General features: G+C 52.8%; 37 protein-coding genes and 2 pseudogenes (1 of these 39 running past the window's edge). 25 read left to right on the forward strand and 14 right to left on the reverse strand.

Annotation, left to right across the window (positions count from 1 at the left end; translation table 11 throughout):
• Nucleotides 1-268 precede the first annotated feature (268 nt).
• On the forward strand, nt 269-1,195 hold the full coding sequence (locus CDH47_RS14805) for an integrase domain-containing protein (RefSeq protein WP_100640752.1): 927 nt from the start codon (nt 269-271) through the stop codon (nt 1,193-1,195).
• A 981-nt stretch (nt 1,196-2,176) separates the two neighbouring features.
• Entirely contained in the window at nt 2,177-2,998 is an 822-nt protein-coding gene (locus CDH47_RS14815) for a BREX system Lon protease-like protein BrxL (RefSeq protein WP_205077600.1), read from the forward strand.
• A gap of 327 nt (nt 2,999-3,325) precedes the next feature.
• Here CDH47_RS14815 and CDH47_RS14820 read toward each other — a convergent pair whose 3' ends face one another.
• Nucleotides 3,326-3,682 carry a hypothetical protein gene (locus tag CDH47_RS14820; RefSeq protein ID WP_100640755.1) on the reverse strand — a complete coding sequence of 119 codons (357 nt, stop codon included), beginning with the start codon at nt 3,680-3,682 and terminating at the stop codon, nt 3,326-3,328.
• A 388-nt stretch (nt 3,683-4,070) separates the two neighbouring features.
• A pseudogene (locus tag CDH47_RS14825) lies at nt 4,071-5,158 on the reverse strand (IS3 family transposase).
• Between the two features lie 860 nt (nt 5,159-6,018).
• Between CDH47_RS14825 and CDH47_RS14830 the strand changes: the two are divergent.
• Nucleotides 6,019-7,836 (forward strand): hypothetical protein, encoded by a 1,818-nt coding sequence (locus CDH47_RS14830; protein ID WP_100640757.1) that lies wholly within the window; start codon nt 6,019-6,021, stop codon nt 7,834-7,836.
• Nucleotides 7,824-17,882, forward strand: a complete 10,059-nt coding sequence (locus CDH47_RS14835; RefSeq protein ID WP_100640759.1) for a hypothetical protein — start codon at nt 7,824-7,826, stop codon at nt 17,880-17,882. Before CDH47_RS14830 ends, CDH47_RS14835 begins: the two co-directional genes overlap by 13 nt.
• A 1,024-nt stretch (nt 17,883-18,906) precedes the next feature.
• Here the strand turns inward: CDH47_RS14835 and tnpC are convergent.
• From tnpC to CDH47_RS17820, 4 genes and pseudogenes are all read right to left on the reverse strand, one after another.
• Nucleotides 18,907-20,451, reverse strand: coding sequence for an IS66 family transposase (gene tnpC / locus CDH47_RS14845; protein WP_100640763.1), 1,545 nt, complete (start codon nt 20,449-20,451; stop codon nt 18,907-18,909).
• A 75-nt stretch (nt 20,452-20,526) separates the two neighbouring features.
• Nucleotides 20,527-20,862, reverse strand: a complete 336-nt coding sequence (gene tnpB / locus CDH47_RS14850; protein ID WP_100640765.1) for an IS66 family insertion sequence element accessory protein TnpB — start codon at nt 20,860-20,862, stop codon at nt 20,527-20,529.
• Entirely contained in the window at nt 20,859-21,236 is a 378-nt protein-coding gene (gene tnpA / locus CDH47_RS14855; protein WP_100640768.1) for an IS66-like element accessory protein TnpA, read from the reverse strand. The genes tnpB and tnpA overlap by 4 nt, the downstream gene beginning before the upstream one ends.
• A gap of 579 nt (nt 21,237-21,815) precedes the next feature.
• Nucleotides 21,816-21,970 (reverse strand): annotated as a pseudogene (locus CDH47_RS17820) (transposase domain-containing protein); the annotation flags it as partial.
• A 165-nt stretch (nt 21,971-22,135) separates the two neighbouring features.
• Between CDH47_RS17820 and CDH47_RS14870 the strand changes: the two are divergent.
• The 3 genes from CDH47_RS14870 to CDH47_RS14880 all read left to right on the forward strand — a co-directional run bounded on the left by CDH47_RS14870 (nt 22,136) and on the right by CDH47_RS14880 (nt 24,999).
• Nucleotides 22,136-22,489 carry a WCX domain-containing protein gene (locus CDH47_RS14870; protein WP_239985825.1) on the forward strand — a complete coding sequence of 118 codons (354 nt, stop codon included), beginning with the start codon at nt 22,136-22,138 and terminating at the stop codon, nt 22,487-22,489.
• Between the two features lie 221 nt (nt 22,490-22,710).
• Nucleotides 22,711-23,946, forward strand: a complete 1,236-nt coding sequence (locus CDH47_RS14875; RefSeq protein WP_100640772.1) for an aromatic amino acid transporter — start codon at nt 22,711-22,713, stop codon at nt 23,944-23,946.
• Nucleotides 23,947-24,000: 54 nt separating this feature from the next.
• Nucleotides 24,001-24,999, forward strand: a complete 999-nt coding sequence (locus tag CDH47_RS14880; protein ID WP_100640774.1) for a lipid A deacylase LpxR family protein — start codon at nt 24,001-24,003, stop codon at nt 24,997-24,999.
• A gap of 480 nt (nt 25,000-25,479) precedes the next feature.
• Here CDH47_RS14880 and CDH47_RS14885 read toward each other — a convergent pair whose 3' ends face one another.
• The 5 genes from CDH47_RS14885 to CDH47_RS14905 form a co-directional block, all read right to left on the reverse strand.
• Nucleotides 25,480-25,932 (reverse strand): DUF302 domain-containing protein, encoded by a 453-nt coding sequence (locus tag CDH47_RS14885; protein ID WP_100640776.1) that lies wholly within the window; start codon nt 25,930-25,932, stop codon nt 25,480-25,482.
• A gap of 393 nt (nt 25,933-26,325) precedes the next feature.
• Nucleotides 26,326-27,612, reverse strand: coding sequence for a translesion error-prone DNA polymerase V subunit UmuC (gene umuC, locus CDH47_RS14890; protein ID WP_100640778.1), 1,287 nt, complete (start codon nt 27,610-27,612; stop codon nt 26,326-26,328).
• On the reverse strand, nt 27,609-28,358 hold the full coding sequence (locus CDH47_RS14895) for a CLCA_X family protein (RefSeq protein ID WP_100640780.1): 750 nt from the start codon (nt 28,356-28,358) through the stop codon (nt 27,609-27,611). Before CDH47_RS14895 ends, umuC begins: the two co-directional genes overlap by 4 nt.
• Nucleotides 28,355-28,798, reverse strand: a complete 444-nt coding sequence (gene umuD / locus CDH47_RS14900) for a translesion error-prone DNA polymerase V autoproteolytic subunit (protein WP_100640782.1) — start codon at nt 28,796-28,798, stop codon at nt 28,355-28,357. The genes CDH47_RS14895 and umuD overlap by 4 nt, the downstream gene beginning before the upstream one ends.
• 139 nt (nt 28,799-28,937) lie before the next feature.
• Nucleotides 28,938-29,363, reverse strand: coding sequence for a hypothetical protein (locus CDH47_RS14905; protein WP_100640784.1), 426 nt, complete (start codon nt 29,361-29,363; stop codon nt 28,938-28,940).
• 172 nt (nt 29,364-29,535) lie between these two features.
• Here CDH47_RS14905 and CDH47_RS14910 point away from each other — a divergent pair, with 172 nt between their 5' ends.
• A complete protein-coding gene (locus CDH47_RS14910) occupies nt 29,536-29,718 on the forward strand; it encodes a hypothetical protein (protein ID WP_100640786.1) in 183 nt (60 codons plus the stop codon).
• Between the two features lie 4 nt (nt 29,719-29,722).
• Here CDH47_RS14910 and CDH47_RS14915 read toward each other — a convergent pair whose 3' ends face one another.
• Nucleotides 29,723-30,883, reverse strand: a complete 1,161-nt coding sequence (locus CDH47_RS14915; RefSeq protein ID WP_100640788.1) for a PcfJ domain-containing protein — start codon at nt 30,881-30,883, stop codon at nt 29,723-29,725.
• A 174-nt stretch (nt 30,884-31,057) separates the two neighbouring features.
• Here CDH47_RS14915 and CDH47_RS14920 point away from each other — a divergent pair, with 174 nt between their 5' ends.
• The 3 genes from CDH47_RS14920 to CDH47_RS14930 all read left to right on the forward strand — a co-directional run bounded on the left by CDH47_RS14920 (nt 31,058) and on the right by CDH47_RS14930 (nt 35,093).
• Nucleotides 31,058-32,563, forward strand: coding sequence for a flavin-containing monooxygenase (locus CDH47_RS14920; protein ID WP_100640790.1), 1,506 nt, complete (start codon nt 31,058-31,060; stop codon nt 32,561-32,563).
• 105 nt (nt 32,564-32,668) lie between these two features.
• Nucleotides 32,669-33,892, forward strand: coding sequence for a serine/threonine transporter SstT (gene sstT / locus CDH47_RS14925; protein WP_100640792.1), 1,224 nt, complete (start codon nt 32,669-32,671; stop codon nt 33,890-33,892).
• Nucleotides 33,893-33,980: 88 nt separating this feature from the next.
• Nucleotides 33,981-35,093, forward strand: coding sequence for a mechanosensitive ion channel family protein (locus tag CDH47_RS14930; protein WP_100640794.1), 1,113 nt, complete (start codon nt 33,981-33,983; stop codon nt 35,091-35,093).
• 54 nt (nt 35,094-35,147) lie between these two features.
• Here the strand turns inward: CDH47_RS14930 and CDH47_RS14935 are convergent, their stop codons facing one another.
• Nucleotides 35,148-35,786, reverse strand: coding sequence for a TetR family transcriptional regulator (locus tag CDH47_RS14935; protein ID WP_100640796.1), 639 nt, complete (start codon nt 35,784-35,786; stop codon nt 35,148-35,150).
• 102 nt (nt 35,787-35,888) lie between these two features.
• Between CDH47_RS14935 and CDH47_RS14940 the strand changes: the two genes are divergently transcribed.
• The 7 genes from CDH47_RS14940 (at nt 35,889) to CDH47_RS14970 (ending at nt 47,870) form a co-directional block, all read left to right on the forward strand.
• Nucleotides 35,889-36,680, forward strand: coding sequence for a MipA/OmpV family protein (locus CDH47_RS14940; RefSeq protein WP_205077602.1), 792 nt, complete (start codon nt 35,889-35,891; stop codon nt 36,678-36,680).
• 25 nt (nt 36,681-36,705) lie between these two features.
• Nucleotides 36,706-37,782, forward strand: coding sequence for an efflux RND transporter periplasmic adaptor subunit (locus tag CDH47_RS14945; protein ID WP_161494495.1), 1,077 nt, complete (start codon nt 36,706-36,708; stop codon nt 37,780-37,782).
• A 2-nt stretch (nt 37,783-37,784) separates the two neighbouring features.
• Entirely contained in the window at nt 37,785-40,826 is a 3,042-nt protein-coding gene (locus CDH47_RS14950; RefSeq protein WP_100640800.1) for an efflux RND transporter permease subunit, read from the forward strand.
• A 130-nt stretch (nt 40,827-40,956) separates the two neighbouring features.
• Entirely contained in the window at nt 40,957-42,696 is a 1,740-nt protein-coding gene (locus CDH47_RS14955; RefSeq protein ID WP_100640802.1) for an N-acyl-D-amino-acid deacylase family protein, read from the forward strand.
• A 215-nt stretch (nt 42,697-42,911) separates the two neighbouring features.
• Nucleotides 42,912-44,525 (forward strand): FAD-dependent oxidoreductase, encoded by a 1,614-nt coding sequence (locus tag CDH47_RS14960; RefSeq protein WP_100640804.1) that lies wholly within the window; start codon nt 42,912-42,914, stop codon nt 44,523-44,525.
• Between the two features lie 79 nt (nt 44,526-44,604).
• Nucleotides 44,605-46,260 carry an acetolactate synthase large subunit gene (locus CDH47_RS14965; protein WP_239985827.1) on the forward strand — a complete coding sequence of 552 codons (1,656 nt, stop codon included), beginning with the start codon at nt 44,605-44,607 and terminating at the stop codon, nt 46,258-46,260.
• 14 nt (nt 46,261-46,274) lie between these two features.
• Complete coding sequence (locus CDH47_RS14970; protein WP_100640806.1) at nt 46,275-47,870, forward strand: GMC family oxidoreductase; 1,596 nt, start codon at nt 46,275-46,277, stop codon at nt 47,868-47,870.
• Nucleotides 47,871-47,929: 59 nt separating this feature from the next.
• On the opposite strand, the gene CDH47_RS14975 is transcribed toward CDH47_RS14970, so the two are convergent.
• Nucleotides 47,930-49,258 (reverse strand): peptidoglycan DD-metalloendopeptidase family protein, encoded by a 1,329-nt coding sequence (locus CDH47_RS14975; RefSeq protein ID WP_100640808.1) that lies wholly within the window; start codon nt 49,256-49,258, stop codon nt 47,930-47,932.
• Between the two features lie 185 nt (nt 49,259-49,443).
• Between CDH47_RS14975 and CDH47_RS14980 the strand changes: the two genes are divergently transcribed.
• The 7 genes from CDH47_RS14980 to atpD form a co-directional block, all read left to right on the forward strand.
• The gene (locus CDH47_RS14980) at nt 49,444-49,872 is read left to right on the forward strand and encodes a ferritin-like domain-containing protein (RefSeq protein ID WP_100640810.1); all 429 of its coding nucleotides are present in this window, start codon (nt 49,444-49,446) and stop codon (nt 49,870-49,872) included.
• Complete coding sequence (locus CDH47_RS14985; RefSeq protein ID WP_100640812.1) at nt 49,869-50,651, forward strand: hypothetical protein; 783 nt, start codon at nt 49,869-49,871, stop codon at nt 50,649-50,651. Before CDH47_RS14980 ends, CDH47_RS14985 begins: the two co-directional genes overlap by 4 nt.
• On the forward strand, nt 50,644-53,586 hold the full coding sequence (locus tag CDH47_RS14990; RefSeq protein ID WP_100640814.1) for a hypothetical protein: 2,943 nt from the start codon (nt 50,644-50,646) through the stop codon (nt 53,584-53,586). Before CDH47_RS14985 ends, CDH47_RS14990 begins: the two co-directional genes overlap by 8 nt.
• On the forward strand, nt 53,579-55,006 hold the full coding sequence (locus tag CDH47_RS14995) for a hypothetical protein (protein ID WP_100640816.1): 1,428 nt from the start codon (nt 53,579-53,581) through the stop codon (nt 55,004-55,006). Before CDH47_RS14990 ends, CDH47_RS14995 begins: the two co-directional genes overlap by 8 nt.
• Nucleotides 54,999-55,625, forward strand: coding sequence for a condensin complex protein MksE (locus tag CDH47_RS15000; protein WP_239985828.1), 627 nt, complete (start codon nt 54,999-55,001; stop codon nt 55,623-55,625). Before CDH47_RS14995 ends, CDH47_RS15000 begins: the two co-directional genes overlap by 8 nt.
• 33 nt (nt 55,626-55,658) lie before the next feature.
• Nucleotides 55,659-56,600, forward strand: a complete 942-nt coding sequence (locus CDH47_RS15005) for an ROK family protein (RefSeq protein WP_100640818.1) — start codon at nt 55,659-55,661, stop codon at nt 56,598-56,600.
• A 154-nt stretch (nt 56,601-56,754) separates the two neighbouring features.
• Nucleotides 56,755-57,671, forward strand: partial view of a F0F1 ATP synthase subunit beta gene (gene atpD / locus CDH47_RS15010; RefSeq protein WP_100640820.1) — the 5' portion only. It continues 511 nt past the right edge of the window; the window shows 917 of its 1,428 coding nt (coding positions 1-917); the start codon lies at nt 56,755-56,757; its stop codon lies off the right edge, out of view.

Consider the following 57,671-nt stretch of genomic DNA (forward strand, 5'->3'; position numbering starts at 1 on the left):
ACATGCCCCCGGCCATCGATAAAAGCGGGGGACAGTAGCTGGTTCTGTGGCCTGACGGCCACTCGGAGGTGGGTCAAAATTAATGGCCAGTAGTGGGTCACTTTAATTGGCCACTAACAACTTACCTCGCCACAGCACTCGATCCCGCAATGGAAAGCTCTTATTGCCAGAATTCCGGCCTGACGCCCCGGCACTGAAAGCGTCTTCTCTCGGAGGGTTTGCGTGCACCTGAAGCACAGCGCATCACTTAACAACCAGGGAAACAGTTATGAGAGGAAATAATCTTGGTTTAAAAACTCGAGACATGGCCAAAGCCGGGTGCTTTGCCATGAATCGGGAGGTGGCCGACGGCAATGCCAGTTTTTCGACGGCAGCCACTGTTGCGGATCGATTCAATCTTTTTGCTCAGTTCGCTAAAGGCAGGGGGCTGAGAAAACTTGAGGAAATTACAGTTAATCTTGTCACTGATTATGGCCAGACGCTGGCTCGCCAGGTTGAGGGAGGTGATCTGTCTGCAGCTTATGCCCAGAACCTTGTATCCGCGGTGAATACCGTTATGCAAGCGGCCACAAGAGGTAATTGGAAATCTGTGAGTCCGACCAAGACGTGCAAAATACCTCAGCGGTGCCACGTGCGTGAAAACACCCCTGCATCGATAGACCGCGGTCTGGTCGACAAGGCAATGGCGGCCATGAGTGAACGAGGACGCGCGATCACGAGTCTGGCCCGAGACCTTGGTTTGCGATCTAAAGAAAGCAGCCTGATCGACGCAAAAGCCGCTTTTATGGAAGCGAAGAAAAGTGAAAAAGTCACGATCGTTCACGGCACCAAGGGTGGTCGAAAACGGGAAGTGCCGATCAATAACGAACAACAGTTGGCGTCACTGGAGCATGCCTCTCACATTCAAGGTGAGGCTCGCTCTCTAGTGCCAGAAAATCAAACTTGGTCCCAGTTTTGTGAGGGAGACTTGAGAGATATTCGGGAGATTCTCCAGGCCCACGGGATGACGGGGTTACACGACCTTCGAGCTGGGTACGCATGCGATCGCTACGAGAATATTACCGGTGAACTACCGCCGCTTAGTGGCGGCAAGGCATCGAAAGCGGTCGACATGGCTGCACGAAAAGTGATTGCAGTCGAACTGGGACACGGTAGAACTGACGTTATGAGTTCCTATATTGGAGGAAGGCCATGAATCAAGAACTGTTTTATAAGCTGCACCGCCATGCCCGTCGAGGAGGGAAAGTTGCCCGGAAACGACAGCTCCAGCGTGTAGACCGGTTCATTAAGTGGTGCGGCAGGGCGCCAGAACAAATTGGCCGAAGGCAGATCCATGAGTTTTATAGGGCTCATGATTTCGCACCGACGACGGCCAGAGATTATGACAGCGCTATCCGACTTTTATGGGGAGTTATGGGAAGAGCCGGCGAGCCACCCCGACCACCACAAACACATGAGTAGTTCTTTGTCAGTTTGGAAGTGACCGGCTTGCAGATCGCGATTCATGAGGAAAATAGAAGCTGCTTCCTCAATTGCGACACAGGGGCAAAATGGTAAATTTCAAACTGACTATTCCTCTCTCTGTGACACTCGCTCTGGTCATTTTTAAGACCGCTTGCACTACTACCTACGAACCTCCCATGGTTGCCGGCAAGCTGATCTGAACATCAGACGGAGAAGGCTCTCGTCCGACATGGACTCTTGCGCCGGCTGCAATAAAGGATTCAGCAGACCAGGCTGTCCGTGTGGTTAGAATGAGTAACCGGCACAGCACGCAAACGGGCGCGCAAGATGCTGCCATGGTTGATGCTCGCGGCCGGGTTGCTATTTATTGTAGCCAGCCAGGTTAAAGCCAAGGTCGAGCGGACTGAATGCGGAGCTAATTCGCAGAGTGGGGTTCAAGACCCAATGCAGGAGCTGAACTGGATTACGCACCTGCTTTCTGTTCACGCAGCTATGCCCATGAATTCGCTCAATGTTGGAAGGTCCGATGAGATGGAGGATATGGGCCGGCTAGATGAGGACGAATGATGAATAGAGGTTTTCTTCTCATGACAGTCAGTCTTCTATTTATGGCATCTGACTTGGCCCGTGCAAACGATATACCGATCCTGAAGACCGCTGAGCGTCCATTGTGGACCATACAAACGCAAATTTGGGAACCTGGTGGTAGGCGATGGTGTTTGTGGGAATCGGGCAGGGAGGCTCGATCGCGCAGGCAAAGACCCGGGCACGAAGTGATGCCCAAGAACAGTTGCGATTGGCAGTCGGCGGTGTGGTGATTACTAGTCAGAAGCTTGTGGAATCGTCACAAACAGATAAAGATGGCATCCAGATAATGAAAGGTTACATGGCCTCGGGATCGTTTGCCCGTGGTCGGGAACAGATGGAGGCCAGTGCTTCCATGGTGTTTATCGGCAACATCAACCAGTCCGTTGAATCGCTGGTGAAAACCAGCCATCTACTGGCACCGTTCCCAGCTGCGATGGTTGATGCTGCCTTCTTTGATCGTTTTCACGCCGATATCCCTGGTTGGGAAATCCCCAAGATGCTGCCGGAGTTTTTTACCAACCGCTATGGGCTGATCGTAGATTACCTGGCCGAATTCTATCGGGAGATGCGCAAGCGCAGCTTTGCGGATGCGATAGACAAGCATTTCAAACTTGGCAGTGATCTGAGCCAGCGTGATGTGATTGCGGTACGCAAGACAGTCTCAGGCCTGCTCAAGCTGCTGTACCCACACGGAGAGTTTGATAAAGAAGCTGTGCGCCAGTGTTTGGAATATGCGCTGGAGGTTCGTCGCCGTGTAAAGAAGCAGCTGAAGAAGATCGGCGGCATGGAATTCTACGATGTGCATTTAAGCTACATAGACAATGAAAGCCTGGAAGAGCATTTCGTGACGGTGAAAGAGCAGGGCGGTGGCAAACTGATACCTGAAGGGCCAGGCAAACCCGGTGTGGTTCACTTGGTTAGTGTTAGCGCGAAAGATGCACTGTAATGAACTGCAGGTAAACTTCAACACAGGTGGCAAGCGTGTGGCATATCCTATTACCTGTGCGGCAGAGATACCGACTGAGCCTGGCGAATTATTGACCAAGTTTCAGACGAGTGTCCTCGGTCAATTTTTTCGACTACCGTGATTTTTTGAAGGATAGTCCTAATTTCTCAGTCGGGCTTATTCATTCAGCTGGCTGCCGGTTAGTACAATGTTTATTTGTCTAATTTTCTTTGTATGGATTTTCTTACGTAGAGTGCTGTGTTAACCGGTGTCGGGATACCCGGCGTGGAGGGAACCGTTGCCGGAACCCCCCGTTTCCGGTAATTGCTAGTTTTGAGGAACTTGATAAATTATTGTTTCTGTAGTCCAGCGACCATCAATTCCGCGACCATTCCGCTGTACCAAATGGCCAGCATTTTCGAGTTGTTTATACATTCGTTGTCGTTTTTCCCTGCCAATTCCAAATTTTTGTTGGATTTGGCTGGCTCGAACCTCCCAATCCTCCGGCAGAGAGAGGAGAAATGCGAGTAAACCGATTGTGTCGAGTGGTAATTCCGAATCTCTCAAGATGGAATTTGGGATCGACGCGTAACTGTCAGTTAACTTTTCTTTCTTGATCGCCATTGCTGCTGTACCTAAAGTTTGGATTTGTAAATAGGGCAGCTCCCCTGGCTCTAGTGCCAAAGATGCTCCCGATGCACAGCGACCAATTTACTCAGTTACAAGCGGTTCGACTGACAGAACGCACGCGCAAAAATGGCTGCGTGTTGCGTGACAAAAATAAGGAAAAATGTATTCGAATGAGGAGAAAAACGACTTTGGGTCGATAGGATGGGTTGGTGGTAATGCCACACAGTACACTGGGTTGATCGACTAGGTACGATCGAGATGACCATTCGATGCAGTTTTGATCTCCTGATAGCGAGAGTACAAACACCACCCGGTAAGGATCGCCCCGCCAAGGACCCCGACAGCCATAGCGGTTAGGGCTCCAGTTTCTATACTCATATGCAGCCTCCGGGATCATTGAACGGTAATCCTCCCCTTTTTTAGCGGGGTGCAGAAGTAGAGTTCAGGCCACCATGGCCAGTTTCTGTTGAGGGGTAATCTCTCCGAGTCCCATATTGGGTCGTTCGTTATTGTAATGCCAGAGCCAACGAGTGGCGTAATTTTGTACCTCCTCTGTGCTCTCCAACAAGTGCTGAGCCAGCCAGTCATATCGAACAGTACGGTTGTAGCGTTCGACGTAGGTATTCTGTTGTGGCTTGCCAGGTTGTATAAAGGCCAGGTGAATGCCTTGGCTTTCAGCCCAGGCTAGTAGCTTGCCACAGACGTATTCTGGCCCGTTGCCACAGCGAATTGAGCGGGGCTTTCCACGCCACTCAATGATGTTATCCAGCGTTCGGATCACGCGTTCTGAAGGCAACAAGAAGTCGACCTCGATACCGAGCCCCTCGCGGTTGTAGTCGTCGATCACATTAAACAGCCTATAACTGCGTCCATCATTCAGCTGGTCGTGCATAAAGTCCATTGACCAACTGTCATTGATGGTTTCCGGCACAGCCAGCGGCTGTGGCTTCTCGCGGACAAGGCGCTTCTTCGGCTTGATGCGCAGATTCAGCTCCAATTCCCGATAGATCCGGTAAACCCGCTTATGGTTCCAGCTAAAGCGCTTCACGTTACGCAAATACAGAAAGCACAGGCCAAAGCTCCAGTTCCGGTGATTGTCGGTTAATCGAACCAAACAATCTGCAACCTCAGCGTTCTCATAGCTGAGTTTGGCCTGTTAGCGATAGCAGGTCTCGCTGATGCTGAACATCCCGCAGGACAGGCGAATGCTAATACTCTTATCTATAACGGCTTTCTGCGCCATCTCACGGCGTCGAGACGGCTTCACCACTTTTTTTCGATGGCTTCCTTCAGAATGTCCGCCTTCAGTCGCTCTTCGACGTACATTTTTTTGAGCCGACGGTTCTCGTCCTCCAGCTCCTTCAGGCGGGCCATCATCGACGCATCCATACCACCGAACTTAGAGCGCCATTTGTAGAAGCTCGCACTGCTCATTCCGTGCTCGCAGCAAAGCTCCGGAATGGGTACGCCATTTTCAGCTTGCTTCAGGATCGACAAGATTTGGCTGTCCGAAAAACGTGATTTTTTCATGCAGAATCTCCCTGCGTGTAGCTTACGGAAAATTCTACTTCTGATCACCGCTCTTTATCGGGGGGATTACCCAGAAGAACGTGAATTAAAGAACAGCTTTGTGCTCCTTACGATGTCGCTTGCGCGTCGCTAGCGACAACCAAACACATTAAAGTGTAAAGGAAAGACCGCGTAAATTGCCCTTTTTCCATTCCAGAGGCATCAGGTCCAGTGCAGTTGCAAAAGCTACAAAAGCTTCCCAATCATGCATGATGAATCTCCTTTCATAGCATAATTGTATTGCATCTGAAAAATAAGCAAGTCTTGCCTGTCCATGATTAACAAAATTTGTTCAAGGCTCGTCACAGTGCCATCTTATTTTCTGCCAGCCACCAAACTTGGAAGATTTACGATTGGACACATGAAAAAAACAGGACTATGTTCAGAAAAGAAAGCAAGCAGAGATACCACTGATCAAGGTATTTAAACAATTCCTATCGTCGCCCAGTGATAGTGGAAGAATTCCTGCCGAAGTAGATTTCAGATCCTTTTTTTTGATACTGATGTACTGAAATCAATGTCTTAAAGTTAGGTTTCGAGGCGCCTTGCTTGCGTCCGTCCGAGAAAATAGAAGTCAACCTACGAATATATAATATATGAAATGAAGTATTAGAATCTTGAAGATCTGGAGCCATGTGAGCATCAGGTCAATATTAATTTAGAATCAACCAAAAATTCATAGATATTGTGAAAAAAACAGGATTTTATGGATTTTCGATTGAAAGATACAAGAAATATAAGCTAGTAGAATCCCCATTAGGGACTACCTCTCTGGGATAAAGGAACGTAATAGAAATATCGTATGCTTTAGGTACAAGTGTATGCGAAATGAAAATGAACTTAGAGATCAAAATCTGCAATGTAATCAAGTGGGTTATCAAGACATCCAAAACATCAATTTCGGAGGGACTTGCCTTCATAATATGGTGTCGAATGCTCTAAGAGGGCATGTGCTTTGTCGGTTAGGTCGCGCACTGGGTTTGGTTTTTTGGTTTTTTTTCTTGTTGGCACTGACGGGATGCTACAGCAATAGCCGACTTGTTCGCTCAGAGGTCGTGATCGACGGTTTGGTCGGCACTACGGTAGACGCCGATGTCTTCAACTCCTCAAATGATAGTGGCGTTGGAGTTGATTTCGGTTCGGTGAGGGTCTTTGCAGGGGCTGAGCTGGGTTCGCGTCGGTTCTGGCCTACTCCTATGGGAGAACATTACGACAAAAAAGAAAATGGGATTTCCGAATGTTTTGGCAGGCCTGATATCAGCATAAAAGAACTCTCCACAGGCCTCTATCAAATCAAGGCACGCTTCCGGGCGCCAGGCGCTATTGCCCATTCAATGACTCAGAAAGCTCAAACCGAGGGGTGGCTCGCAGCATGCGAATGTCCTGAGGAAGTGGGCGCAACCTGTTTCGAGAATTATGTAATTCGCGAAATAGAGAAAAGGCTAACGAAAGACATCGGATCCAGTCTGGGCGGCTCGACAAAGGCAAACATTCCGCTCTCTGACCGCCTTCAGATGAAACGCCGCCTCGGGACACTGGTACAAACTCGCCGACGGATTCTAACTGGTGAACTTGGTGTATATCAGCGAAAGCGCGACACAGATGTCATACCCCATAATATTGAGCGTCTCGATCCTGGGAAGAGAATCTGTTTTCAAAGCTATAGTTTCAACCGCGGCCCTGAAGTCAAAGATCGAGGTGCACCAGCTGGGCGAAGGGTTAGTGCTCTAGTGCCTGGTGCTTTGTCATGCATGAATTGGCTCGGCCTAATTCGCCCTGCTACCGGATTAGATGGCCGCCACGACCTAGTAGCCGGGCTCGACCCAGTTACGCTGCTGGGAGAAGGCTGGGCTGAGCCAGACGAAGGGTATTTCCGGCCTGTTGACGATAACAGAAGTCCTGGCGAGGTTGATTATTGGGCACCACTTGATCGGATTACAGACAATTCGAAGTCAAGTTTTCCTTTTGCGCTTCTTTTTACCTCAAACTATAAACAGACTCTTCTGCTCCAAGACGACCGTGACTTGAGGTATCCCAGCGGTATGGACTCGTCAATTCGACGCAGTAACATATTGCTATTATTCAAGAATGCTGCACTAAGAGATTTTGTGCAGCAGCACTATGCTTTTGAATCAGACACTGTCTCGAGCCAAAACCGACTCCAACAACCACGCGGTTGTATCAAGAAAGGAACGGCGCATAAGCACTTCCATAACTGCGTCACAACACTCGTCGAAGTATGGTTGGAGCTTCAGAAGCAAGCTCCTGATGCGTTTGAAGGGGCTGAGGAAGATTATTTTCATGACCTTGTCATGCCGTCTAACATCCGCCCCTTTACTCAAATTCCAGTTTATCTCAACGGCGAGCTCCGCTGGATCCGCACTGGTACCTCTCTTCTAAGTGTCCTTGATGAAAAGTTCAGGCTTTCAGAAAACGTTATGAGAGCCCGCGCTGCCGAGAGCGGAGTGGCGACTCCTCCTCATAATGAGGCTGCCCTCGTAAAGCGTGCGCTTGCGAAGGTGTCGCTTAAGCGTCGTCGGGCGGGCACCTTGGTCCGAATTAAATTGGACAGGTTGACGTCTCTTGACGGACTAGCCCTTCCTCTAGTTCCGGGAGATGAATTGTCATGGTGGCACTAACTCGGTTTGGCTCTTCGCGTGGTTTTATTCTGGAAACCACTTCCCTTGACCCGAATCTCTTGACGCTTTACGTACCTTCGGCGGATCCGGATGTGGATCGGATTCCAAACCTAAGAGCGGCATTGCAGGAGTCGGCCAACTTTCATGATCAAAGTTTTTTTCTTCAGTTGGTCAAGATAGGCAAAGACAGCGGAAGGCTTGAAGGTGAAATAAATGCTGCTATTGCCCATGTGCAGGGTGACAGTGGGAAGTATGCCTTTTTGTTGTGGAACCACAATGATGGCCGTCCCGCGCTTTGGCTAAGGAGAGATGCGGAGTGGAAGCAGACTGCGGGCACAACTATTCTGCGCCATTTGGCAACTTCCGAGATCACAACCTATCGGGACAGTCTCATCACGGTCGGAGAGTTACCGGAGCCAAGTCTTGTTTTTAAAGGCGTGGAAATATTGCTGGCGGGCAGACATTTGGTCTACCACGCGAAGGAGAGAGACTTTGCGACTATTGATTTCTTCCTTGATCTGCGCCGCGGCGTGTTTCGCTTTGAAGGCTTTGCCGAAGTTGATCTGTTTGCAGACCGGGTTATTTCCCAAGCCTTTTTTTGTGGCGATTATGTGGAAGGTAACCCTTACTCTCGCCCATTTGGGCTGCGGTCCCGTCGCGACCTAGTTCAGATTTTCGATCAGGATAAGATCGGCGCACTGTATGGGGCGGCGGCGGGCCTTGGCTTCCTTGTGCGAGGTGAGTGGGACGTTTTTCCATATGACAAGATTTCGTGGGACCTGCGTCGTTCCAGCCGAGAGATTCAGAAACGCTCCAAGATTGAACTGATAGAACCAGTAGGAACCGAAAAGTCCCATATTGATTTGCCAGTTAATCAGCACGATACACTTGGGAACAGTATCTGTCTGCAGGTAGGTAAACCTGGCCAATCCCTGCGCTTTGTCAGAGCGCCTCAGCAACTCTTTCACGATCGTGGGAACCTGGACGTGGGTGCTCCTTCGTGGGGGGTGGCTGGCAGCGGTAGTGTGATTATGCTCGAGGGCGAGTTCCCGATTTCGCCTCTAAGTGGGGGGGGCCGGGAAACTGTTCGTACTCAGGCACGGCGCCTAAAACTTGGAGTTTCGAATACTGAGGTCGTCAGTGTCGAAGAGAGAGGCGTACCGGTAGCAGCGCTTCATTTCATCGGTGAGGCCACAGATAAAGGCTCTGCCTCAATCGCTTCTGCGAACGAGCAGCCCGCCTTTATGCGGCGTTCGATTCTCCATTTCAGCAAAGAACTTGAGCTCGAACCCGAAGAAGTCGAGGATTTTAAGACGGGAGAACTGCTCAGTGCATCAGTTCCGACCATTTGGGCGCATATTGTGCCAGTTTCCCCAGACGGAAGGTTAATTGGCCAAGGGCAGGCAGCTACCGAACAAGGGTGGCGTGTTTCTTCACAAGCCGACGAGATGGCCCAATTCGGTCCTGACCAAAATCTTTCGATAGCCAATGCCTCCAAGACGCTCGACTATCAACTGGATGATGAGCCGGACGCTGCGCTTGCGGCACGTAAAGTGTTGTTTGTAAGCGGCGCGGACGCAAGTGCAAGATCGGGTGGTTCATTCAAAAATGGCTCACCTGCCCCAAGAATCGAAGACCCTGTGGTGTTGCTGAATGAAACGCTCTCCCGCTACCGCCTACAGCAGAGAACCAAAGACAAACAGCGGATCACGGAAATACGGGGCGCCCAAGGCGTCGCTGTCACACCTCAAGGGTTTGAGCTAGATAGGCAGTCCGGTAAAGAAGTGGTGTCGCTCGCCAAGAGCGTAAATGTCAAAAATGAAGAAAAGAAATTTTCGCTGAAGTTCAGGGACTCTGGTTTCAGAAGCCTGATGCGCCAGAACCAATTCTTCCTGGTAGTACCTGCGAAATATGCTGATATATCAACTGGGATGGATGGATCCGAGTTATTTGATCTGGACCAAGAGATTCAAATTTCCGATTGGGGCTTCTCGCTTGATCTAGCGAGCGATCCCGGGGGAGTTTCGGCCCTCAGTTCCAATGCATCGAGGGATCCAATCTTGGTTGCGAAGTACAAAAAGGGGACCCTTCGTAACCTCCTGAACGACGAGGAAACATGGGATAACTATAGCCAGGAGAGTCGATTCCCTTCTGACAAATTGGCATCTACGAAAGCAACTATCAGGAACTGGATTGCCGAGGTTGACGAGAGCGCACCCTCGATTGGCATTAACGATACTCAAGGAAAGGTTGATTATTATCGATACATTCGTCGCATTCTTGATGCACCCGACTGGGTCGGCACTTTACTGATCTATCCGCAAGTTGATCTGGACAATATGCCTGAGGGTCTGGCAGGTCTTGCATCAGGGATGAAATTGGACCGCTTCCGCGCACACCATGTCGGCTTCAACCAAAATAAGATCACGCAGGTAAAGGGTCTCCCCTCAATGAGGCCCAGCAGTTTCTTTGGGCTTGTCTCTTACTCTGACGATAGTTCGCTGGAACAAAACTTTTCCTTCAAGGTGCCTGAATTGAAGGTGTTGTTTGGCAACTCGGAAGTGAAGGGATTTGATTGCCTTCTCAAGGTAAAGCTCGCCGAGTGGTTCGGGGAAGAGTCGACCTTTAATAATGGCGGAGCGGTGCCCAAAGGTTTGCAAACAACCGGTAATAAAGCTCAAACCCTTTGGATCAGGGGACGCTACGAATCTCTGATTACGAATGGCCAAAAGATCAACACGTACAGCTTTATTCATGATCGCCCAATCTACCTTATCGATCGCCCGGATGAGGACTATGAAAACAATGACGGGAGGTTTTTCCAGGAACTGACCATCAGCAAACTGGAATTCAAAACACATAAGGTCGAAGACCAAAGCGGAGGGAAGCGCAAAGTTTCGAGTAAGATCGTTATTGACGCAGATGCCAAATTCAAGAAGCTATCCCTGGCCGGCATCTCGGATATCCTAAATTTCGAATCGATCGAAATGAACGGCTTATCACTGGACTTTGACGGGCTGTTCGAAAAAAGCAAAGACGGTACATGGTCGGGCGGTATTCTTGCGTGGCCCAAGGATTTGAACTTTGATGCGATTGCCATTGACGCAAACTTTCCAAAGCTTCGAAAAAACGGTCTGCTTGCTAATTTCCCCCTCAAATTCGAAAGATTTCATCTCTTCAAAGGCTTGAGTCTTCCCGAAGTTGGTTATTCGAACTTTGGCAATGACAAACAAGGCAAGATCAATTTCGGTCTTCAATTCAGGCTAGATCTTGGGAGCCTGGGCCGCCTGATAGGTTTTGACTCGTCTCTCGTGGCCGATTTGATGGTGGGATGGAAGTCCGGGGATGATCCTGGTTTTGCCGTGGGTTTGCGCTTTCCTGACAATGGGGGACGCCGCCTTGATATGTCGATTGGCCCGGTCAAGTTCACCGCAGGCTATTTCGATATGTTTGAGGGAGATGAAGGCAGCAGTCGTTTCATTGCTCTCACCGATTTCAGGATGGACATCAATGGCTTCAAACTTCCACCCGAAGGTGTAACGTCCGGGATCTTGCTGACCCCGGCAACAGGCCAAAATTCTGAGGAGCTGAATCAACAATCTAATGAAGGAGCGAACCGGTCATATTTAGAATCGATGGGGTGGCTTGCAGGTTTTACGGCTGAGAAAGTCGCCTTTTTCGAGAAATTTGGCCTGTTTGTTTCACAAAATTTCAGGTACACGGGTTTAAAGCAAACAGCCAAAGATGTGTACAAAGATGTTGAGGAAATCATCAAACTCAAGCTGGGGGAAAGAAAAGAAGGTGAGAGCGATTCGGAGTATCGAAAGAGGATAAAGGCAGAAGTAAGAGAATACCGAGGTAATATCAATACTCGTCTCAGATACGACACCAATTCTGAATGGTTCATAGGTGCTGGGGCGGAGTTCCCCGACAAGTTTATAACAGCCCATGCAGTATACAACCCACCGAAGCTCTATGGCGGTGAGGCCAGCGTCAAAGACCTGGCCAGCCTGTCGGTTATGTATCAGCAAACAACACCTCGTTTGGGCGTCTACACCGCCACGTTAAAGTTTGCCGAGGAGATCAGGCGCTTTTCTGTGGGGGCCGTCACCATCCAGCTCCCGTGGGTGGTGATGAAGATGGATACCGATGGCGGCTATCTAGTCAATGTAGGTCTTAATCTTGATGACCTCACCGATTATTCGAATGCTGGCGCGGCGGAGTTCGGGGTTTTCACCGGCAGCGCCGGTGTAGCCTATGGAAAGATCAGTGGTTCGGCCCTTCGAGATGTGCCTTTGCTTCGAAAGACAAAGAGTGGGGCCAAGACAGCACTGCCTGTCTATACGCCTGTCACGCGGCTTACCCTCTCGGGCAAGTTCGGAATTGGCCGTAGCCTTGACGAATGGCCCATGTTCCACGGCGGTGCGCATGTCAGTGTTTATGGCATTCTTTCGGGTACCTGGGGCAAGTTCAACACGATTGAATTGAAAGGACGAGTTGACGAAAAGAAGATAGAGGAGATAAGCCGCGCTTTACGTCCGCACTACCATAAGTACTGGGCCGAGCTTGGAATCTTGGCCGAAATCTGGGGAGTTATCGACTTTAGCGTCACTCGCTTTGGCGTCAACGCGCGGGCGCTGATCGCCTATGGTGTGGTTTTCGAGACGCTCAGAGGCACCACCGCTTATGCACGAGCATTGATTCAGGTATCAATTCGCTGGGTTTTATTTCGGATCAAGGTTTTCGGTAGGAAGATCGAGGTGGCCATCCGTCTGAAGTTCGAACGGGAATTCCGAAAAACCTACGTTCTCGCGCGTCCGAAGTCCGATATATCCTATGATGAATATTTCGTCACTACTGGTGGCGCCCAGGGACTGCGTGCGCTCAACGCCACTGAGGCCGAAGATTTGGGCTCTGTGGACTCGGTGACCTTCGACCCTGACCAGAGCCCTCCGGATAGCCCCCAAAAAACAGTTGAAGTCCTACCGCAGTTCGATTACGTCCGGAATGATACGGGCAATATCGTCGCAGTGCCGGTTTTGAATTTGCTCTATGGTGAGCCACCGGAATCAGATGACCCGGACACTGGATCCTTCAAGAACCTACTTGAGTTCATCGTCGACTGGTCGTTCAATTCTCTGAAAATCAACGAACTGTTGTCGGATGGCAGCGATCAATTTCAATCGGGAAAAATCAGCAAAGCCAAGGTCAAAGCCTGCGCCGAAGCGGTAGCGGCTCTCAGGATGCCAGGTGACCGTGGTGAATGGTCGGCCAGCAATGCCAAGGCACATCTTACTACCGCCTTCCGCTTTGACTACCTCAATCCGGAAACCTTGCCCGAAGAATTTGAAGAAGAGCCACGCGGTGCAACGGTCTTCTTTACACCCCAAGAAATGAAGGCGTTCCGTATCGCAGAAAATGATGTGGAGACCCCGATCCCGTCCTTCGCAAATCGATCAGTGCCGAGCACGTTTGTCGAAGACCTAGACAAACTTTTTGACTTTCGCCGTATTCAGGTTCGAGAGGGCGACGAATTCCCTGGCACTAACAGCGTGCGCGAGGGAGCAACAAGTCTTTTAGAGGATTATCTGTTTGAAGAATATCTCGAGAGCATTTTGAAGGCCGCTTGGGCGATTCTGAGCGAGAAACTGCCGGGCCTTGAAATGCCCGATGGCATAACCCTCCCTGAGCTGAAACGCAAAATGCTCAGTTTGGCATCAGGTGTTTCCATGCGGGTAAACCAGCAGTTCTTCTCTGGCAACAGAGTTCCAGAGTACGCGATGGATCTTCCCGAAGGCAAAGAGCTTACCGACCCGGACCAGTCGACCAAGGCGCTTCCATCGGCACGGCTCATCGAAATTGGAATTGATCCGGATGCTTTGCCTAAAGCACTTGTGCTGACTTTTGACCAGTCACGAATCGTTTTCAAAACGGACGAGGACGCCGCAGGCCAAATCCGGGATTTACTCAAACAACCAGTCGACTTTGGCAAAATAGAACCTGGGCGTAAGCTTCCTTTTGTCAAGGGGCCGAAGGAGGCATTACCGCTTACTGAAAAAGTCTCGATTGAAGGCAAGGGCATCAATTTACATATATTGCCGGATGTTCTGAAAACAAAAACGAATTATTTTCTGGACAGATATCAACCAAAGGAGCGCGATAAAGGGATGCCCAGAGAATCCCTTCCCTTCAAGCAGGTAGTATTAATCAAAATCCCGCTTCTGCCGGTGGATGGGGCCCAAGACCTTTATCAAATCGACCGCATGCCAGAGGACAGTCGGCGGGCGTTGGGCCTCATACATAAGGCCCAGGGGGCAGAAGAGGTGGACTTTGGCAACCCGGACATGGGCTATACGTTCCTGAGGAATGTCGGCGACAACAATGACGCCTTTGATGAGATCAACTGTAATATGGAGCAGTCTTTCATCTTAAGGACAAACCTTTCTACAGATCCCAACCCAACCGATATCCCCACCCCACGCCTTTTTGAGCAGTCCGAACCCGACATTATGGTTCGTAAGTTTTTTAGTCAGAGAGAGCGTCAAAAGGCCCTTTCCATTCTTGCGGATGCCGCTGAAACAAACAGCGGCGGCTATATGTTGCGCCTCAAAGGGTTTGAAGAGTCGGAAAAGCAGGAAATCACGATGATGATCGTGTTGCCGGAGTTACGGGAAACCAGTCCACTGCCGCTTTATGTCCAGGCGATCAATGCAGGAGTGACGGTTTCTGCGGAGGCACCATTGATGCTTCGTGAGGTTGGTGAGAAGGTCGTGGCTCTCGGAGCTCCCGGTGTCCTGGAACTGGAGGTTAAGAGGCCCAACCCTGAAAATCGATTCAAATCACTCAATCTACCTGGACTTCGCGTGTCACGTGCAGAAGCTTTGCGCGAGCGCCTTGAGTCCGTTGGTGTTATGAAGGTCGCAAACAATTCAGCCGTCTTTGAGCAATTTCAGTATAGCAACGCGGCTGAGCGACTCCTGGAGGCTGCTGGTGGTAAGGAGGTGAATCTCTCGGCGCGCTACAACCTCTTGGCGGTATCCATAGAGGGAAACGAGTTCTATGAGGGCCGTCCGGCAGAACTCGACCTGCCAGTGACGCCCGTGGTCGATGAGGTCGATTCCGATAAATGGGCCTATTCCTGGTCGGTTTCGGCCGCGCGGCTCGTTAAGCCGAACCAAGCACAAAGTCGCGATCTCGTTCGCGACCCCGACCATCATTTCGTGTATGGCGCGATTGGCACCAAAATGAAAGTGAAAACCCAGTTTCGCGACATCATGGGCTACAACGCCCCTGGCGGTGAACAAACAGCGGATTTAATACCGCTTTACTATGATCCGCTCCTTGCTCCCGGTGCTTTGGCGGGCATGACGTCCTCCCATGACGTTGCGAACAAAAAGCTGGTTTATTCGCTTACCTTTGATGGTTCGCAATTAGTTTCACTAGCAGATCAGGGGGGACTGAGCCTGTCAGCCGAGGAGGCGAGGCAGAATTTGAAAAACCGGGCGGCTGACATTATGCGCTGTATGCAGCAAATGCGCGATACGGGCACCCATTATGACTTGTTTTGCACCCTCGGCTTCACAGGCGGAGAGAACAAACGTCTTTCTGCTTCTGACCGGAAGAGAGTCTACAGCTTCCTCAAGAGGTGTTATCAGGCGGTGCGCGACGGGGCGACAAACTTTACCGATCGTGTAGAACTGGAATTCTCTCTGTCCGGGAAACCACCAGCAGAAGGTTTTGCACTGTATCGTACCGAACTCGTTATCTCTCGAAACGCGAATGAAGTACATGACGGCTTGCAGGGCGATGACAACACTGCAAACCTCAAAAAAAGTGAGGTCTTGGAAAAACGTATTGAATTACCGCTTACTGATGAGCCCGATACGCATGATAAGGTTGGGCGTTCGAAGGAAGAGCGATTGGCAGAGGCAGTCACTGCCTTCACCTCCCGCGGGGGACGCCCAAAGATTGTTGCTGCCCACACTGAGGATGCGCGTGGCAGGACCCTTATCTATATCCTTGACGCCAAGATTCTTGAGTTGACTCCGAGCCGGGCCGCAGCCGCGGAGCCTGCGGCCTATGCAGCATTCGAGCCGTTGGCAACCCAAACAAGGTCCGAGGCAGAGGCAGATTTCTGGGACTGGTTGGAGAAAAAGCGCGGGCCTAAAGCCAACGAAATTTTTGGAAAGGTCACCATCAGCAACTTTGATATGGATACGGCATTTCGAGGGCTACTGAACGAGATTGATTTCTACAATGCTCCAGATCAGTGCGCCGTCCTCCTGCGAAATAACGAATCAGTCATGGCTGGGTTGGTAGAAGATTTGGCAAGAGCCAGAGCCCAATTGGCAGACAGTTTAGCGAAGCGCCATGAACCCATTTACCAGGACGATGAAGATGCGGCCGAAATTCATGCGGCGAAAAAGGTACTTGAAGATAACCTTTCGAACAGCCTTAAGAGGCGAATAAGCCGATTTTATGGCCTAGACACTATTCTGGTCGTTCCTCTAGCTTATGAAAGGTTACCGAAAGGTGCGGAAAATAGCTTCTGTCTCTATGGCAGTGTTAAGCATTCGGCCCAGGAGGGCAACTTCCTACCAGCTGCCATCCGTCGCAGCGGTACAAACGGACACTTGTGCATTCAGTTTGATGTAGCGAATGCAGGAGCGTCCCGTTCTGTCAATAGCTCACTCTCCTTCAACATTGAATATGTGCGGGTAAATTTAGGGGAGGGTGATGTAGGGTCGATTGACCCTGATGATACGCGTTGGCTCAAGCTATTCACGCCCACACGGATTCCTTTAGCCCAGGACAAGCCAGCCAATATTCCAGTTCTGTTCAAGAGCCTGGTGATCCCCCCTAGCGTATCAGTTTTGGATTCGTCGGAGCTGGAGGGCGACTCAGCCAAGAGCCTGAAGACCTGGTCACTGGTCATCGACGTTGAGCGTAAAGACCAAGTGGCTCAGGACGATACCTATCTCGATGTCGACTATAACACCCGCCCGGACGAGATAAAGGCTGCCCTGAATACGAAACGGCGCAGTGCCCTGTCCGTCCTCTATGAGTTCAGTGAGCTTTCGGGTAAACGAAATTCAGAATCTGGTGGCGTTGAAGTGGATGACGGCCTTTGGATTGAGGCCCTAGCGTATTGGGCCAAGACACTTGCCGAACTGTTGGTGCCATTAAAAGTTTCCCCAGCTTCCCAATTAGAAAACCCCGCAGAGGTGCACCAGAGTTATTTGCTTAGCACCAAAAACGACAAGCCTGATGTTGCCGATCGTAAGTCGACCACCTTACTGATGAAGAAGGGAGAATGGAAGAGGGGCCGCTTGGACTTCAAGTTGGAACGGATCAACCTGAACAAGGGCATCGATAACGATGCTAGGTCAGATAACAGAGGCGGTGGACTTGCCAGAGTAATCAGCGAATATGATCCTGAAATGCGGTATCAGGGCAACAGGATCACGATTCGCGGTCTCAGCTTGATGCTGCTAGAAAACGCTTGGCCCCGTGTGTGGGTGAAGCGCAATCAAAATCTAGGTGAATCGTACGGGTTGAAGACCAATAAGAAATTTACCTACAGTAGCAGTGAAGTCCGCACGAGCGACCGCTACACGCCGAGTATTCTGGTCGAAGAACCTGTGTCAATCAGCGGTTCGACATTGGGAGATGCTCTTTTAAAGTTTATGAAGGAGCGACTCTTTGATGATTTGATTAGACAAGATTTGCGTGAAGATTCGAAGCTTTGGCCGACCATGGACCTTTTGTGGTCTTACGAGTCCGGTGTGTTGGATGCGTTGAAGGTAAAACACCCTGAATTAGGCCTCTTCAAGCCTGAACCAATTGCACGGTCGACAGCGATTCAGACTGGCGGGAACCTTAAACCGATCGCAGATGCAGTCGACGCGAGTGTTAACGCCTGGCTCCAAAAAAACCCGCAAGCGGCAAATCGTGGGCGTATTGAACTTCGCATGACCATATTCTCGCGCTTACTAAAAACGGAGAAGCAACTGTTGCGTATCGAGAAAATTCAATTCTCTCTGTAGTCCCAGGAACGGAGCGGGATTTTGAATTGTCTTGATGAAGCTAGGGGAGATACTTCTTTGATTTGGTTGGCGGTGAGATTCGTCAACTCGTTTCAGGTCGTAATATCGTACTTAGCCGCGTTGAACAATAAATTAGGACATTAAAATAATTCACCTGAAGGATGATTAAATCGTGTCAATTAAATTTGAGATTACTAGTCGAGAGAACGGTTTGGCATTCGGTTATTTGACTTGGCTTGAGAAAGGCCTAAGATCTGGCGCTGTTAGTGGTCCATACGGGAAAAGAGAATTGCCCCACTATCTGTACCATGCTCCCAGGAGCGGACTGGTTGATAAGCTCTCTTCTAATTCAGCTTATTGTGATTCCCTTAATAAATGTTGGTTCCAGTACTTAGACCCCCAATTCTCCTCGGATCGGACGGACTTAGGCATTCATCCAGATGGCAATAAGTCTGGAACTTTGGGCTGTATCGGGATAGTCGATGCAGACACTTCTGCATGGTACAACGCCTTTAAGGCTTTAGGGACGGAAGAGCATACTGTGGTGGAGGTGATCGATAACACTTAGTTGGCTCGCTCTAAGGCCTATTTATTACTCCTCCACAAATAATGGGATCAGATTATTTTTCCAGATGAGAGAGTGTCGGACCCTTGCACTAGGGAGTTAGGGGCGACGGTTGGCTCTGGGATGAGGCGAGAACGCAAATACAACAGCTAAAGCATGCCGCTTATCAGCTTAGATTGTTCGGACATCTTAGCTAGGTTGATCGCTCAAGACAGCTGACTCCTCAGCTCATCAAATTCAGGGCTCGCTATACCTCTTCAATTGTAAAGTCTGGGCTGTAGATGGCGGTCATTCGTCCATGCTGAGGGTTCCTTTTAATCTCGTACTGCTTTGACCATTACGATCGTTGTAAAAGTCTCTACTCAAAGCTTCGTTTATGGTGGCAATATCACCGCCCAGGCTGGTGTCCAAAACTATTGAATCACTACATTCTGATTGAGAAGTGTAAGCGGCCGGTGATCACACCTTGTCAGGTATAGCTGGCTTCCAGTTATGGGGCAATAACTCGTCGATAGCGTTGTTCTTCTGTGTCGGCAGGCGGGTCAGCACATCTTTGAGGTAGGCATAGGGATCATGCCCGTTCAGCTTGGCTGACTGGATCAGAGTCATGACCGCAGCAGCACGCTGACCGCTCCGTAGTGAGCCCGCGAACAGCCAGTTGCTGCGCCCCAGCGCCCAGGGTCGGATCTGGTTTTCCACCCAGTTGTTGTCGATGGGCACAGCACCATCGTCCAGGTAGCGCGTCAGCGCTGCCCACCGTTTGAGGCTGTAATCCAGGGCTTTGGCTGTGCCGGAGCCATCCGGCACTTTCTGTCGGTGGACCAGCATCCACTGATGTAGCGCATCAGCAATGGGCCTGGCTTTGACTTCCCGGATTTCCTGCCGTTTGTCCGGCGGCAGGTCTTTGCTTTCTCGCTCGATCTCGTAGAGTCCGCCGATGTATTCCAGTGCTTTCGCAGCCAGTTCGCTCTTGTTGGCTTCGTGCAGGTCATAGAACTTGCGCCGGGCGTGGGCCATGCATCCGATTTCGGTGATGCCGTTGCCGAACCCGGCTTTGTAGCCGGCATAATCGTCACAGACCAGCTTGCCCTGCCAGTCACCCAGGAAGGTGCGGGCGTGTTCGCCTGCACGGCTGGGGGCGAAGTCATAAACAGTGGCTTTCAGGTCCGAGAACGGTGTGGTGCAGTAGGCCCAGACATAGGCCTTGTGGGTTTTCTTCTTGCCCGGGGCCAGCATGCTGACCGGGGTTTCATCGGCGTGCAGAACGCCGTGTTCCAGTAAGGTATTTCTCAACGCATCCGCCAAGGGCTGCAACTGCACACCGCAAGCACCGACCCATTCGGTGAGCGTGGAACGTGGGATTTCGAGGCCAGCGCGACCGAAGATGCGTTCCTGACGGTACAGTGGTAGATGATCCGCGTATTTGGCCACCAGCACTTGAGCCAGCAGGCCGGCAGTGGGAATGCCCTTATCGATCACCTGCGGTGGTACCGGTGCCTGGATCAGGGTTTCGCATTTGTCGCAGGCCCATTTGCCCCGGATATGGCGCTCCACCGTGAACTCGCCTGGTACGTAGTCGAGCTTCTCGCTGATGTCCTCACCAATACGCTTGAGCTGGCAGCCACACTGGCATTGGGTATTGTCAGGTTCGTGGTGGATCAGGGTGCGGGGCAGTTCCGGTGGTAGCGGGGTGCGCTTGGGCTTTTGCTTTGGCCGGGCAGCTTTCTGCTCCTCGGTCATCACCTGTTCAAGCTCGGCTTCGATGGCCGCCAGGTCGCTGTCGATCAGCTCGTCCAGCAGTTTTCCCTGGACTGCGTCCAGTTGCTCACTGCGACGGGCGTACTTGTGACGTTTGAGGATGGCTACTTCGTGAGTCAGCTTCTCGATGACCGCATCACGGTGCACCAGAGCGCGCTCTTTGTTCTCGACTCGATCGAACAGTTCCGTGGCAAGAGCACGGAGCTGTTCGGCAGAGAGTTGGTCGAGATCGGGGCGCTGAGTCATGTCGCCCAGTATGCCAAGTCCCTGTGCGGCAAGCGATTCGCGGTTCTGGCTATAGCGGCACCATGGCACTTGTGGTTACAGGATGGAGATGACCCCTTCCGCGCCAATGCGCTGCCAGGGCAGGCCCTGAACCAAAGCGGATAACTGTTCTTCAGTCAGTCGCAGCTGGTCACCGCGCCAGGTTTCGCCCCAGTGGAACTTGCCCCGGTTCAGCCGGCGGGCACAGAGCCAGATACCGAGGCCATCGTGGATTAGCACTTTCATCCGGTTGCCCCGTTTGTTGGCAAACAGGTAGGCGCAATGGGGTCTGGCCGAACCAAACACCTGGATGACTCGCGCCAGCGCCTTGTCCGGCCCCGCCCGCATATCCAGCGGCTCAGTGGCCAGCCAGATCTCATCGATGCGGATCATCCCAGCAGGTCCCGCAGTAACACTGCACACTGATGGGCCTGCTCCACCGGCCACTCAACCACCACCGCGCCACCGGCGCGGGGAATCTCGATGCGGATGGTGCTACGCTTATTCAAAGCTGATTGGTTGCCAGATGCAGAAGATGCTGGTGGCAAGTTGACCGGCACGAACCCCGATGTTTTCGAGGGTACTTTATCCGCTCGGTGCGCCTCACTGATCCAGCGCCGAACCATGTTGGCGTTGAGGCCATTATCCAGAGAGATTCGAGAGACGGATGCGCCAGGCTCTTGGCACTGGGCAACAATCTCGGCTTTGAATTCCCGGGAAAACCGGCGACGTTTTTGGTAGGGCTTGGTTACGCTTAATTCGTTCATGTTAAGTGTCCACTATAAAATAAGTGGACACTATCCTGACGGCGGCAGCGCTTGGCTCAAGATGGGATTACCGGCCGCTTACTGAGAAGTTACTGAAGTAACGGTTTTATAGAACTGGCACAGACAACACGACTGGGCAAAACTGCTTGCGTTATGCGCCCAAAATTTTCTGAAACGGTAACAGAGAGAATGGAGATGGCTTTATCGATCCTAACGACTAAGTGGTTGGAAAGTAGCCCAAAAAATGAAAATCCAACTTATTGATTGGAAAGGGTTTTGCAACGCCTGAATGAGCGCAAGCTGTTTGTGAGGAAAAGTCTTTAAGTATCTGTAATTAATCAAAAATATGGATTCGAAAAGCTCGTCCTGCAACTCCGCGTACGCCGGTTCGATTCCGACCCGCGCCTCCATTATTTCCCCATTGTTTTCAGTCGCTTAGCTTTTCGGTGTTAGAACCGGCGTATCGATGGCGACAAAATGGCGACATCGATTTCACTTTTACTCCGTATCCCTCGGTGATTTTAACGTCGATTTTTATCGCCCGGGTGGGTAACTCGTCCAGGGGTAAGTGTCCGGGCATTACACCTTGTCAGGTATAACCGGCTTCCAGTTGTGGAACAGTAGCTCATTGATAGCGCTTTTGTTTTGCGTCGGCAACCGTGTCAGCACATCCTTTAGGTAGGCATACGGATCGTGCCGTTGAGTTTCGCAGACTGGATTAATGTCATCACCGCCCAGCGTTTGAGGTGATGGTATCCAGGTTTCCCAAATCGATTACCACCACTGAGCTTGCCCAGCGACTGGAAGAGCATGGCTTTTCTGTGACCATTCGCTCGTAAAGCGGGATCTTGAAAAGCTAAGCACTGGCTTTTGAGTTGGCCAAGGCGTATCTCGCCCCCATGTTGCCACCTAGGGCAGAATGCCCGGATGACTTCGCCCTGGACTTGTACATCCACTCGGGCGCCATGGGCATTCTGGAATCCGACAAACCTGTTTTCCTGAAGTTACGCTGTGACAAACCTACGTTGAATCATTTGCTTGAATCGCCTCTCGGTTTTGATCAGATGGTTGAGGATACCGGGGAAAATACGTTTGAACTGTCCGTGACTGTAGGTGATACCAAAGATATGCGATGGTGGCTAACCGCCCAAGCTCTCCATTGCGATATTCTGGAGCCAAAGTGGCTTCGCAGTGAAATCGAAAGCACCCTGAAAAAGGGGCTGGAGCGTGTTGGTCGTCATAGTACAGGGTAGTTAAAGAGGCTGTATGCCTGGGACAGAGTAGGCTGTCCTTCTGGCAGTCAATCACGACGGTGATTCTGACTCTACCGGGGCGATTGTTTTATCTGTTTGCGGGCTTCTTCTTGATTAAAACGCACCAGGTATCCGTTTATGCCCGTAGTTTCGGCAAATTCTAAGCGGTATCATGCGGCCGCTGTTAAATCCAAAAGCTGATACGCGACGAGGGAGGCCCATTGACCGAGCGCGCAGAATCCAGATCCAGGCCTTCCCTGATTGGTGGGGCGAGTATTATTGCCAGTGTTTGTGTTGGTGCCGGTATGCTGGGCTTGCCCAGTTCCGGTGCGGGTGCCTGGACGATCTGGTCCAGCCTGGCACTGGTGCTCACCATGGTCGTGATGACACTGTCCGGCTGGATGCTGCTGGAAGCCTTCAAGCACTTCGGTTTGCGGGCATCGTTCAATACCGTTACCAAATCTCTGCTCGGCTCCCGGGTGAACGCATTCAGTAATCTGACGGTGTACTTTGTTGGCGGCATTCTCCTGTATGCCTACATCACGTCGTCTGGCCTGATCCTGCAGAGCATGACCGGGATCGACAGTAAGCTGGCTTCGGTTGTTTTTGTCCTGTTGTCCTCTCTCGTAGTGTGGCACTCAACCCGTGCAGTGGACCGACTTTCGGTGGTACTCATCACATTCATGCTGGTGAGTTTTGTGCTCGGCGTCTCTGGGCTAGCGGTAAGAATTGACCCGGCCATTCTGTTTGATTCCGCAAATGCCGACGGCCAATATGCGCCCTATGCGATGGCGATGTTGCCAGTGGCGCTGACGTCTTTCGGCTATCATCATTCGGTGGCATCAATGCGCGCCTATTATGGTGAGGAGAGTAGGGCGCAGAAAGCCATTCTGGGCGGTACACTGGTGGCTTTGATGTTCTACCTGGTGTGGCTGATCAGCATATTTGGCAATCTGCCGAGAGCGGATTTCGGCCCGGTGGTCGCCCAGGGCGGTGACGTGGATGTTCTGCTCGCCACCCTTGGTTTTGCCATCAATTCCGAGCGGGTGGCGACCACCATTAGCGCTTTCTCAACGGCTGCCATTTTGTCGTCTTTTGTCGGCGTTGGTCTGGGCACCTTTGATTACATGGCCGACCTGCTGGGCTTCGATAATGATCGCAAAGGGCGCTCCAAAACCTGGGCAATTACTTTTATTCCGCCATTGCTGCTGTCATTGTTTTTTCCATTTGGCTTCGTTCTTGCCATTGGCTATGCCGGTGCGGCTGCGGCGGTCTGGGCCTGTATTGTTCCGGCGCTGCTGGCCCGAAAGTCCCGAACACTGAAGGGTGGGCGTCATGGCTTTATGGCCCCGGGCGGCCAGTTGGGCATTGCGCTGGTTCTGATGTTTGGCGGGCTGACCATCCTTTTCCATTTCATGGGGCTGGCGGGTTGGTTGCCGGAACCTGTGTTGCTCTGAGACGCGACATTAGGCCATGCTCGTTACCCTTAGTATCAACCGGAGAGACTGGATTTGAGTCGCAGCTGCGAATTTACCCTCCTGCTGTTTTTCGTTATTAGTGTTTTGCCAACCAGCCTGAAGGCAGAAGTCGTGAACCTGTCCTGGGATAACGACCTGCTTACTGGAACCGACCGCGGATATACAAACGGGGTACGCTTGTCGTATCTGACGGACACCGCCGACGAGAATGATGGCAAGTCGGCAAGATTTGCCCGAGCTCTGCGTGATGAACTGCGCTTTCTGCCCGGTATAGGTGCTTCCGATTCAGAGCAGGCGGTCACACTGAGTTTGCGGCAACTCATGGTTACGCCTGAAGATATCACGGTTGAAAGTCCGCAATTCGACGACATTCCCTATGCCGGCCACCTGTCGCTCAGCGGCACGTTGTGGAGCTGGGACGCCGATACGATTACCGGTTTTGGCGCTCACATCGGTGTTGTTGGGCCCGAAAGCGGTGCCGAGTCGGTTCAAAAATGGGTGCATAAAACCACTGGAAGCGACAAGCCGCAGGGATGGGGCAATCAGCTTGGAACCGCTGTGGTGGGTGGCGTTCAGGGTGCGCATGGCCGAAAGCTGCTGCAACTCGGGCGGGGCGGCAACATTGAACAGCGTGTGTCGGTGATTGGGGCTGCGCTATTGTCGAGTTTTCGAACCTCTGCTAAAACCGGGTTGGTCTGGCAGCTTGGCAGGCATCTTCCAATAAATTTTGTGCCGGATTACGCAGGCACCTCTTCAACCATCGCCCTGCCGGGCTCTTTCAAGGATTCAGGCAGTAGCTGGTCTGTGTATTTGGGGCTGGGCGTGGAGTATGTAGGCTATTCCTATATTGACGACAATGCCGGGGCTTACCGTTTTGACGAAGGGCCGCTGATTGGTCGGCTCGGTCTGGGCGCTACTTGGCAGTGGGATCACCTGCTGGCCTCCTTCACACTGCGTGCCTCGACGAGCGAAGACGAGCATCATAAAGACAACTTCAGCTTTGGAACGCTGTCAGTTTCTTGGGCATTATAGAAAGGTCCGTTTCGACTGGTTGTTCACGGGGCACTTCGTCGTGGTCAGCTGAGGCTGACAGGGGGTGATGGCTGGATGATTGAACATCATCTCTATGATGAGTGATGTTTATGCTCGCTGATGTGGGAGGAAGACGGGGTAGTGGCGTATGGTTCACATCCGTGTGTGTTTATTGGGCAATACGCCAGAGAGGAACGGTACCCGCGGTTTGTTCCTGCTGTCGGCTAAACAAAAGCGAACATTGGCGAGCCACCTGTAAAAACGCACGCTTCCAATGGATACCGGCCTTGGGGTATCGGAGTCTACCTGAGGCCAAAAACGATGCTGGTACTAACTGATGGAGTATTACGACGGGCAGCGACCTCACAAATTCAACGATGGCACTTTGACCATTGCCGCTGAGGTAAACCCTAAAACCTGCCCGGGATTAGTTGACCACTACAGAGCGACCTTATAGTGGAGTCTACTTGATTCCATTAATTAAGGTGTTACCGCCGCCTTTACAAATCCCGCCAATGCCTCGCTGAGTTTCTCAGCAACCGAACATTCGGAGACCCCATGACGTTGAGCCAAATACGTTGGTTCATTGTATCCCAGCCATACTTGCGATGAAGAGTCTTCCCACACCAATGCCTTCAGTGGCAGGTCGATCCCGACGGTCTGGGCACACTCCATGAATGGTGTCCCGCCCTGTGGATTGCCAAAAATGAGCACCTCGGTAGGCCGAAGTGTCATGCCTGCTTTTGCAGCCCCTGCGGCGTGATCTATGCGAGCAAAAACGTTTAGTCCTTTGTCTTTCACAATTTCTTCGAACTTGTTCATGGTTGTTTCAGCAGTGTAGGGACTCTTGACTGCAATCAGCCCATCTGCAGCGTGGGCTTGGGAGAAGGCCAGAGCTAGAGCCAGTGCAAGAACGTACTTGATTGTCTTCATGTTTTACCTCGTTGGTCACGTTCATTTACTTGCGAGCTTACATTATGATTTTCTCACATATGTATCTTTTTCAGTTCAGGGTGCTTCCATTTGCTGGTGCTCGATAGGCATCAAGTATATGGGCCATATCATCACCCAGCGCGGTCAGATCCGAGGCAGAGAGATTCCGTTCAGCAATCTCTCCTGAATGTCCGCTTTGCGACCTTTGCGATCATTGTAAAAGCCTCTACTCAAAATCTCGTTCGTGGTGGCAATGTTACCACCTAGGGTGGTCTCCAAAACCATTGAACCACTGCAGCATGTACTCGTTCAGCTTGTGGGCACGCAGCATGTAAAAAAATCTTACATACTATGTAGCGTGTAAATCACATTAATGACCTTAGCATTAGCCCATTACCACACGACTGGCAGCTCACCCCAGGCCGTTGTGTACGCCGGCGACAAATGCCCCCTGCGCATTGCATAGACTGCCGGCCCGGCTTCTCTTGCCATGTACACCTTTGCGGGTGTTTTTCGATTAATCTCATCCATGACAGACATCAGGCGTTCAGATCGGCCACTCGCCGAAGGGATTGTGGGGGCTGTATCGAACAGGTCGTCTTGCACGCCACTTGCATCCGTTAACTCGCCGAGCATCACGCCAGATTTCGAATATTCGTAGCCGTCACGGTAGATAGAGCGAAGTAGGTTCAGGGCGTGTTGCACGATTACCCTGGAATCTTGGGAGGCCTTAACCAGTCGAACACTGGCACTTTGAGAGTACTGCGGAACCGTTGTTTTGAAGGGGTTTGTACGAATGAACACCATTAGCTCGCCGGCATACTGGCCCCCACCTCTGAGCTTTTCAGTGGCTCTTGTAGCAAAGTGCGTTACGGCTTCCTCCAAATTCGCGAGGGAATGTATGGGCTGCCCAAAGGAGCGGGAACACATAATCTGCTTTTTCGGTTGGGGCGTGTCATCCCAGGGTAAGCAGGGAACACCGTTCAACTCTCGTGTTGTACGTTCCAGCACAACAGAGAATCGTTGTCTTAGCGTGCTCAAGTCTGCATCGGCCAGTTGTATCGCCGTAACAATGTTCATGGCTTGAAGCTTTTCCGAGATTTTTCGCCCCACGCCCCAGATCTCCCCAACGGGAACTCGAGCTAAAAGCCGTCTTTGTCTCGCTGGATCAGTTAAGTCAACCACGCCGCCGGTTGCTGGATATTTTTTGGCTGCGTAGTTGGCGAGCTTGGCCAGGGTTCTGGTCGGCGCAATACCAACACACACCGGAAGACCCACATTCTGGTACACCGTGTCTTTTACCTGCCGACCAAAGTTCTCATAGGACATCAGGCGTTCCAAGCCCGTGAGATCCAGAAACGCTTCATCAATAGAGTACACGTCCACCCTCGGTGCCATAGCTTCCAGTGTCATCATCACGCGATGGCTCATGTCCCCGTACAAAGTGTAATTGGATGAGAATAGCTGGATATCGTGTTGCCGAATCTCCTGCTTGATGTGATGTACGGGCACACCCATTTTAATGCCAAGCGCTTTGGCTTCCTTCGAGCGCGCCACAACACAGCCATCGTTATTAGATAGAACGACGATTGGCGTATGGCGCAAATCTGGTCGGAACAACTTCTCGCATGAGGCGTAGAAATTGTTGCAGTCCACCAGGGCAAAGACAGGCTGCTTCATCCAGCTTTCGCCTGTTCCCGATACAAGGCCGCGCCCAGAGCAGCAAAATAGTCTTGGAATGTTTCGTTGATACGCCGGCGATGCTCGCCTTTAGGGTAAAGGCCAGCATTCGCTTCGTCGGAGTAAACGGTGCCGCGCACCAGAAACGAGTTGTTGGGTGTGCTGTCTTCGATAAACGCCTCAAAAGCCCGAGCGCAAAGCTCTTCAGGTTTTGCGTAATACAGCACCTTTAGCTGCTCGTCGGCTTCCTTGGATGCCTGAAACAGGGGGCTAGGCGCTGTTCCATCTTCGGTTAGTAAAATGGTTTTAAAGCAGTTGCTGAGTAACTCGTTTAATGGGTGCTCTTTCTGTTTGGCACCACTGAGCCAACCACTGGAGGCAAACCCAAACTTCCCTAAGCTCCGGAAGGCTCTACTGCCCATGTAATGATCAAACGCATGGAACCACTCGTGCGCCAGGCTGCCAGCGCCGGCGTTCTTTGCCAGAGCCAGTTGCCGGGTAGCTGGAATATAGTGGGCGGATACCCCCGGCCGGCCTCCAATGCCGTACTGCATGCTTAGAGATCCACGCAGGGATATGAGGTTCTCTGGCCCCTGCAGAATTGTCATCAGATCACAGAGAGCTCGGTAAAACCGATCAGCGGCTCGATCCCGCTCGGCTGGCGTCACCCAGCGGCCGACTTCAATGCCCCGAAAATCGAACCGGCGTCGCACCGTAACAAAGGAGATGGGATAAGACATCGTCATGAGTTTCCTCCACGCTTGAGCGATCGAACCACATTGGTAACAACACCAAACACCTCCATCACCATATCGCCCTCAATGGTAATCGGTTGGTAAGCCGGGTTTCTTGGAAGTAACAGAACCGGAGGCGGGGTGAGGTGAAGTTGTTTCACTGTCATTTCAGACTCCAGGCTGGCGATGATAATGTCACCGTGCGTGGCTCGCAGGGAGCGGTCAACCACCAGCACATCGTTTGGATAGATGCCGGCGTCCACCATGGACTCACCTTGTACCCGCACGAAAAAGGTTGCGGCCGGATGCTGAATACACAGCTCGTTCAGATCCAGGGTTTTCTCAACGTAGTCCTCGGCAGGGGATGGAAAACCCGCCGATACACGTTCCAAAAAAAACGGAATACCAAGCTGAGAGAACGACTTATGGTCGCCAAGAAGTGTGACGGGCATATTACACCTGGATACTGTTTGTATATACAGTATTCTGGTGCGATTCCACCGTCGGGTCAATTCCGGAAGCGAAAAATCTCCCGAATTGGTGAGCAGGGGCGGCACCGCAATGCAGTGCCCCTTTCAACTACAGCATCGCTTATGTGCTCTTGGTACGCATAAATAAAACACAGGGGAGGGCAATAGCGATCAGTACGCTGATGATGGGGATAGCTTCGGACTGGAAGGTTGGCTGTAAAATCTCTACGGCAAAATAGCAAACCAGTAGTGTGCTCAGGTGCAGGGTAATGAACAACACTAAGTCGCGAGGGCTGGGTTGAGTGTGTTCAGACCACATGATCGAGAGGTGAATCCCACTCATCACCAACGCAGCGCCTAAAGGGAGAACAAACATTAGCCCAGATGGCCCACTGATACTTGCGATGACCTCCGGGCCGATCAGATTCAGCGGTGAGTAGGCAGCAATCAGTGTTCCAATGCTCATCAGAAACATCACAATTGAGCCAGAGTTCAGGTATGCCTGAAGGTTGCTTGTGGCCTGTTGATAGCGATCATACTCTTCCATCACGAATCCTCGTATTTATACACTGTTATTTTTGTGCGCGATGATGTTTGTTTGATTCATCACCCTAAAAGCATATCGCAGTTCCGGATTCTTCCTAATCGGCCCGTTTTCCGTGACGACATTACCTGTCGCACTCCTGTTGCATGATGTTCATAGACATCAGGAGGGCATAATGATCGAAAACTTTAAAACCGATCTAATAGTGCGTGCCGCTGTCATTCCACCCGAAGAAATCCTTAAAGCTATGGAGTACTTAAACCCCACCTCCGCGAACGCAGAGCGACCGGAAACTGTACTGGAAAGCCCGGACTTCGGATTGAGCCACTACAAATTGAAGGCTAGCCAGTTTTACTGAGCCCCTACAACTCAACCCAACGCCGCACAATGTCCAAAGCCCCCGGCGAAGGATTAGCATTTCGGCTCCCACGCACCTCACCAATAACCCAGGTGTTATTCCGCTGCTCCAGCGAAATGGTCAGCCGTTCCGGTGTCACCATTCGGTAGATAAACAGGTCTCTATCCGCAACAAAAAGATCATAGCTCCCCACGCAATGGTGCATGGAAGCCCCTTCGTCCAAGAGGTCTAACCACGACGTGAGAGGCTCAATGCCATCAATAGCAGCTAAGGGAGGCGTCGGATAACGGCCATGTTCCCGCTCGAGTGCGGCGGCATGGGCGGTGCGTTTGTCTTCAGAGCCCATGCTGTTAAAGCGCTCGACCAAACGATCGTGTAGTTCTTGTAGTGCCTCTCTCGATCGCACCTGTTCCAATCTTCGAACGTTGCCGGCAGCCATATTTAGGGTGTCGCGGACCATCCGGCACGACCAGCTGATATCCAATGCGGATGAGTGTTCACCAATCAGGTTCAGCATGCCGGGCCAGAGGGGGTATCTCTGACGGAGCAGAAACCGCAGGTGATTAAGGTGCAGTTTTTTATGATGCCGAAGAATCGACAGGATCTCGGGCTGGCGCAGTGCTTTTATGACATCTTCAAGCTCCCAGGGAAGCAGCGGGGAGAGTTCTATGCGGTAAACCAGTCGAGCCAGGGATTTGCTAGAAGGCAGGCCGATCCGGTCAAGAATCATTGTGCGTTTGAGCGCTAGTAACTGCTGAAACTCTTGAACGGTGAGCAGCTGTTTGCATGCGTGGTTCACCAGCAGAATGAATAGCAGTGGTGAACTGTCCGCTAATTCACAGGCGGCTTGTGATGCAGCACAGGCCTGAGCCAGTTCAAAGTCCAGTGCTGGCATTAATCGGGTTACCTTCAGTATGTTTTCGGGTATGCCATCTGAAAGTCTTTTGCCTGAGTCGTCTTCGAGTGTGAACAGCGGCAGACCGGGGGCTTCGAGAAAGCGCCCTTCAGCGACAATGCCATCATTATTCCGGCTAAACCAATGGAGTGGACTGACGGAGTGCCAGCTCTGGACCACCAAGTGAATGGGATAGTTCAGGATGGTGCTGAGATCGAATACGACCTGATGTTCTGAATAGGCGGCATTTTCAAGGATGGGCTCGGTCATGAATTCTCCCAGGTTCTGCTTAATCTATCATTATATTGGAATGCTGCGACAGGAGGTGTCGCTGCTGGGTGTCGCTTTTTCATAAGCAATTGTCTTGTTTTGACAATTTTGTTGAGGCAGGCTTTGCGAAAATCAGAATCGACATTAACTGACTAATAACAACAAGGAAATCAGGTGCCCATCAAACACTACGACATCATTATTATTGGTGCCGGGCTCTCCGGCATTGGCACTGCATGCCATATTGCCCGGGAGCACCCCGGGAAATCGCTGGCGATACTGGAGCGCCGAGAAAATGTGGGTGGCACATGGGACTTGTTCCGTTATCCCGGTATACGTTCCGATTCCGACATGGCGAGTTTCGGGTTTAACTTCAAGCCCTGGTATTCCGATAACGTATTGGCCCAAGGCGACGATATTCGTGAATATGTGCGCGAGACTGCAGAAGAGTTCCGGTTGTACGAGAAGATCAAGTTTGGTTTGAAGCTCAAGAACTCCGATTGGTCGACCAGAGACCAGAAGTGGACGGTTTCCGCTGTGCAGGAAGCTACGGGCGAAGAGGTGGTGTTTACCTGTGGCTTCCTGATCAATTGTGCTGGTTACTACAATTTTGATCAGGGTTACCGCCCGGACTTTCCGAATGAGGATGCTTTTACCGGGGATATCGTTCACCCCCAGAGCTTCCCGGAAGCTTTCGATTACAGCGGTAAAAAAGTGGTGATTATTGGCAGTGGCGCTACAGCAGTAACCTTGGTGCCGGCCATGGCAGATAAAGCTGCAAAGGTCACCATGTTGCAACGCTCACCCAGCTATATTATGTCCCTCCCAAACACCGACAAAATATCCATGGTATTGAACAAAATATTGCCAAAAGCCTGGGTGTTCAACATGGCCCGCCGGCGCAATATTCTGTTCCAGCGTGCTCTTTATCTGGCCTGCCAGCGCTGGCCTAACGCAATGCGCAAGCTGATGTTGTCTCACATGTACAAGAATGCCCCAACGGTCGACAAGCGCCACCTTACGCCCTCTTACATGCCTTGGGAACAGCGCTTGTGCGCTGCACCAGACGGAGACTTTTTTGAAAGTTTGCGCTCAGGGAAAGCGGAGATTGTAACCGACCACATCGATCGTTTTGATGAAATGGGGATTGTGTTGAAGTCTGGCCAGCATATCGAGGCGGATATTGTGATTGCGGCGACAGGACTGGAGGTTCAGTTGATGGGTGGGTCGACACTCAGTATCGACAATGAGGAAGTGAACCTGCCCAGGAAAATGGCTTACAAAGGTATCTTCATTCAGGACGTACCTAATTACGGCTGGATTTTCGGGTATACCAACGCGCCCTGGACACTAAAATGCGATATTGGCGGGCGCTATTTGTGCCGCCTGTTCACCTATATGGATAAAACGGGTGTGTCGGTTGCAACAGCGGTGGATAAAAATAACAGTGCGACCGATGCCAGCGTGCTGGACGGGTTTGCGCCAGGCTATATCGTACGGGCAATCGATAAAATGCCACGGCAGGGCAAGGCCGATCCCTGGAGGATAACCATGCACTATGGCAAGGATAAGAAAATGCTGGTCAAAGAGCCCGTGGATGATGGGATTTTGCAGTTTGAAACTGCAACTGCTGATTCACCCCGGGAGCCCGTGGTTGTTCAGCAAGCCACTACGGTCTGAGCCAGACTGAAACCCTGCGTCGTTGGCCACGCCACCCGGTTTATGCGTTATCATGTGCCGCCTTAAACTGTCTGTATTGATTTACAACTGCGACGCGAGGTTTTCATGTTGTCTGCACTGAGCACTGTTTTTCGACCTTTAATGCGGCTTGGGCTTGTTACCCAGATCGCCCTCGGCATTGTGGCTGGCATATTGCTGGTTATCGTATCCCCGGATGCCGCCCGGTCGGTGGCGTTGCTCGGTCAGCTTTTTGTGAAAGCCCTTAAAGCGGTCGCACCGGTGCTGGTGTTTGTGTTGGTGGCAGCCGCCATTGCAGGCCACAAGCAAGGGCAAAAAACTCATATTCGTGGGGTGCTGCTGTTATACATTATTGGAACCCTTGCAGCCGCTGTGGTTGCCGTTGTCGCCAGCTTCCTGATTCCCACTGAACTGTCACTGGATTTGAGTAGCGTAAGTGGTAACCCGCCCTCAAATATCGGGCAAATCATGAAGAACCTGGTGCTAAGTGCTGTAAACAACCCCGTTACCGCGCTGATGGAGGCGAATTTCATAGCCATACTGGTTTGGGCTGTTGGGCTTGGTATTATGTTACGTAAGGCCAGCGACACCACCCGCCAGGGCCTTGAGGATTTGTCGCAAGCTATTTCCGGGATCGTTCGGGGCGTTATCCGTTTAGCCCCGTTGGGGATTTTCGGGCTGGTCGCCAATACACTGGCGGAGTCGGGAATTGGCGCTCTGTTGGGCTATGGCCAGGTGTTGGGCGTTATTGTCGGTTGTATGGTGTTTGTGGCACTGGTTACCAACCCGCTGATTGTGTACTGGCAGATTCGCCGCAATCCTTACCCGCTGGTGTTCGAGTGCTTGCGCGGCAGCGCCATTACGGCGTTCTTTACACGCAGTTCGGCGGCAAATATCCCGGTTAACCTTGAGTTGGCTGAGCGCCTGAAGCTCGACCCTGATACCTATTCGATTTCTATCCCGCTAGGTGCAACGATTAATATGGCAGGTGCGGCAATTACTATCTCGGTAATCACACTTGCAACTGCGCACACCCTTGGAATTCCAGTGGATTTTGCCACGGCGCTGCTGCTTTGCGTGGTGTCTGCGCTGGCGGCCTGTGGCGTTTCTGGCGTTGCCGGTGGTTCATTGCTACTTATTCCATTGGCAACCAGCCTTTTCGGGATTCCGGTCGAGGTTGCCATGCAAGCCGTTGCTATTGGCTTTGTTATCAGCGTGGTACAGGATTCCACTGAAACAGCGCTAAACTCCTCCACAGACGTGTTGTTCACCGCTGCGGCCTGTTATCGGGCGGAAGCCAAGCAGGGCTGAATGCCCGGCAATGCGTTTGTAGTCAGTGCCCCTCTATGTTGAGATTGCATTTCAGTTTTTGAAATGACCGACGGAGGGGAATTTTAATATGGAGGCTATTGAAGCACTTTGGGCGAAAGGTGGCAGCTTATCACCTTGGATATTTATCGCTTGCCTCATTGTTGTTCTGTTAGTAGCGACCCGCATTCTACACAGCGTGCTTAACCTGCTGGCAAGAAAATCCCGGCCCGAAAAACAGGTTTGGCGCAACGCTATCCTGAGATCAATGACCGCACCGCTTAATGCATTCATTTGGGTAACGGTGCTCACATTGGCTGTGCGAGGCTTCTATCCCCTTGGCGCCAACCAGACCATAGATACATCAATGGCGCCGCTCTATCAGGTGGTGTGCACAATGCTGGTTACCTGGTTCCTGCTTCGAATGGTCAATAACACTCGGCAAAATATGCAGGCGGAGGCCGGAAGCCGCGGTGGCGATATTGATCAGACTGCCGCCGAGGCGATCAGCAAGCTTGCGTGGGTGGTGATTATTGCCGCCGCCATTCTAGTGGTCATGCAAACTTTGGGTCTTTCCATTGCGGGCCTACTGGCATTTGGCGGTGCGGCCGGTATTGCCGTTGGTTTTGCTGCTCAAAACCTGGTATCCAATCTCTTTGGTGGCCTTACCGTGTTCGCAAGCCGCATCTTCAAAATTGGCGAGTACATTATTATTCCCGGCACGAGTTTGATGGGTGAAGTTAAGCATATTGGCTGGCGTTCGACGCTGGTAATGGGGTTCGATCGAAAGCCGTTTTATATCCCCAACGCACTGTTTAACTCCAGCACGATCATCAATCATTCGCGCATGGATAGACGTTGTATTGAGCAGACCATTCACATGCGGTATCAGGATATCGATAAGGTAGAAGCTGTGATTCGCAGGGGTAATGAGTTGATCACAGAGCATTCGGGTATCGATCAGGAGTTCTTCGTTTTCCGCTTTGACAATTATGGCGAGCACTCCCTGGAACTCTTTCTGTATGCGTTTCCGCTGGCGACTGGCTATGTCGACTACATGGTGCTTAAAGAAGAGCTGTCCCTGAACATTGCTCGCATTATTCGTGAGGAAGGTGGGGTTGTGATGCCGGTAACCAACATACACATGCCGGAAGCCAACCAGGTGACAAGGATAAACCAACAGGCTCCCGCGGCAGCCCATTAAACGAAAGCGGCCGGGTGAGAGCCCGGCCGCTCAACCTTGTTCGTCAAGCTTGTTTTAGCGAATCAAAAATTGATCGGGCAGCTGTGCTAAAAACAGATCGATCAGATGCGCGGTCTGTATCTTCAGCTCAAAGCTTTCCGGCATTAATAACCACAGATAGAGCGCTCCAGTTACCTGAGCCTGAAGGTGAACTATGGCGCTGTCTATATCCAGGTTCTCAGGCAGGATTTGATCCTGCATGGCGGTATCAAAGGCTTTCCGCATTCTTGCAGATCCGATCAGGGCATTTTCTTTTAACAAGGTGCCGATGGGTTCACTCTGAGCCGTTATTTCGCATTTCTGGAATATTATTTCGTATACCCTGCGACGATTCGGGTTGCATTCGATTTCGTTAATGACGAAAAGGATGGAGTCCCTTAGGCGGGTCAGGGAATCCTGCTGGTCGGCGCCTGTCACTCGATCCATTTGCTGTATTGTTTGTTTGAATGACCGCGTCTGACGATCAAGCATCGCTTTAAAAATGTCTTGTTTGTTCTTGAAATGCCAGTAAAAAGCGCCACGAGTCAACTGCGCTTCTTGGGCAATATCGTTCAGCGATGTCTGCGCCACTCCTTTCCGGTGGAACACCATTTCTGCCGCATCTATCAATTGCTCCCGGGTCTTTTGGGCGTCCTCTTTTGTGCGGCGTGCCATGGAAAATCTCCCTATAGGTATTTTTCCTCTATGCTAACACTTTTATACATACAGTCGTGTATGTATAGTGCTCCACCTTAATTTAATGGTTTGGAGCATGCAGTGAAGCGTAGCAAAACCAAGAATTCGAAAGTGAGCCGTGTAACCGTGCCAATTGTCTCCGCAATGTTTGCCACATCGGCGTTTGCAGCCAATGCCGGTGGTGTTCCGGAATGGTCTGTGGGGCTTGGGTTGGGTGGCGGATGGTCACCGGAATACCGTGGCGCTGATCGCTATTCTGCCGAGGGGCTGCCCTGGGTGCAGGCAAAGAAAGGCCGGGTATCAATCAATCCGGTTACGGGCGTGAGCTACGATTTGGTGGCCAATGATCGTTGGACGTTCGCGCCCACAATTTCATACGCCCGGGGCCGGGAAAATACCGGCGCTATTGCTGCATTCGATAATGTGCACGGCAGCCTGATGGCAGGTGTAGTGGCTAACTGGACGGGCAACAACTGGCAAGTAAACGGCGATATTGCGGCCCCGGTAAGCGGAGACGTGGAGGGCGTTCGAGTGCGGGGCTATCTGCGGTATCGCGGTCAGATTACCCAGCGACTGCTGTTTGGGGCTGGCCCTGGTATGTCTTGGGGCAATGAGCGCTGGAACCAATCGTTGTTTGGTGTCTCCGCCGAGGACTCAGCGCGCTCAGGCTTAAAAGCCTATACAGCTGATAAGGACTACATGCAGGCCAGCATGAACGGCCGGTTAACCTATCTGATAACCCGGCAACTGAGTGTGTCGACGGTGGCTCGCTATAGCCGGTTAATCGGGAATGCCGCTGACAGCCCGATTGTTGAGGACGTGGGTGATGCCAATCAGTGGCACGGCAGCATGGCGATTAATTATCAATTCTGAGATTTCAGTTAAAGGGCTTCGATACATGAACCGTTTGTTTTTGCGGCATCTTTCTATCCTTGCGGCACTGGCGATCCTTCTTGGCATGTCTGGGTGCTCCGGTGACGAGCCGGAACCCACAACCGAAACCAGCACGACAGCGCGGCCTGCGGCCATCCAGACCATTGCAAGTTCTAATCCAGGCGGCACAGTGTTCAATGGTGTGGTTCGCGCTGCTGAGCGCGCCGAGCTTGCATTTCAGGTCGCTGGCCGGCTGATTGAAATGCAGGTTCAGGAGGGGGATCGGGTTGGCAAGGGTGAGGTCCTTGCCAAGTTGGACCAAGAGGAGTTTCTGCGAGCGGTAAGCTCCGCCAGGGTAGAGTTCGATAAAGCCCAGGCCGACTATGAGCGGGGTGTGAAAATATTCGAGTCGACCCAGGCCATTGCCAAGAGCGATCTCGAAAAGTTGAAAGCCAACCGGGATCTTGCCAAAAACAGGCTCTCTAATGCCCGGCAGGATCTTGCAAATACAGAGCTTCGTGCGCCGTTTGAAGGTGTTATCGCAACCAAGTCTGTTAGTAATTTTCGGAACGTGAATTCTGGCCAGGCTATCTATGTGCTTCACGATCTCAATGATCTTGAGGTAGCGATAGATGTGCCAAGCCGGATGTTTTTATCGCCGACCGATCAACGAAAGGCCTTTGCAACCGTTGAGAACGATAGCGGCGAACGCTTGCGTGTGGTTTATAAAAGCCACTCGTCGGAGTCCGATTCGTTGTCGCAGACGTATCGCGTCGTTCTCCGGTTTACTGAGCTTAAAGGGCAGAACGTTTTGCCGGGGATGAATGCCAGAATATACCCCGACGAAAATGGAATTGCCGACAATACGGCTATACAGGTACCGGTTCAGGCTGTGGTGCCCACCAATACCGGCGGGGAGTATGTGTGGCTGTTAAATGATGAGGGGGAAGTTACGAAGAACCCGGTCACGATCGGCGGCCTGTTGGAAGACACAGTCGTGGTAGAGCAGGGCCTGAAGCCCGGTGATCGCATAGTGGTTGCGGGTGTTAACGCACTTACGGAAGGCATGAAGGTGCGCCCCCTGAAAGAGAAGGGGCAATAGTAATGAATCTTGCAGCCTACGCCATTCAAAAGCGCACCAGTTTATGGGTCATCATTTTTCTGATTCTGCTGGGTGGGTATCTGAGCTACAACAATCTTGGCCGCTTTGAGGATCCTGAATTTACTATCCGCAAAGCGGTCATTGTCACATCCTATGAGGGTGCAAGTGCTCAGGATGTAGCCGATGAAGTGACCGATGCTATTGAAGCTGCCGTGCAGTCCATGCAGGAGGTAAAAGAGGTAACGTCGGTCTCCAAGCAGGGTCGTTCGGAAGTTGACGTTGAGATCAAGCTAGAGTTTTCCAAAACCAAAGCGGAACTGGAACAGGTGTGGGACAAACTGCGGCGCAAAGTGAATGACGCCCAACGATCTCTGCCTTCCGGTGCCGGCCCGTCTTTTGTGAACGATGATTTTGCCGATGTTTACGCGCTTTTCTACGGTATAACCGCGCCTGGCTACAGCAATAAACAGATACAAGAGTACGCCGAATTTCTGAGCAAGGAGCTGGCACTGGTCGACGGTGTGGCAAAAACCGCCTTGATAGGCCAGCGGGAAGAGCGGATTTACATCGAAATCTCCAGCGAACGGCTGGAGAATCTGGGGGTTACCGCGAAGCAGGTATACCAGGTGCTGCAAAAGCAGAACACGATAACAGTGGCAGGAGATGTCAAAGCCGGCTCCATGCGATTGCCAGTGATTCCGGAAAGCGCCGTTGGAAGCTTCGAGCAATTGAAAAACCTTCCGTTGGGTATTGGGTCAGACGGTCAAACGGTGAAGCTGCAGAACGTTGCCCATGTGAAAAGAGGGTACCAGGAGCCAGCGGAGTTTCTGATGAAATACAATGGCGAGCGTGCCATTGGCCTGGGCATTTCCAATGTGTCTGGCGGCAATGTGGTCGAAATGGGTAACGCGGTAAAAGCTCGCCTCGCCGAACTGGATGCTCAGCGGCCCGTCGGCGTGGAGTTGAATCCGGTATCCATACAGTCGGATTCCGTGCAGGCCTCAATCTCGGATTTTATTGGCAATCTGGCCGCGGCAGTGGTGATTGTTTTTGTGGTGTTGCTGGCCTTTATCGGTTTGAGATCCGGCGTCATCATTGGTTTTGTGCTGCTGCTCACTGTGGCTGGCACGCTGATTATCATGCTGATAGACGACATTGCCATGCAGCGGGTGTCTCTTGGGGCGCTGATTATTGCACTGGGCATGTTGGTAGATAACGCCATAGTGGTCACCGATGCGGTGCTGGTGAAGCTCAGAAACGGTGAAGACCGCTATCAATCCGTTGTGGATGTGGTGCAGTCAACTCGTTGGCCCCTGTTGGGCGGTACGCTGGTGGGTATTCTTGCGTTTAGCGCCATCGGTTTGTCCCCCAGTGATATGGGTGAATATGCGGGCTCACTGTTCTGGGTGATTTTGTATTCCATGGCGCTGAGCTGGCTGTTTTCGGTGACCGTAATTCCGATGCTGTGCTACCAGTTTTTAACAGTGAAACAAACTGGCGAAGCTGCAAAAGAAGGCAGGATTTTAAGGGCTTACCGCCAACTTTTACAGTGGGTTCTAAGGTATCGGAAGACCACAGGCGTTGTGTTGCTAGCTTTGTTCGCTGGCGGTATTGCCGGTACCGGGTTGGTTCCTCCGGGCTTCATGCCGGAATCCCAGAGGCCGCAATTTGTGGTGGATGTGTACTTGCCCCAAGGCACAGATATATCCCATACCGCTGATGTGTTGGGCAGCATTGCAGATGATGTAACAGCTCATGATGATGTTACTGATGTAACGTCCTTTATTGGCGGCGGCGGGCTCAGATTCATGCTTACCTATTCGCCCGAGCCCCGTAATGCCTCCTACGGGCAATTGCTTGTGGACGTGGGAGATGAAAGCTTCATTTCGCCTTTAATAAGCAAATTGCAGGGCGAGCTAACCAAGACCTATCCAGAGGCATCAATCAAAGCCTGGAAATTCATGCTGGGCCGCGGAGGCGGCAAAAAAATCGAGGCCGGGTTCAGCGGTCGGGATTCGGCCGTCTTGCGTCAGTTGGCTGAGGAAGCAAAAGCGCTAATGGAGCAGAACCCGAATCTGATTGCGGTGCAGGATGACTGGAGGCAGCAGGTGCCGGTTGTGGTGCCTACCTACAACCATGCATTGCTGCAGAAATTGGGGCTAACCAGTGTTGAGCTTAATCAGGCAGTCGCGCAGACTCTCAGTGGCCGCTCTGTAGGCCAATATCGTGAGGAAGATGACCTTATTCCTCTGGTTGTGCGCGCACCCTTTGACGAACGCAGCCGCCAGCGGGCCATCGAGAGCATCAAAGTCTACAGTGAAAAACTGGGCGAGTCGGTGCCGGTAAGCGAACTGACCGACTCTGTGCGAGTGGTGTGGCAGGATGCAATGATCCGCCGGGTTGATCGCCAGCCCACTATCATGGTGCAGTCTGATCCCGCACCGGGTATTGCTACCGACCAGGCCTTCACATCAATCCGCGAACAGATTGAAGCCATCGAGCGCCCGCCTGGATACGAACTGACTTGGTACGGAGAATACAAAGCCTCGCGGGATGCCAACGAAGGGCTTGCCATATCGGCGCCTTACGGGTTCGCCGCCATGATTCTGGTGGTGGTGTTCATGTTCAATGCTATTCGGCAGCCCCTTGTGATCTGGTGCACCGTGCCTTTCGCTGTGGTCGGGGTGGTGATTGGCTTGGCATCGTTCCAGGCGGCATTTGAGTTTATGGCGATTTTAGGTTTTCTGAGTCTGATTGGAATGATGGTGAAAAATGCCATTGTGCTGGTGGACCAGGCGGATAACGACATCCAAGCGGGTATGGAGCCGTTTGATGCGGTCGTTCACGCCTCCATCAGTCGCGCACGGCCCGTGGTTTTGGGGGCTTTGACTACTATCATGGGGGTGGCACCGTTATTGATGGACCCCTTCTTCAAAAGCATGGCAGTGACCATCATGTTTGGCCTGCTGTTTGCCACAGCGCTCACTCTGGTGGTGATTCCGCTACTGTACTCCGTATTCTTCCGGATTCAATCCAAAAACTGAGCTTGTCCTATAAGGGTTTGGATGAACCAACATTGAGGTGCGCACTAGCCGGAGCTGGTTATTTAATCAGCTTCGGTTACTCTGATTGGATCGGATATATACAATAACAAGACGCAAAAGAGATAACGCAATGACCTCGTACGACTTCATCATCGAAGGCGGCCGTTACTTCGACGGCACTGGCGCACCATCTTCCATTCGAAATCTGGCGGTCAAGGATGGCCGTATTGCGAAAGTGACAGCAGGCCCCATTTCCCATGATCAGGCATGCCGTGTAATTGACGCCACAGGCAAATGGGTCACACCCGGATTCCTTGATACTCACACCCATTACGATGCCGAGTTGCTGGTAAGCCCGAGCCTTTCCGAATCGGTACGCCATGGTGTAACCACCGTGCTGGTGGGTAGTTGCTCCCTGAGTATGATCTGCAGCGATTACGAGGATGCGTCAGACATTTTCACTCGCGTTGAAACCGTGCCAAGGGAGCGGGTACTGCCCATCTTGAGGCAGCACAAAACCTGGTCGACACCAAAACAGTGGGTTGAGCACATCAAGCAGCTGCCCCTTGGCCCTAACGTTGTCAGTTTCCTGGGCCATAGTGACATGCGGGTTGGAGTGATGGGGTTAAGCCGTGCGACAGATTTGTCCATTCAGCCCAGCGAAGAAGAAATGCTGACCATGGAGCGTTTGCTGAAAGAGGCGCTTGATGAAGGGTTTCTTGGCTTGTCTACCATGTGCCTGAAGTGGGACAAGGTGGATGGAGATCGGGAGTGGTCCAAGAGCTTGCCCAGCACCTACGCAAAGTGGGGCGAGATCGCCCGCTTGAACAAGTTGGTGCGCCAGTATGACCGGGTACATCAAGGTGCACCGAATGCGGCGACACCCTTGCAGATTCTTCAATATGTTCGCGAGTGTGTGGGTCTTTTACGGCGCCCTCTAAAAACTACGTTAATCAGCCAGATGGATCTGAAAGGCAGCGCGGCGCTGACCACCCTCACCAAAATAACATCCATGTTTACCAATGCCTTGCGGGGAGACTTCCGCTGGCAGGTATTGCCTACACCGTTCACGGTGTACGCAGACGGGATTGATGTTGTGTTCTTTGAAGAGTTCGGGGCAGGGGAAATGGCTCTGGATCTGAAAGATGCGGTAGAGCGCAACGACCTTTTACAAAGTGAGGAGTACCGCCGTAAATTCCGGAAGTTCTATGGTGAAAAGCTGAGCCCCCGAGTTTGGCAGCGGGACTTCGGTGACGCCATGATCATCGACTGCCCGGATGAATCACTGATTGGTAAGAACTTTGAAGAGGTAGCCCAAGCGCGCGGCATCCATGTGGTGGATCTGTTCCTCGATCTGGTTGTGGAGTTTGGTAAAAAAATACGCTGGTACACCACGGTGGGAAACCACCGTAAACAAGTATTGAAGCGCTTGGTAAAAGACCCGAGCACACTCATTACCTTCAGTGATGCCGGGGCCCATATCCGCAATATGGCCTTTTACAACTTGCCGCTGCGCATGTTGAAGCTGGTTCAGGAATCCGTCGACGAGGGTGATGCGGTGATGACTATGGAACAGGCCGTTCACCGTTTGACGGGCGATCAAGCCGATTGGTTTGGCATTGAAGCCGGCAAGATCCGGGTAGGTGATCGAGCCGATCTGGTGGTGCTGGATCCCTCAGGCTTTGACCAGAATCTGGAAGAGGTTTCCTGGGGCGAAATGGAAAACTTTAACCTTCAAAGGTTGGTTAACCGCAACCCGGGCATTGTAAAAACCGTGATGATCAATGGAAAACTGGCCGTTGATGACGAGCAGTTCCTGCCAGAATTTGGTCACAATGTGGGCTACGGTTCGTTTATCCCCGCTCGCTGATCGCCAGGCCCGGCATGGAGCGCAAGATTGGGAAATCCCACAAGCAGTGCCACTGTGTGCAAAATACTGCATGTCGCTTATTCTGAACGACTTATGGCCGCATATTGTCAAATTGTGATCCGTGTTTAGTCAAGAACGGAGGCATGTTTTATTCTATCCAGAATATTCTTGCGGCCAATAAGGCTGATGTTCTACTAGCCTGAAGGAGTCTCTTAATGGCCAACCAGCTTGCCACAGACACACTTGTGATCGGCGGCGGACTTGCCGGCATAGTCACAACGCTGGAACTTCTTCGGGCGGGAAAAAGTGTGACACTGGTGGATCGGGATACACCGGAGCGACTGGGTGGGCTCGCGTTGTGGGCGTTTGGCGGGATGGCCTTGGTTGGTACACCGCTACAACGCAAAAAGGGTATTCCGGATAGCCCTGAGCGCGCACTGAAAGACTGGATCAGCTTTGGTGAACTGGATGCCCGTGACGAGCACTCTCTGGCTTGGGCTCGTTACTATGTAGAGAATTGTTGTAGTGAGGTGCACGACTGGCTAACCGCCGAAGGGATCAGGTTTTTGCCTGCGGTGAACTGGGTTGAGCGAGGCCGGTTAGGCGAAGGAAACAGTGTGCCGCGCTACCATATAGTGTTTGGAACCTCCCGGGAGCTTACCCGCACTTTGATTGCCGCCATGCGGGAAGCAGGTAAGGATAATCGCCTCACAATACTCCACCGGCACAGCATTGACTCGCTTGAATGCAGTGAAGGGCACGTTACCGGTGCCACCGGCACCAATGACGAAACCGGTGAGAAGGTTAGCTTTACTGCGAACACTGTAGTGTTGGCCACGGGCGGAATTAACGGCAGCCACCAGCAGACTCGAGCCAACTGGCCGAAAGATCGGCCCATGCCCAAAACCATGCTGAATGGAGCCCACCCTTACGCCGATGGCAAACTGCATCACGAAGTCGCCAACAAGCTCGGTGGCAGTATCGTTAACGCGGGCGAAATGTGGAACTACGCCGCGGGCTTTCGCCACCCGTATCCTCATTTTAAAGGCCACGGTTTATCAACCATACCTTGTAAGTCAGCTCTTTGGCTGGATCACAAGGGCAAGCGAATTGGCCCGGAGCCACTGGTAACCGGCTTCGATACCCACTGGCTTTGCCAGCGTGTTGCCGAGCAGGAGCAACCCTGGACCTGGCATCTGTTGAACTGGCGCATTGCCGCCAGGGAATTTGCTATCTCAGGCGCAGAGCATAACCAGCGAATACGCGACAAGCAGCTGGTTCGCTTTGTGTTTGAGACGCTGACCGGCAACCATAACCTGGTCAAGCAGATGGTCCGTGAAAGTGATGATTTTCTGGTGGCCGACACACTTGGAGAGCTTGCCCGGAAAATGAATGCGCTTACCCGATCCCACGATATTGAGCCGGCCACATTACAGGCTACGGCCGATGCTTTTGATGCAAATTTTACGGCTGGCTGCAAACTGGAAAATGACGATCAGATCCGCCGCATACTGCATGCCCGTCAATGGGGGCCGGATAAACTGCGCACCTGTAAACCGGCTCCCTTGCAAAAGAAGGGAGCTGGGCCATTTATAGCCGTTCGCATGCAGTTGATTACCCGCAAAAGCCTCGGCGGCTTGCGGACTGATTTGATGTCCCGTGTGCTCGACGCTGACAACCAACCGGTACCGGGGCTCTACTGCGTGGGTGAAGCCGCAGGCTTTGGCGGAGGAGGTTGTAATGGTAAGCGGTCTCTGGAAGGCACATTTTTACCCGGTTGTATATTGACCGCGCGGGCGGCAGCACGATCTATTTTGTCCGACACCTGATGCAGAGAAATTATCAGCCAAACGCTGAGCTTTGTGCTCTGGCGTAAGTGCCTATAAACCAATACCAAGGAGAATAATAATGAACGGCGCGCAAGCCTTGATGAAAACCCTGGTGGACGCTGGTATTGAAGTTTGTTTCAGCAATCCAGGTACCAGCGAGATGCACTTTGTGGCGGCGCTGGATGATGAACCAAAAATGCGCGCTGTGCTGGCACTGTTCGAGGGCGTGGCAACCGGTGCTGCCGATGGCTACGCCCGTATGGCCGACAAGCCCGCTGCTACACTGCTGCACCTGGGATGCGGACTCGGCAATGGCTTGGCTAACCTGCACAACGCCCGCAAAGGCAAGGTGCCAGTGGTCAACATTGTTGGCGACCACGCCATAGAGCACGTGAAATACGATGCCCAGTTGCAATCGGATATCGAGACTGTGGCCCGCAATGTGTCGCCAGGTTTCGTCCGCACCTCAAAAACCACTGCTGAACTGTGCAAAGATGCCGTGGAAGCCATCACCACAGCCCGCGGCCTACCCGGCCAGGTTGCCACACTGATCTTGCCCGCCGATGTGTCATGGGGAGAGGGCGGCAGCCCCTGCGCGATCCCGAAACAGATAGCGTCTCCGGTGGCCGATGATGACGCCATACGGGCCGTGGTCGACGCTATTCAATCCGGAAAAAAGACAGCGTTGCTTTTGGGTGGACGAGCATTGCGTGAGCCGGCCCTGATGGCCGCTGCAAAAATTGCCGCTGCCAAGGGGGTGAAACTACTGGCAGAAACCTTCCCGACCCGTATGGAGCGTGGCGAAGGCTTGCCGCCGGTTGAGCGCGTAGCTTATCTGGCGGAACTGGCAGGCGTGCAGTTGGCCGACATTGATCACCTGATTCTGGTGGACAGCAAGGCACCTGTGTCCTTCTTTGCCTACCCTGGCAAAAAGAGTTATCTGGTGCCGGATACGTGCACTGTTCATACCTTGTCCCGCCCCGATCAAGATGCCCGGGCCAGCCTTGAAAAACTGGCCGAGGTACTGGGCGCCGACAAAGCCCAGCCCAAGATCCAACAGCTGCAGCCGCCATCGGCGCCGCGCGGTCGCCTTTCAGCACCCAAAGTCTGTAAAGCCGTTGGTCACTACCTGCCAGAGAACGCCATTATTATCGACGAGGCCATCACCTCCGGGTTGATGTTGAATGCCATGACTGCGGCTTCACCCCGTCACGACATGATTGCCTTAACCGGCGGTGCCATTGGCCAGGGCCTGCCCAACGCAGTCGGCGCGGCGATTGCCTGCCCCGAACGGCCAGTCATTGCGCTGATTGGTGATGGCACGGCGATGTATACCATTCAAGCTCTGTGGACCATGGCGCGTGAGCAGTTGAATGTCACCACCATAATATTCAACAACGCGTCATACTCTGTGCTGAACATCGAACTGGAGCGTGTAGGCGCGGAAGAGGTGGGCGCCAAGGCCAAATCGCAGCTGGACCTGAATGGCCCGGTGTTGAATTTCGCCCAGTTGGCACAGGGTATGGGGGTTCATGGTGTGCGGGTGGACACGGCCGAGGCCTTCAATCACGCCCTTGAATACGCTCTGTTGCAGCCTGGCCCCCACTTGATCGAGGCCATGGTGCCGGAGTCATTGAGCGGTTTAAAGCGAAAAATACTGCCCTGGGTATTACGTTCTTTGCCGAGCTTGCCTGTTCCGCTTACCCGCACTCTGAAAAACAAAATTGCGCCCTGACCTTCGGAATCGCCATGTACGACTACATCATCATCGGGGCCGGCTCTGCCGGCTGCGTGTTAGCCAACCGGCTGTCGGAAGATCCGGGTAACCGGGTCTGCCTGCTGGAGGCGGGGCCCAGTGACCGCACGCACTGGATACGCAACTGCAATCCCCTGAACATGCTGATGTTGATGAACAGCCGTACCTACAACTGGCGCTATCACACCGAGCCTGAAGCAGGCACTGGTAATCGCGCGCTTTTTTGGCCCAGGGGGCGCGCCCTGGGTGGATCCAGCTCCATCAACGCCATGATTTACACTCGGGGCCACCCGCAGGATTACGACCACTGGGCCTCATTGGGCAACCCCGGCTGGGATTACCAGAGTGTATTGCCCTGGTTTCGCCAATCGGAACGGCAGGCGCAAGGTGCGGATGAATGGCATGGCGATCAGGGCACCATGGATGTTGTGCGAACCAACTACCATTTTCCCGCTAGTGAGGCTTTTGTGACCGCCTGTGGTGAAGCAGGCCAGGCTATCAATGAGGACTTTAACGGTGCCGAACAGGAAGGTTGTGGCTTTTTCCAGGTAACCCAAACGCCATCAGGGCATCGGGCAAACAGCGCCTACGCGTTTCTGGATGAAGTTATGGAGCGGCCCAACCTCACGGTTTTGACGGGCGTGCATGCTACCCGAATCTGTTTTGACGGCACGGTGGCTACCGGTGTGGAGATAGCCCGTAACGGCTCTAAAGGGGATCGCGAAGTCCTGAAGGCGGCGAGGGAAGTCATCCTGAGTGCTGGTGTTATCAATTCACCGCAACTGCTCAAACTGTCCGGTGTTGGTCCGGCGGAGGAATTACAGGCTCTTGGCATCCCGCTGGTTCATGATTTGCCAGGTGTTGGTGAGAACCTTCAGGATCACCCCGATGTTATTATCCGATGTCGGGACAAGACTGGCACCTCGCTGGCGGTTGCTCCAACTCGTAATAGCCTGGCATTTTTTACGCGGATGCTGAGGCAGAAGAATTTTGTGTTCACCCCGACCGACTGCGGCGGCTTTGTGCGCTCTCATCCCAATGAGCCCATCCCGGATCTGCAATTGCAGTTTGCGGCCATACGGATGCAGCCACACGGTCGCGGGCTGTTTACCTCTATGCGCTCGGGGTTTGTGCTGCACATCTGCCATCTGCGCCCGGAAAGCCGCGGGCGTGTGGTGTTACGCAGTGCCGATCCGTTTGCCCACCCGGTTATTCATGCCAACTACCTTGAGCAGAGAAAAGAGCTTGATGCTCTGGTGCGGGGCATTCGCTTGGGACGAAAAATTCTTGCCCAGCCCGCGATGGAGCCTTTTCATGGGGGAGAGGAAAGCCCGGGGCCAAAAGTCCAAAGCGATGAGCAGTTGCGCCAGTGGATACGTGACCATGTCGAGACGGTTTACCACACAGCAGGCACCTGCTCCATGGGGAAGGGGGGGAAGGCTGTGGTGGATTCAGAGCTGCGGGTGCATGGAGTTCAGCGACTGAGGGTTATTGATTCGTCGGTGATGCCCACCATCACGGGCAGCAACATTCATGCGCCGACCGTGATGATTGCCGAAAAGGGCGCGTACAGTATTCTCAACCGCTGAAGCAAGTTCTGAATACTTCTCGCGTACCCAGTGATTTGTGGCTCAGGCAAGCTGCTGGGTTAATCGAATTGAGTGTCGATGCCCGCCAGCATCAGGTTCGACCGACTGCCGGCATCACTCATTACCGCTAGCTTGTACTCGGCGACCCTTTCGAACCGCTTGAGCGCCGTTTTTGGTACATCTGAAGCGGTAGGAATATCGGCTTTCAATGGGTTTACCGGTCTTTGGTTCATGTGCAGTTCGAAGTGCAAATGAGGACCGGTACTGCGGCCCGTGTTACCGGAATGTGCGACTTTTTCTCCACGCCGGACTTGCTGCCCCTTTCGCACAAAGATTTTATCCAGATGCAAGTAGCGGGTTTTGTAGGCATTGCCATGATTAATGTCGACATATTTCCCGGCATAGCGGTGATTGCCCACCCGCTCGACAACACCGTCGCCGGTACTCATGATTGGTGTACCGACAGGCGTGGCCAGGTCAACACCATTGTGAGGCGACCGGCGGCCGGTAATGGGATGAAGCCGGTTCGGGTTGAAATGAGAACTCACCCGAAAGGATTTGGCCGTAGGTAGGCGCCTGAATGCGGGCAAGACACTTTTTCCGTTCTGGTCGTAATAGTTGCCATCGTCGAACAGGAACGCCGTGTGAGTTCGGTTGCGCCGTTCAAGCGACACTGCTTCAATGCGGGTTTTTCCGGTACTTTCGGAGGCCGTCCTTTCATGGCCGACAATAACCGCGAAGGTATCCCCAGCCCTCAATTCCCGCCTGAAGTTGATTTGGTGCTCGAGCAGTTGCTGGACCGACGCAATCTGAGTTTTGGAGAGCCCGGCGTTCAGGGCTGACTGGTAAAAACTGCCACGAATGGAACCCTTCAACACTTCTGATACCCAGTGAGTACTTTGCTCGGTTTCCTGATATTCGAATGTATCCTTTTCCACTCTGGTGTAGGCAAGAGAACGGGCAGGATCCAGGTCCAGCGCCAGTTGTTGGAATTCTCCCTGTTTGTTGAAGGTCAGCTTGAGTTCGGTTCCCGGTCTGAGAGTTTCCAGGGCCAGATATTCCACATCGGCCTTCATAATGCGGTGAAGGTCGGCCTGCGAGGCTCCGGATTCGCTAAAAATGCTGCTGAGGCTATCTCCGGGTTTAACCTTGTAATGGACACTATAGGTTTCCGGGGCCGAGACGCCTGACGATAACGGCTGGTTTTTGTTTTGGGGATCTGGCTGTTGAGCAGGGTCTGCCAGCTGATCCACCACTTTGGCACTCGGCGAGCCAATGTTTGTAGATGATTCACTTTGTGGCGACCAGACCCCGGCCACGAGAATTAGTGAAACTGCACCGGCTAATAAAACCGCATGGATTGGCGTATACATTCTTGAATGGATCATTGATAGAGTGTCTCTTGGCAGGCTTGCGGCCACATTGATACAGCGCAATAAGATTACCGGATTTCTGTGATCCTTTCTAATGTTAAGCAAGTGCACGGTGGCGCTGTGTCCGCGTAGATAGGTTGCCAATCAGGAGGGGGCGGTGCAGGAGATTCAGGATATTAAATGTATTTGAGGCTCTAACTATGAGTAGTCTGACTGAGAAAGAGGTTCGTGCCTTGCACGAGGCGCTGGATGATGAGTACAAGGCTTGGGCGACTTATGATCAGGTGCTTGCTGACTTTGGTGACGTTCGCCCTTTCAGTAATATTCGTGACGCCGAGGGCCGCCATATAAATGCATTGCTCAGGCTGTTTGAACGCTACGATCTTCCTGTACCTGATAACCCCTGGCCCGGAAAGGTTGCGCGGTTTGCCAGCCTCCAGGAGGCTTGTGAGGCAGGGGTCAAGGATGAAGTTGAGAATGCTGACTTGTACGAGCGGTTATTCGAAGCGACAGAGCGCCCGGAAATCCTAACGGTCTTGCGGAATCTTCAGGCGGCATCACAGGAGCGACATCTACCTGCATTCCAGCGCTGCGTGGAAGGCCGTGGTGGCAGGCGGCGAAACTGTTGAGCGATTACATCCAGAAAATTCTCCGCGGCCAGCCTATCAACTACGAGGCCTTTTTGAAAAAGCTTCCAGAGCCGTTTCGTGGTCGCCACCGGCATCTGTTTGCCACGAAAAAGGTGCAGGCCAATCGGTGGCTGATAACGGTTCTGGATGAAACTGCGTTTGCGGAACTGCAGAATGTAATGGAGACCCCCGGCAGCCGGGTGGAGGCTGCGATGAAGGGCAATTCTCACCGTCACGGTACTGGCGTCAGTTTTCTTCTTGTTTACCATCAGGGGTTGGATTCCAACCGGCCGGATGTGGTGGTCATCGGGAAGGCTTCTGTGGACGCTGGCTTCCAACAGGCCCGCTCTGTGCTGGTCGTAGAGAACGAGCGCAATTTCTATCACTATCGGCAGATGCTGAGCTTTGCCAGCATGGCTTTGGGTAGGCACCTGGCGTTGGCAGAGTGTGATGTGGTGCTGGGCGGCGGCAATCGGATTACCCGTGGCGCCGTTCTTGAGTGGTTGAAGGGCTATGAAGACGTATTTTGCGCCTTCGATTATGATGCAGGGGGTCTGCAAATGTTCTCTACGATGACCGCCCCCTTGGCTGATAGAGTGCATTTTGTCCAGCCGTCCAACTGGCAACCCTGGTTGAGCCGATTCCGCAAAGCGCCAGACACTACCGAAAGGTTTACAAGAGCCATAGGGTTGGCGGAAGGCCTTGGGTTTGTGTCGCTGGCAGAGGCTTTTCGAAAAACAGGAAAATTCATGGAACAGGAGTTGGTTCTGGATGAGTGAACCCCAAACGATACCGGGCAATTTCACCTTCGGCATCCGCCGCCTTGTGCTGGTGGATTCTGCTGGCTTTTGTTACGTGGAAATCCCGGTGGATAACCACGGTTTGATTTTGGGGCCGGGCAACCTGGGTAAGTCCAGCCTGCTGAATTCCTTGCGCCTGTTTTTGCTACCGGAAAACAACTTCAAGAACAGCCGCAAGAAATTTGCCTTCCGCAATGCCAGCGCCGGCAGCTTCTACACCAACGAAGAAAGCTACCAGCATTACTTCCCCAGCCAGTTCAGCTTCCTGATTATGGAAGCCGAGAACCCGGCCGGTGTACATTGCCAGATCCTCTACCGGGACAACGCCAGCCAGCTCAGCTATGGGCGGGCTTTTGCACCTGTCAGCTACGATCAATTGCGGCCGTTATTCTGGAACAGCGATGATGAGGCTGGTATTGGCACGGCGGTGCCGGAGTTGTCATTCAGTCGCCTGTCAGAGGTTTTGAAAAAGCTCTCCAAAGAAACCCGTTTGGTGAGTGACCCGGCCAAGCTGAAACAAATGCTGTACAGCAGCGAACTGATGCACGCGGATGCCGTGCGCTATTCCGTGCTGCCTTTGGGTGAATCTGACGAGCGCAGGGTACAGTCTTTGCGCACCCTGATCCTGTTGCTGTTTGAAATGAAAGCCGATGATCAGGCCATGGCCAATGCAGTAGCCAGCATCATTGAAGCTGACAAGAAATTCGCCGATGACGCCTTCGATTTCAACATAGACGACTTCCTCAATCGGCATGATCAGTTAAAGCAGCAACAAACCCAGCTGAACCGCATTGAAAAAGAACGCCCCCGGTTTGAGAAGTTGCACCGGGATTATCAGGTCTACCAGACTTTGCTTCGCAGCCAGCATGACTTTGCTGCGTTTCGGGATGGCGTGACCAATGCCCTGCAAGACATAGGCAGCCGACGCAAAACGGCAGTGGAAGCCTGGAACGAGCAGAACGACATTCTGCGCCACGTTCTGCAGGGCCTGAAAAAACTGGAACAGGAAGAAAGCGGCCTGAAAGGGGAGATCCGCTCGGCCGACCGGCGTATCAAACAGGCGGAACAGAACCAGAAAGATGGTGAATTGCTCCTGTCGCAATACGGTGACATGACCCTTCAGGAAATCGAGGAGGTCCAGAAAGAGGAGCTGGCTGGTAAGAGAAGCCACCTGGCCGCCTTGCAAAGCGCAGCCCAGGCAGAAATACGGCTGGAGCAGATCCAGAAGAAAAAAGATGAACTTGAGCGCAAGCGCGACGCCTTGAAAGAGCGGGAAAGCAAGCAGCAATGGCAGCTGCAAAACCAACTGGACGAAGCCACCGCCGCGCCTTTGCGGGCTGTTGACCCGCGCCTGATGATGGCCAGCCCAGGGCAGGATCTGGATGCGAACTGCAAGGCCACCATTGAAGCCTTTGCTCGCCTGTTTGTGCCCAGCGACCGTGGCTTTGACTGGTTCGACACCGAATATCCGGCGCAACCAGCAAGGCAGGCGAACTATGCCGAGCAGCGCCAGCAAATCCTGGGCGAACTGAATGGCCTTGAAAAGGAACGCTCCGAACTTGCGGAAACCGGCAATCAGGAACACGATCGTCCGCGCCTGATTGAGCGCACGGAAAAGGAAATCCGCGCCATTGAAAAAGACCTGGACACTTTGAGCCGTTTCCCGGCCGCGGCTACCAACCTGAAAGATGCCACCGAAGATAAAAAGGCGGCTGACGAACAGTTGGCCAGGGTCCATGAACAAGCCCGGCTGGAGCAGGAAAAACAGGAAGCCGTGCAACAAAAAGCGGCCAAAGCCAAGGCAGAAAAAGAGCGCACTGAAGAGCGGGAGAAGGAACTTGCAGGCCTGAGCCGCAGTGTGGGCACGGTGGAGCACCGCTTCCCGCACTTGAAAGCCCTGAAGTCGGAGCAACCGCTCGCAGTAGAACAGGTGTCTGTGGCTGCGTTTGATGATCTGCAAACTCAACTGGATGACCTGGAAGAGCGTCGCCGCAGCATCCTTGATCACCTGCGCCAATTCGTTTACCTGAATATCCACGAGGACACGGAAGGCGCCCTGCAAAAGGACAGCCCATCGTCATCGGTAATCCGCGAAACCTTCAAAAGCCTCTCTGATCTGTTTGCCGGTATGGCCGAGCGTTGGAACATGCTGGAGCAGCAAATCGGGATTCACAACGAGACAGTCGCCAGCTACCGGCAGGCTCTGAAATCCAATCATGAACACATTGCCCGCTTTGAAGCTCAGCTCAACCGCGAACTGGACGGCGTTCGCATCAACGATCTGGTAGAGATTCGTGTGGATATCCATACCGACCCGAAATTCCGCAATCTGGTGGAAGAAGCCAACAACATCGACCCCTATGGTGACCAACTGCAGTCGGACGCTTTTTACGACCGTTTGCGGGTGTTCGTAGCGGACTTTTTCGGGGAGCAGAGCGGCAGCAAACGCCTGACCATGGACAAGGTGATTACCGGCATTTCCTACCGAACCCGCAAGGAAAACACCGCTAATCTGGACAAGAAAGGCCAGTCAACTTCCACTACGGCCCTCATCAACCTGGAACTGGTACACCGGCTGTTAAAACGGGTGCTGTACCCAGGCGTGCAGCTGTCTTTCCCCATGGTGCTGGACGAGTTGGCCAGTGTGGACGTCAGCCAGCTGCCCTCGTTGCTGGAGCGCTTGCGAAAACAGGGGTTTAATCTGTTCTCTGCTGCCACCCACAGCGCCAGCGCAGAAGTGATTTACTTGATCGGCCGGCACTTGGAAGTAGGGCAGATGCGCACATCACGCCCCTATAACCCGCAGCGCACGCTGGTGTTCTGGGGCGGCGCCGAGGGCTTCACCAATGGTGAACCGCTGAGCCAGTGGGCGGATCAAACCCAGACCAACCTGCTGGAGCCGGCAGATGAGTAAACGCTTCAGCACCCTGGACACGACCCGGCTACTGTTCGAACACCCGAAGATCCTGTTCAGATTGATCGAGCGGATGGACAGGAACGAGAGCCGTCATATCCGGGAAAGCGATCTTGTGGCTGAAGTGATGGACTATACCTGCACCCTGGGCAAAGCTGACCGGAGCCGGGTGCGTTTGGCGATGAACACAGACAACCTCTTCCGCAGTGGTCTGGTGATCGATATTGTAAAAGCCGAAGGCGAGCGGCGGCTTGTGTTTCAGGATGCCCTGATCAACCTGATGCGGGCTTGCAACGCATCGCTGTATCAGGAGCTGACCGATGCTCGCCTGAGAGGCCATCTGGTTACCCTTCGTGATGTGCGTAACCGTCTGGAAACCAGCAGCTTCAGCGAGGCCGACCCGGATTACACCGAACTGCGGGACGATCTGAACGAGCGCGTGAGCCAACTCATCGGCCTGCTGCGCCAGAACGTTTTACGTATGCAAACCATCAGCGCGCAGCTCGCCGACCTGTCTGGCGATGCCAGCCGAACCCCGGATAAATACCTGGAATTTCGCCAGAACCTGTTTGAACAGATCGTTACTCTGTACGAGCGCCACATCAAACCGACTCTGGTGTTTCTTAATCCGGATACGCGGCTCCCCGATGGCAGCAACCTGTTCGAGACCCTGGAAGCCATGGTCAGGCTGCTGGAAAACGCCGGTGAGCACGACCTGGCGGATCAGTTATTCCGTTCCTCGATTAGCCTCAACGCTCTTTACAAGCCCATTCAGACGGTGGCCCAGGAGGTGGAGCACTTTCTGCGGAAAACCCGGCGCGGTATGTCCCAGTACAATGCCATGGAGCATTTCTTCGGCAAACTGAGGGAGCTCAAGGATGAAACCGAAACCCTCAGCCTGCGCCGCAAGTGGCTGGAAGGCGGCGGCTTTGCCCGCAGCACGGGTTTTCTGATGGGTTTGCGCGCCCAGCCGCACCCCAAACATTACGCCTTCGGCAATTCATCCAGCTATTACCAGTTGTTGTTCAGCGAGCTGGAGTTACGCTTGAGTGATCTTCGGCGACAAGCCGAGGCTCCGGTATTGCAGGAAGTTGAGGGAAGTGGCCGACACACCCGTATTGATGCTCAGCGTATCAACCAGCTTTATTATTGGCTGGAATCCCTGGAGCTGCGGCCCACGGCAGATCTGGTAAGCGAGCTGCATGGCCGCCTGGACGGTTTTATTCCCGGCTATCGTTTCCCGGATTTGCTGGCGGCGCTTAACCGGCTGGTGAATTCGCCACCGGAGGGCATGCGGGTGGTGACCACCAATCGGTTCAGAATGCTGGAGCAGCCAACGGACGGCGAGCAGTTTGTCTATCGCAGACGCCGTCTTGAAGCGGAACCCACAACCAGCCAGATAGAGCAACGCCATGCCTGAATTCTCTGACGCAATGGGAACGGTCGAAATCGTGGATAAACCGGAACAAACCAGCAGCTTCGAGCAGATCCTGCCCGCCCACAGCACAGCTATTTACCGCGAATTTCAGGCAGGCAGGGTGATTGTTCGGGATGTGTGGGACAGCAACCGCGCCGAACTGCGCGCCAACCCGCTCTACAATGTGCTGTTCAACCACCTGTCCCATTTCCGGACGCTATACGAACACCTGGGTAGTGAGCTGGTGTTCAACGAAACCGGTGGCTTTTTCTTTCTCAAGGAGAGCAGCGACGACGAAAGTGAAGAGCATGATGTGAATGCCTTCCGGGTGCAGGTGATACTCCTCCTGATCGGGCGCTATTTTGCACGCAGCGGTCGGGATCTGGATTACCTGGGCCGCCCCGATGCTGGGTTGAATGAACAAGACCTTACAACCCTGGCCGCGGACGAGGAGTATCAGGACATCCTTCGGGCTGCGCGCTTCGAGAAAGGCTTACCCGAAGCCCTGGATTATCTGGATAAACGCAATCTGCTGTTTCGCTCGGGTGCCGCTCGTTACTTTCTTAGTTCTGCCGGCATGTACTTTCTGCAAGAGCTGGTTCGGGAGTATGAGCAGGGCTAGGAAGTTGTTGGCTTAACAAAACAGGAATGGTCCATGTGCAGCGATTGGCTTATTGGTATTGATCTCGGTGGCACCAAAATCGAAGTCATCCTGATGAAACAAGAGGGCGATCAGCATTTTCAGAGCCGCGAATATTTCCGAAAGCGTGTGCCAACACCCAAGGGGGATTACCACGCTACCCTTCGGGCCATTCAGTCGCTGGTGCAGGATGCTGAAGCGCAGGCCGGTGTCAGCGGTTTACACGTGGGCATTGGTGTACCTGGTAGCGTTTCTGGTATCACCGGCAGAATCAAAAATGGCAACTCCACATGGCTTAATGGCCAACTTATGCAGGATGACTTACGCGCTCTGTTGCAGCGGCCGGTCACTCTTGCCAACGATGCCAATTGTCTGGCGCTGTCTGAGGCTACGGATGGCGCAGGAAAAGATCACGATGTGGTGTTCGCGGCCATACTGGGCACAGGTTGTGGAGCGGGCGTAAGTGTAAATGGCCGGGTCCTCAAGGGCCCAAACGGGGTTGCCGGTGAGTGGGGGCACAACCCGTTAGCCTGGACTCCACAAGCGGAGCTGGAGCGACGCCCGTGCTTCTGTGGCAACAACGGTTGTAATGAAAGATTCGCCTCTGGTACCGGGCTGTCACTGACGCACAAGTTTCTGACTGGCGAAGACCAACCCGCCCGGCAAATCGCCGAAAATGCCCGTCAAGGTAATAAAGAGGCTGCTGGGTCATTGAGTCAGTATCTGGAGCATCTGGCTCGTGGGTTGGCGGCCGTGATCAACGTGCTGGATCCGGACATTATTGTGCTGGGCGGTGGCATGAGTAATACAGCACAAATTTACCAGGAGTTGCCACTACGATTATCAAAATATGTGTTCGGTGGTGAGTGCGGAACGCCGGTGGTTCCCGCCGTTCATGGCGACTCCAGTGGGGTGAGGGGCGCAGCCTGGCTTTCGAGGCCTTTGGACACGCCGTAGGTTGAAAAATCAGGGGCCAGGATCGCTATCAAGTGACCCAACTCAATGCCAGTCAGGCATTTATCGACTAGTCTGAAGGTCAATGTTCCGAATTGGGGACACGCTATCTAACAAGGTTGCAGGCCGCAACTCCCAAGGGATCAGGCAGGTAAACATGTCACATCAGGCAGTTCACAGCTCCAAGGTTAATGAATCCGACTTGAACTCCAGTACCGACGCTGCGGGTTCCGGGCAGGTTGTCGCAATCCGTGGCGGTGTTGTCGATGTGAAATTCCCCGGCACCTCGCCGCGAATTCAGGATATTCTCTATGCTGGCAACCTGGCGCTTGAGGTTGCTTCGCTGCTGGATAATGGTGCAGTGCGCTGCATGGCATTGGCACCCGTACGCGGATTAGGCCTCGGCATGGCTGTTCAGGCTGCGGGTTCGCCGATACAGGTGCCGGTAGGAGATTCCGTGCTTGGTCGAATGCTTAATGTGTTTGGCGAGCCGATTGATGACAAACCCGCCCCTGCAGCTGCGGTGCGGCGCTCCATTCATCAGCCCCCACCAACACTGGAAGACCGGGTTATACACAGCGATATCCTTGAAACCGGCATCAAGGCCATTGATCTGCTCTCACCGATTGAGCGGGGTGGAAAAACCGGGTTGTTCGGCGGCGCAGGTGTAGGCAAAACTGTGCTGATCACGGAATTAATCAACAACACAGTTCAACACTATCAGGGCGTAAGTCTGTTCTGTGGCATTGGTGAACGTTCGCGTGAGGCCGAAGAACTTTACCGGGAAATGGGCGATGCCGGTGTACGGGATAAAACCGTTATGCTGTTCGGGCAGATGAACGAAGCCCCGGGTGTACGGTTTCTGGTGGGTAAAACTGCACTCACCATGGCGGAGTATTTCCGCGATGAACAGAAACAGGATGTGTTGTTGCTCATCGACAACATTTTCCGATTTGTACAGGCTGGATCAGAAGTTTCCGGGCTGATGGGCCGAATGCCTTCGCGGGTTGGTTACCAGTCCACCTTGGCTACTGAGTTGGCCAGCTTGCAAGAGCGCATTACCTCAACCCGAAA

The organism is Marinobacter salexigens, assembly GCF_002806945.1.
GTDB lineage: Bacteria > Pseudomonadota > Gammaproteobacteria > Pseudomonadales > Oleiphilaceae > Marinobacter > Marinobacter salexigens.

Coding starts and splice junctions, on each gene's coding strand:
- CDH47_RS14805 (WP_100640752.1), top strand. CDS start 269: ATGAGAGGAAATAATCTTGGTTTAAAAACTCGAGACATGGCCAAAGCC.
- CDH47_RS14815 (WP_205077600.1), top strand. CDS start 2,177: ATGGTGTTTGTGGGAATCGGGCAGGGAGGCTCGATCGCGCAGGCAAAG.
- CDH47_RS14830 (WP_100640757.1), top strand. CDS start 6,019: ATGCGAAATGAAAATGAACTTAGAGATCAAAATCTGCAATGTAATCAA.
- CDH47_RS14835 (WP_100640759.1), top strand. CDS start 7,824: ATGGTGGCACTAACTCGGTTTGGCTCTTCGCGTGGTTTTATTCTGGAA.
- tnpC (WP_100640763.1), bottom strand. CDS start 20,451: ATGACTCAGCGCCCCGATCTCGACCAACTCTCTGCCGAACAGCTCCGT.
- tnpB (WP_100640765.1), bottom strand. CDS start 20,862: ATGATCCGCATCGATGAGATCTGGCTGGCCACTGAGCCGCTGGATATG.
- tnpA (WP_100640768.1), bottom strand. CDS start 21,236: ATGAACGAATTAAGCGTAACCAAGCCCTACCAAAAACGTCGCCGGTTT.
- CDH47_RS14870 (WP_239985825.1), top strand. CDS start 22,136: ATGTTGCCACCTAGGGCAGAATGCCCGGATGACTTCGCCCTGGACTTG.
- CDH47_RS14885 (WP_100640776.1), bottom strand. CDS start 25,932: ATGAAGACAATCAAGTACGTTCTTGCACTGGCTCTAGCTCTGGCCTTC.
- umuC (WP_100640778.1), bottom strand. CDS start 27,612: ATGAAGCAGCCTGTCTTTGCCCTGGTGGACTGCAACAATTTCTACGCC.
- CDH47_RS14895 (WP_100640780.1), bottom strand. CDS start 28,358: ATGACGATGTCTTATCCCATCTCCTTTGTTACGGTGCGACGCCGGTTC.
- umuD (WP_100640782.1), bottom strand. CDS start 28,798: ATGCCCGTCACACTTCTTGGCGACCATAAGTCGTTCTCTCAGCTTGGT.
- CDH47_RS14905 (WP_100640784.1), bottom strand. CDS start 29,363: ATGGAAGAGTATGATCGCTATCAACAGGCCACAAGCAACCTTCAGGCA.
- CDH47_RS14910 (WP_100640786.1), top strand. CDS start 29,536: ATGATCGAAAACTTTAAAACCGATCTAATAGTGCGTGCCGCTGTCATT.
- CDH47_RS14915 (WP_100640788.1), bottom strand. CDS start 30,883: ATGACCGAGCCCATCCTTGAAAATGCCGCCTATTCAGAACATCAGGTC.
- sstT (WP_100640792.1), top strand. CDS start 32,669: ATGTTGTCTGCACTGAGCACTGTTTTTCGACCTTTAATGCGGCTTGGG.
- CDH47_RS14930 (WP_100640794.1), top strand. CDS start 33,981: ATGGAGGCTATTGAAGCACTTTGGGCGAAAGGTGGCAGCTTATCACCT.
- CDH47_RS14935 (WP_100640796.1), bottom strand. CDS start 35,786: ATGGCACGCCGCACAAAAGAGGACGCCCAAAAGACCCGGGAGCAATTG.
- CDH47_RS14945 (WP_161494495.1), top strand. CDS start 36,706: ATGAACCGTTTGTTTTTGCGGCATCTTTCTATCCTTGCGGCACTGGCG.
- CDH47_RS14950 (WP_100640800.1), top strand. CDS start 37,785: ATGAATCTTGCAGCCTACGCCATTCAAAAGCGCACCAGTTTATGGGTC.
- CDH47_RS14955 (WP_100640802.1), top strand. CDS start 40,957: ATGACCTCGTACGACTTCATCATCGAAGGCGGCCGTTACTTCGACGGC.
- CDH47_RS14960 (WP_100640804.1), top strand. CDS start 42,912: ATGGCCAACCAGCTTGCCACAGACACACTTGTGATCGGCGGCGGACTT.
- CDH47_RS14965 (WP_239985827.1), top strand. CDS start 44,605: ATGAACGGCGCGCAAGCCTTGATGAAAACCCTGGTGGACGCTGGTATT.
- CDH47_RS14970 (WP_100640806.1), top strand. CDS start 46,275: ATGTACGACTACATCATCATCGGGGCCGGCTCTGCCGGCTGCGTGTTA.
- CDH47_RS14975 (WP_100640808.1), bottom strand. CDS start 49,258: ATGATCCATTCAAGAATGTATACGCCAATCCATGCGGTTTTATTAGCC.
- CDH47_RS14980 (WP_100640810.1), top strand. CDS start 49,444: ATGAGTAGTCTGACTGAGAAAGAGGTTCGTGCCTTGCACGAGGCGCTG.
- CDH47_RS14990 (WP_100640814.1), top strand. CDS start 50,644: ATGAGTGAACCCCAAACGATACCGGGCAATTTCACCTTCGGCATCCGC.
- CDH47_RS14995 (WP_100640816.1), top strand. CDS start 53,579: ATGAGTAAACGCTTCAGCACCCTGGACACGACCCGGCTACTGTTCGAA.
- CDH47_RS15000 (WP_239985828.1), top strand. CDS start 54,999: ATGCCTGAATTCTCTGACGCAATGGGAACGGTCGAAATCGTGGATAAA.
- CDH47_RS15005 (WP_100640818.1), top strand. CDS start 55,659: ATGTGCAGCGATTGGCTTATTGGTATTGATCTCGGTGGCACCAAAATC.